Annotated in this window: 62 protein-coding genes (2 of these 62 cut by a window edge); 29 read left to right on the top strand and 33 right to left on the bottom strand. The window is 67.4% G+C overall.

All coding sequences use genetic code 11. The features are described from left to right. Positions 1-948, bottom strand: the 5' portion of a protein-coding gene (locus tag APZ15_RS30950; RefSeq protein WP_226153217.1) for a baseplate J/gp47 family protein. 42 nt of this gene lie to the left of the window's left edge; 948 of the gene's 990 nt are visible here — the first part of the coding sequence; its start codon is at positions 946-948; its stop codon lies off the left edge, out of view. On the opposite strand from APZ15_RS30950, the gene APZ15_RS30945 reads away from it, so the two are divergent. The 3 genes from APZ15_RS30945 to APZ15_RS30935 are packed head-to-tail and all read left to right on the top strand — an operon-like array spanning position 919 to position 3688. Continuing rightward, a complete protein-coding gene (locus APZ15_RS30945) occupies positions 919-1308 on the top strand; it encodes a DNA translocase FtsK (protein ID WP_226153233.1) in 390 nt (129 codons plus the stop codon). The genes APZ15_RS30950 and APZ15_RS30945 overlap by 30 nt on opposite strands. Beyond that, positions 1305-3077, top strand: a complete 1773-nt coding sequence (locus tag APZ15_RS30940) for an AAA family ATPase (RefSeq protein WP_027791745.1) — start codon at positions 1305-1307, stop codon at positions 3075-3077. The genes APZ15_RS30945 and APZ15_RS30940 overlap by 4 nt, the downstream gene beginning before the upstream one ends. Further along, complete coding sequence (locus APZ15_RS30935) at positions 3074-3688, top strand: hypothetical protein (protein ID WP_027791746.1); 615 nt, start codon at positions 3074-3076, stop codon at positions 3686-3688. The genes APZ15_RS30940 and APZ15_RS30935 overlap by 4 nt, the downstream gene beginning before the upstream one ends. Before the next feature lie 112 nt (positions 3689-3800). Here APZ15_RS30935 and APZ15_RS30930 read toward each other — a convergent pair whose 3' ends face one another. After that, the gene (locus tag APZ15_RS30930; RefSeq protein WP_027791747.1) at positions 3801-4424 is read right to left on the bottom strand and encodes a hypothetical protein; all 624 of its coding nucleotides are present in this window, start codon (positions 4422-4424) and stop codon (positions 3801-3803) included. 406 nt (positions 4425-4830) lie between these two features. Here APZ15_RS30930 and APZ15_RS30920 point away from each other — a divergent pair, with 406 nt between their 5' ends. The 4 genes from APZ15_RS30920 to APZ15_RS30905 are packed head-to-tail and all read left to right on the top strand — an operon-like array spanning position 4831 to position 6628. Next, on the top strand, positions 4831-5433 hold the full coding sequence (locus APZ15_RS30920) for a hypothetical protein (RefSeq protein WP_138143376.1): 603 nt from the start codon (positions 4831-4833) through the stop codon (positions 5431-5433). A 25-nt stretch (positions 5434-5458) separates the two neighbouring features. Then, positions 5459-6130, top strand: a complete 672-nt coding sequence (locus APZ15_RS30915) for a hypothetical protein (RefSeq protein ID WP_027791750.1) — start codon at positions 5459-5461, stop codon at positions 6128-6130. Then, a complete protein-coding gene (locus APZ15_RS30910; protein WP_027791751.1) occupies positions 6120-6392 on the top strand; it encodes a hypothetical protein in 273 nt (90 codons plus the stop codon). The genes APZ15_RS30915 and APZ15_RS30910 overlap by 11 nt, the downstream gene beginning before the upstream one ends. Then, the gene (locus APZ15_RS30905; RefSeq protein ID WP_027791752.1) at positions 6389-6628 is read left to right on the top strand and encodes a hypothetical protein; all 240 of its coding nucleotides are present in this window, start codon (positions 6389-6391) and stop codon (positions 6626-6628) included. Before APZ15_RS30910 ends, APZ15_RS30905 begins: the two co-directional genes overlap by 4 nt. 42 nt (positions 6629-6670) lie before the next feature. Here the strand turns inward: APZ15_RS30905 and APZ15_RS42755 are convergent, their stop codons facing one another. Both APZ15_RS42755 and APZ15_RS30895 read right to left on the bottom strand, forming a co-directional pair. After that, positions 6671-6904 carry a DUF6566 family protein gene (locus tag APZ15_RS42755; protein ID WP_027791753.1) on the bottom strand — a complete coding sequence of 78 codons (234 nt, stop codon included), beginning with the start codon at positions 6902-6904 and terminating at the stop codon, positions 6671-6673. Between the two features lie 48 nt (positions 6905-6952). After that, positions 6953-7162 (bottom strand): hypothetical protein, encoded by a 210-nt coding sequence (locus tag APZ15_RS30895; protein ID WP_027791754.1) that lies wholly within the window; start codon positions 7160-7162, stop codon positions 6953-6955. 36 nt (positions 7163-7198) lie between these two features. Between APZ15_RS30895 and APZ15_RS30890 the strand changes: the two genes are divergently transcribed. From APZ15_RS30890 to APZ15_RS41370, 3 genes are read left to right on the top strand one after another with little or no spacing between them, the layout of a single operon-like run. After that, the gene (locus APZ15_RS30890) at positions 7199-7759 is read left to right on the top strand and encodes a hypothetical protein (protein ID WP_027791755.1); all 561 of its coding nucleotides are present in this window, start codon (positions 7199-7201) and stop codon (positions 7757-7759) included. After that, positions 7756-8658 (top strand): phage Gp37/Gp68 family protein, encoded by a 903-nt coding sequence (locus APZ15_RS30885; RefSeq protein WP_051363315.1) that lies wholly within the window; start codon positions 7756-7758, stop codon positions 8656-8658. Before APZ15_RS30890 ends, APZ15_RS30885 begins: the two co-directional genes overlap by 4 nt. Then, positions 8645-8941 carry a hypothetical protein gene (locus tag APZ15_RS41370; RefSeq protein WP_138143375.1) on the top strand — a complete coding sequence of 99 codons (297 nt, stop codon included), beginning with the start codon at positions 8645-8647 and terminating at the stop codon, positions 8939-8941. Before APZ15_RS30885 ends, APZ15_RS41370 begins: the two co-directional genes overlap by 14 nt. Here the strand turns inward: APZ15_RS41370 and APZ15_RS41365 are convergent. The 3 genes from APZ15_RS41365 to APZ15_RS30875 form a co-directional block, all read right to left on the bottom strand. Further along, positions 8932-9174, bottom strand: coding sequence for a hypothetical protein (locus APZ15_RS41365; protein ID WP_138143374.1), 243 nt, complete (start codon positions 9172-9174; stop codon positions 8932-8934). The two genes, APZ15_RS41370 and APZ15_RS41365, sit on opposite strands and share 10 nt — an antisense overlap. A 34-nt stretch (positions 9175-9208) precedes the next feature. Continuing rightward, positions 9209-9406 carry a hypothetical protein gene (locus tag APZ15_RS30880; RefSeq protein WP_034196058.1) on the bottom strand — a complete coding sequence of 66 codons (198 nt, stop codon included), beginning with the start codon at positions 9404-9406 and terminating at the stop codon, positions 9209-9211. Positions 9407-9769: 363 nt separating this feature from the next. Continuing rightward, positions 9770-10021: a hypothetical protein gene (locus APZ15_RS30875; protein ID WP_027791757.1), complete on the bottom strand. Its 252-nt coding sequence runs from the start codon at positions 10019-10021 to the stop codon at positions 9770-9772. Between APZ15_RS30875 and APZ15_RS30870 the strand changes: the two genes are divergently transcribed. The 3 genes from APZ15_RS30870 to APZ15_RS30860 are packed head-to-tail and all read left to right on the top strand — an operon-like array spanning position 10020 to position 12028. Then, on the top strand, positions 10020-10715 hold the full coding sequence (locus APZ15_RS30870; protein ID WP_027791758.1) for a hypothetical protein: 696 nt from the start codon (positions 10020-10022) through the stop codon (positions 10713-10715). The two genes, APZ15_RS30875 and APZ15_RS30870, sit on opposite strands and share 2 nt — an antisense overlap. Before the next feature lie 42 nt (positions 10716-10757). Beyond that, positions 10758-10949, top strand: a complete 192-nt coding sequence (locus APZ15_RS30865) for an excisionase (protein WP_027791759.1) — start codon at positions 10758-10760, stop codon at positions 10947-10949. Further along, positions 10949-12028, top strand: a complete 1080-nt coding sequence (locus APZ15_RS30860; RefSeq protein WP_027791760.1) for a tyrosine-type recombinase/integrase — start codon at positions 10949-10951, stop codon at positions 12026-12028. The genes APZ15_RS30865 and APZ15_RS30860 overlap by 1 nt, the downstream gene beginning before the upstream one ends. Before the next feature lie 63 nt (positions 12029-12091). Here the strand turns inward: APZ15_RS30860 and APZ15_RS30855 are convergent, their stop codons facing one another. From APZ15_RS30855 to APZ15_RS30815, 9 genes are all read right to left on the bottom strand, one after another. Further along, positions 12092-12328, bottom strand: a complete 237-nt coding sequence (locus tag APZ15_RS30855; RefSeq protein ID WP_021159426.1) for a FitA-like ribbon-helix-helix domain-containing protein — start codon at positions 12326-12328, stop codon at positions 12092-12094. Positions 12329-12725: 397 nt separating this feature from the next. Then, complete coding sequence (locus APZ15_RS30850; protein WP_027791761.1) at positions 12726-13403, bottom strand: hypothetical protein; 678 nt, start codon at positions 13401-13403, stop codon at positions 12726-12728. Positions 13404-14175: 772 nt separating this feature from the next. Beyond that, positions 14176-14949: an SDR family NAD(P)-dependent oxidoreductase gene (locus APZ15_RS30845; RefSeq protein WP_027791762.1), complete on the bottom strand. Its 774-nt coding sequence runs from the start codon at positions 14947-14949 to the stop codon at positions 14176-14178. A gap of 32 nt (positions 14950-14981) precedes the next feature. Beyond that, a complete protein-coding gene (locus APZ15_RS30840; RefSeq protein ID WP_027791763.1) occupies positions 14982-16568 on the bottom strand; it encodes a FadD3 family acyl-CoA ligase in 1587 nt (528 codons plus the stop codon). A 39-nt stretch (positions 16569-16607) separates the two neighbouring features. Next, positions 16608-17696, bottom strand: a complete 1089-nt coding sequence (locus APZ15_RS30835) for a ferredoxin--NADP reductase (protein ID WP_027791764.1) — start codon at positions 17694-17696, stop codon at positions 16608-16610. Positions 17697-17711: 15 nt separating this feature from the next. Continuing rightward, a complete protein-coding gene (locus tag APZ15_RS30830) occupies positions 17712-18230 on the bottom strand; it encodes a flavin reductase family protein (RefSeq protein WP_021159417.1) in 519 nt (172 codons plus the stop codon). Continuing rightward, positions 18230-19987 (bottom strand): FAD-dependent oxidoreductase, encoded by a 1758-nt coding sequence (locus APZ15_RS30825; RefSeq protein ID WP_027791765.1) that lies wholly within the window; start codon positions 19985-19987, stop codon positions 18230-18232. Before APZ15_RS30825 ends, APZ15_RS30830 begins: the two co-directional genes overlap by 1 nt. Positions 19988-19997: 10 nt before the next feature. Continuing rightward, complete coding sequence (locus APZ15_RS30820) at positions 19998-21191, bottom strand: acyl-CoA dehydrogenase family protein (RefSeq protein WP_027791766.1); 1194 nt, start codon at positions 21189-21191, stop codon at positions 19998-20000. 170 nt (positions 21192-21361) lie between these two features. Continuing rightward, positions 21362-22501: an LLM class flavin-dependent oxidoreductase gene (locus APZ15_RS30815; protein ID WP_011355016.1), complete on the bottom strand. Its 1140-nt coding sequence runs from the start codon at positions 22499-22501 to the stop codon at positions 21362-21364. 260 nt (positions 22502-22761) lie between these two features. On the opposite strand from APZ15_RS30815, the gene APZ15_RS30810 reads away from it, so the two are divergent. Then, entirely contained in the window at positions 22762-23112 is a 351-nt protein-coding gene (locus APZ15_RS30810) for a VOC family protein (protein WP_011355015.1), read from the top strand. 85 nt (positions 23113-23197) lie between these two features. On the opposite strand, the gene APZ15_RS30805 is transcribed toward APZ15_RS30810, so the two are convergent. Beyond that, positions 23198-24058, bottom strand: coding sequence for a LysR family transcriptional regulator (locus APZ15_RS30805; protein WP_027791767.1), 861 nt, complete (start codon positions 24056-24058; stop codon positions 23198-23200). Positions 24059-24208: 150 nt separating this feature from the next. On the opposite strand from APZ15_RS30805, the gene APZ15_RS30800 reads away from it, so the two are divergent. Next, on the top strand, positions 24209-25597 hold the full coding sequence (locus APZ15_RS30800) for a DHA2 family efflux MFS transporter permease subunit (RefSeq protein WP_027791768.1): 1389 nt from the start codon (positions 24209-24211) through the stop codon (positions 25595-25597). 9 nt (positions 25598-25606) lie between these two features. Here the strand turns inward: APZ15_RS30800 and APZ15_RS30795 are convergent, their stop codons facing one another. Continuing rightward, the gene (locus APZ15_RS30795) at positions 25607-25987 is read right to left on the bottom strand and encodes a DUF4377 domain-containing protein (protein WP_027791769.1); all 381 of its coding nucleotides are present in this window, start codon (positions 25985-25987) and stop codon (positions 25607-25609) included. A 172-nt stretch (positions 25988-26159) separates the two neighbouring features. On the opposite strand from APZ15_RS30795, the gene APZ15_RS42635 reads away from it, so the two are divergent. Both APZ15_RS42635 and APZ15_RS30790 read left to right on the top strand, forming a co-directional pair. Beyond that, positions 26160-26516: an SDR family oxidoreductase gene (locus APZ15_RS42635; RefSeq protein WP_335338884.1), complete on the top strand. Its 357-nt coding sequence runs from the start codon at positions 26160-26162 to the stop codon at positions 26514-26516. A gap of 97 nt (positions 26517-26613) precedes the next feature. Continuing rightward, positions 26614-27807, top strand: coding sequence for a tyrosine-type recombinase/integrase (locus tag APZ15_RS30790; RefSeq protein ID WP_027791770.1), 1194 nt, complete (start codon positions 26614-26616; stop codon positions 27805-27807). A 46-nt stretch (positions 27808-27853) separates the two neighbouring features. Here the strand turns inward: APZ15_RS30790 and APZ15_RS30785 are convergent, their stop codons facing one another. The 4 genes from APZ15_RS30785 to APZ15_RS30770 form a co-directional block, all read right to left on the bottom strand. Further along, positions 27854-28252 (bottom strand): lysozyme inhibitor LprI family protein, encoded by a 399-nt coding sequence (locus APZ15_RS30785; RefSeq protein WP_027791771.1) that lies wholly within the window; start codon positions 28250-28252, stop codon positions 27854-27856. 198 nt (positions 28253-28450) lie between these two features. Continuing rightward, positions 28451-28669, bottom strand: coding sequence for a YXWGXW repeat-containing protein (locus APZ15_RS30780; protein WP_027791772.1), 219 nt, complete (start codon positions 28667-28669; stop codon positions 28451-28453). Positions 28670-28713: 44 nt separating this feature from the next. After that, positions 28714-29871 (bottom strand): DUF1501 domain-containing protein, encoded by a 1158-nt coding sequence (locus APZ15_RS30775; protein ID WP_034196061.1) that lies wholly within the window; start codon positions 29869-29871, stop codon positions 28714-28716. A gap of 2 nt (positions 29872-29873) precedes the next feature. Next, positions 29874-31268, bottom strand: coding sequence for a DUF1800 domain-containing protein (locus tag APZ15_RS30770; RefSeq protein ID WP_027791774.1), 1395 nt, complete (start codon positions 31266-31268; stop codon positions 29874-29876). Positions 31269-32043: 775 nt separating this feature from the next. On the opposite strand from APZ15_RS30770, the gene APZ15_RS30765 reads away from it, so the two are divergent. Next, positions 32044-32838: an alpha/beta hydrolase gene (locus tag APZ15_RS30765; RefSeq protein WP_027791775.1), complete on the top strand. Its 795-nt coding sequence runs from the start codon at positions 32044-32046 to the stop codon at positions 32836-32838. Positions 32839-32982: 144 nt separating this feature from the next. On the opposite strand, the gene APZ15_RS30760 is transcribed toward APZ15_RS30765, so the two are convergent. The 4 genes from APZ15_RS30760 to APZ15_RS30745 all read right to left on the bottom strand — a co-directional run bounded on the left by APZ15_RS30760 (position 32983) and on the right by APZ15_RS30745 (position 35210). Beyond that, a complete protein-coding gene (locus tag APZ15_RS30760) occupies positions 32983-33486 on the bottom strand; it encodes a periplasmic heavy metal sensor (RefSeq protein WP_027791776.1) in 504 nt (167 codons plus the stop codon). After that, positions 33483-33899: a hypothetical protein gene (locus APZ15_RS30755; protein ID WP_027791777.1), complete on the bottom strand. Its 417-nt coding sequence runs from the start codon at positions 33897-33899 to the stop codon at positions 33483-33485. The genes APZ15_RS30760 and APZ15_RS30755 overlap by 4 nt, the downstream gene beginning before the upstream one ends. Next, positions 33896-34660, bottom strand: a complete 765-nt coding sequence (locus APZ15_RS30750; RefSeq protein WP_080981954.1) for an RNA polymerase sigma factor — start codon at positions 34658-34660, stop codon at positions 33896-33898. Before APZ15_RS30750 ends, APZ15_RS30755 begins: the two co-directional genes overlap by 4 nt. Positions 34661-34910: 250 nt before the next feature. Next, a complete protein-coding gene (locus tag APZ15_RS30745; RefSeq protein ID WP_027791779.1) occupies positions 34911-35210 on the bottom strand; it encodes a YXWGXW repeat-containing protein in 300 nt (99 codons plus the stop codon). Between the two features lie 322 nt (positions 35211-35532). On the opposite strand from APZ15_RS30745, the gene APZ15_RS30740 reads away from it, so the two are divergent. After that, the gene (locus APZ15_RS30740) at positions 35533-37218 is read left to right on the top strand and encodes a purple acid phosphatase family protein (RefSeq protein ID WP_027791780.1); all 1686 of its coding nucleotides are present in this window, start codon (positions 35533-35535) and stop codon (positions 37216-37218) included. A gap of 66 nt (positions 37219-37284) precedes the next feature. On the opposite strand, the gene APZ15_RS30735 is transcribed toward APZ15_RS30740, so the two are convergent. Beyond that, entirely contained in the window at positions 37285-37896 is a 612-nt protein-coding gene (locus APZ15_RS30735) for a C39 family peptidase (RefSeq protein ID WP_027791781.1), read from the bottom strand. Positions 37897-38071: 175 nt separating this feature from the next. Here APZ15_RS30735 and APZ15_RS41355 point away from each other — a divergent pair, with 175 nt between their 5' ends. After that, positions 38072-38311 (top strand): hypothetical protein, encoded by a 240-nt coding sequence (locus APZ15_RS41355; protein WP_138143373.1) that lies wholly within the window; start codon positions 38072-38074, stop codon positions 38309-38311. Continuing rightward, positions 38295-39239 carry an aromatic amino acid DMT transporter YddG gene (gene yddG / locus APZ15_RS30730; RefSeq protein WP_027791782.1) on the top strand — a complete coding sequence of 315 codons (945 nt, stop codon included), beginning with the start codon at positions 38295-38297 and terminating at the stop codon, positions 39237-39239. The genes APZ15_RS41355 and yddG overlap by 17 nt, the downstream gene beginning before the upstream one ends. A gap of 76 nt (positions 39240-39315) precedes the next feature. Here yddG and APZ15_RS30725 read toward each other — a convergent pair whose 3' ends face one another. Then, positions 39316-39948 (bottom strand): LysE family translocator, encoded by a 633-nt coding sequence (locus tag APZ15_RS30725; protein ID WP_027791783.1) that lies wholly within the window; start codon positions 39946-39948, stop codon positions 39316-39318. A 123-nt stretch (positions 39949-40071) separates the two neighbouring features. Beyond that, positions 40072-40968 carry a LysR family transcriptional regulator gene (locus APZ15_RS30720; protein WP_027791784.1) on the bottom strand — a complete coding sequence of 299 codons (897 nt, stop codon included), beginning with the start codon at positions 40966-40968 and terminating at the stop codon, positions 40072-40074. 318 nt (positions 40969-41286) lie between these two features. On the opposite strand from APZ15_RS30720, the gene APZ15_RS30715 reads away from it, so the two are divergent. Next, on the top strand, positions 41287-42135 hold the full coding sequence (locus APZ15_RS30715; protein WP_034196063.1) for a sulfite exporter TauE/SafE family protein: 849 nt from the start codon (positions 41287-41289) through the stop codon (positions 42133-42135). 366 nt (positions 42136-42501) lie between these two features. Here APZ15_RS30715 and APZ15_RS30710 read toward each other — a convergent pair whose 3' ends face one another. Then, positions 42502-43452 (bottom strand): LysR substrate-binding domain-containing protein, encoded by a 951-nt coding sequence (locus APZ15_RS30710; protein ID WP_034196064.1) that lies wholly within the window; start codon positions 43450-43452, stop codon positions 42502-42504. 109 nt (positions 43453-43561) lie between these two features. Here APZ15_RS30710 and APZ15_RS30705 point away from each other — a divergent pair, with 109 nt between their 5' ends. The 3 genes from APZ15_RS30705 to APZ15_RS30695 all read left to right on the top strand — a co-directional run bounded on the left by APZ15_RS30705 (position 43562) and on the right by APZ15_RS30695 (position 45776). Then, a complete protein-coding gene (locus APZ15_RS30705; protein ID WP_027791786.1) occupies positions 43562-44887 on the top strand; it encodes a D-serine ammonia-lyase in 1326 nt (441 codons plus the stop codon). A 53-nt stretch (positions 44888-44940) separates the two neighbouring features. Beyond that, entirely contained in the window at positions 44941-45195 is a 255-nt protein-coding gene (locus APZ15_RS30700; RefSeq protein ID WP_027791787.1) for a hypothetical protein, read from the top strand. Between the two features lie 281 nt (positions 45196-45476). Further along, positions 45477-45776, top strand: a complete 300-nt coding sequence (locus tag APZ15_RS30695; RefSeq protein ID WP_027791788.1) for a DUF4148 domain-containing protein — start codon at positions 45477-45479, stop codon at positions 45774-45776. A gap of 100 nt (positions 45777-45876) precedes the next feature. On the opposite strand, the gene APZ15_RS30690 is transcribed toward APZ15_RS30695, so the two are convergent. The 3 genes from APZ15_RS30690 to APZ15_RS30680 all read right to left on the bottom strand — a co-directional run bounded on the left by APZ15_RS30690 (position 45877) and on the right by APZ15_RS30680 (position 49682). Further along, a complete protein-coding gene (locus APZ15_RS30690) occupies positions 45877-47673 on the bottom strand; it encodes a GGDEF domain-containing protein (protein WP_027791789.1) in 1797 nt (598 codons plus the stop codon). Then, positions 47670-48800 carry an extracellular solute-binding protein gene (locus APZ15_RS30685; RefSeq protein ID WP_027791790.1) on the bottom strand — a complete coding sequence of 377 codons (1131 nt, stop codon included), beginning with the start codon at positions 48798-48800 and terminating at the stop codon, positions 47670-47672. Before APZ15_RS30685 ends, APZ15_RS30690 begins: the two co-directional genes overlap by 4 nt. 159 nt (positions 48801-48959) lie before the next feature. Then, positions 48960-49682: a FadR/GntR family transcriptional regulator gene (locus tag APZ15_RS30680; protein WP_027791791.1), complete on the bottom strand. Its 723-nt coding sequence runs from the start codon at positions 49680-49682 to the stop codon at positions 48960-48962. A gap of 267 nt (positions 49683-49949) precedes the next feature. On the opposite strand from APZ15_RS30680, the gene uxuA reads away from it, so the two are divergent. From uxuA to APZ15_RS30660, 4 genes are all read left to right on the top strand, one after another. Continuing rightward, positions 49950-51014 (top strand): mannonate dehydratase, encoded by a 1065-nt coding sequence (gene uxuA / locus APZ15_RS30675; RefSeq protein WP_027791792.1) that lies wholly within the window; start codon positions 49950-49952, stop codon positions 51012-51014. 71 nt (positions 51015-51085) lie between these two features. Then, complete coding sequence (locus APZ15_RS30670; protein ID WP_027791793.1) at positions 51086-52396, top strand: MFS transporter; 1311 nt, start codon at positions 51086-51088, stop codon at positions 52394-52396. Between the two features lie 129 nt (positions 52397-52525). After that, the gene (locus APZ15_RS30665; protein WP_027791794.1) at positions 52526-53959 is read left to right on the top strand and encodes an aminotransferase-like domain-containing protein; all 1434 of its coding nucleotides are present in this window, start codon (positions 52526-52528) and stop codon (positions 53957-53959) included. A 91-nt stretch (positions 53960-54050) separates the two neighbouring features. After that, positions 54051-54266 carry the 5' portion of a hypothetical protein gene (locus APZ15_RS30660; RefSeq protein WP_027791795.1) on the top strand. 180 nt of this gene lie beyond the right edge of the window, so the window shows 216 of its 396 coding nt (coding positions 1-216); it begins with the start codon at positions 54051-54053; its stop codon lies off the right edge, out of view.

Below are 54266 nucleotides of genomic sequence, written 5' to 3'. Positions count from 1 at the left end.
CGCTTCGTTGAACAGCAGCGCGACATCCGGCGTGCCGGCGCCACGCGGCCCAGTGAGCGTCAGCCCAGACAGCTTGAACGTCACCCCGCCGCCGACGCTGTTCGCCGCGGTCAGGGCGTCACCCCATTCGACGCTCCCGGACAGGCCGCCGCCGATCTGCACGCCGTTGATGTAGTCCGACACCGCCTGCTGTATCTGCTGACCCGCCTGCGTCGTATATCCGCCGAGCGCCCTGATCGTCACGGTCGCCCCGATCGGTGCGCCTGTCGGTCGGAAGAAGCTGATCGTGATCGGCCGGCCATAGATGTCCGCGACGACGATCGACGTCGTGCCGAACGTGCCAGCGCCTGGCGTCTTCTTCGCCGCGATCGCATTCGCGATCGCCGTCGCGTCGCCACCCTCGACGACGAGCGAAATCGAGTGCGACGGGATGCCGTTGGCGTCGGTCGCGCTGGTGTCGTTTTCGTAGGCGACGTACCGCGTGACGCCGGGCACGTTCGCCACTGCACCGACGATGCCGTCGAGAACCGTGAGCGATGGCAGCGCGGTCGACACCGTCTGCCGCTGCCGCAGCACCGGGTCCTTTTCGACTGGGGCGCCCTCGGCAGCATCCGCCGGGTTCGTCACCGACTGCCAGCCGAGCGCTGGCGTCGCGATCTGGTTGATCGTGCCTGCGCGCGCGGATACGTCGCCGATCGTCGCGCACGTCGCCGTGACGGTGATGGTGCCGCTCGGCGGGATCGTCACCGTCGCCGGCAGCATCCACTGCACGCCGTTGGTATCCTTCGCCGCGCCGTTCGTGATCGTCTTGCCAGCCTGGCCGATCAGCACCAGGTCCGCGCTCGAGTACGACGCGACCTTCCGCGCGATGCCGTTGATCTTGACGTTGCTCGACAGCGCGTCGAGCACAACGTGAAGATGGCGAAGCTCGGCGACGGCCCGACGCAAGCGCAGATCGACGAACAGCATCAGGCCGGCAGGCAGGCAGCCGCCGAAGGCAAGCCGGAAAGCGAATGCCCTGTGATGGCCGGCGAGCTGTGCATCGCATGGGTGAAGGGCTGGAAGGAGTGGCACGAGGAACAAGCCGCATCCGGCAACGAGGATCCGCTGTACGCCCAAGTCGAAGCGTTCGTGATCGAGCAGCAGAAGGTGACGATTTCGAGCGTGCAGCGCCAGTTCAAGATCGGCTACAACCGCGCCGCGCGGCTGATCGAGCTGCTCGAAGCCAAGGGCGTCGTCAGTGCGATGGATTCGGACGGCGGCCGCTCGGTGCTGCGGCCGCGCGGAACGCAAGGAGAAGCAGCGTGAAAATCACCGACATCTACGTGGCGAACGTGCTCGGCATCCGCACCGCGGATATCCGGCTCGCGAAGCCCGTCGCCCTCTTCACCGGCCCGAACGGTGCCGGCAAGAGCAGCCTGCAGGAAGCGGTGCGCATGGCGCTCACCGGCGACACCGTGCGCGTCGCGCTGAAGAAGGAATACGGCTCGCTCGTCACCGAGGGGGCGGACGGTGGCCAGATCGTGGTCGCGTGCGGCGAGCAGGCGAACAGCGTCACGCTGCCGTCCGGGAAGCTCAAGCGCGAGCTCGCCGAGGATCCTCGCCTTCCGCTGGTGCTCGACGCGCAGCGGTTCGCGCACCTCGGCGCGGCTGAGCGCCGGACGTTCCTGTACGACCTGATGGGCGTGAAGATCGGCGTCGACGAAATGCGCGCCCGGCTGCTCGACAAGCTCGGGTTTCGCACCGACGCGGTACCGGCACCGGCCGCCGCGCGGCTCGCGGCCATCACGCCGATGTTGCGCGCCGGCTTCGAAGCGGCGCAGAAGGAAGCGGCCGACCGCGCGCGCGGCGCGAAGCAGTCGTGGCGCAACGCGACCGGCGAGACGTACGGCAGCCAGAAGGGAGCGACCTGGCGCCCGGCACCGGTCGAGTTCGACGAGGCAGCATTGCGGAAGCTCACGGGCGACCGGGCGACGCTCGACGATCGGATCGGTGAGCTGCAGCAGCAGATCGGCGCTGCCGACGCGGCGGACACTGCGGCACGTGCGCGTGCGTCGAAAATCGCTGATCTGCGCACGCGCGCCGCCGGTTACGCGAAGGCGGTCGAGCTCGCGCAGCTCGCCGACGAACAGGTCACCGAATTCCTGCCCAAGGTCGAAGCGCTTCGTGTGCGCGCCGGCGCGGCACCGGCCGGCACCGAATGTTCGTGCCCCGAGTGCGGCGCGCTTCTGCGCTACCTCAACGGCGTTCTGTCGGCGGCGGCCGCGGCCGGTGCACGCGATGCTGACGCGGCAGCGAAGCTGCCCGAGTACGAGCAGGGCCTGAAGACGCTGCAAAACGCAGCCGCGAACCGCAAGCGCGACGTCGAAGCGGCGGACGCAGCCGCGACGCAGCTGCGCGCGCTCGAAGACGACGCGGAGGACAGCGGCGCGGCCGCCGCACGCGAGAGCGGCGACGCCGCGCGCTCGGAGCTGGCCGACCTTCAGCGCCGCCGCAAGCAGCTCGACACCGACATCGCGACGCTTCGCGAAATCGAACGGCGCGCCGCCGGTGCTGCCGATCTGGCAAAGCACGCTGCAGTGCTGCACGAAGACGTCGCCGCGTACGAGGCGATCGCCGACGCACTCGCGCCGAACGGGATCCCGGCCGATCTGCTCAAAGAGGCACTCACGCCGATGAACGAGCGCCTGACGGACCTCGCCGAGATGTCCGAATGGGAATGGGCCGACGTGACGATCACGCCGGAGATGGAGATCTTCGCCGAGGGGCGCGCCTACGCCCTGCTGTCCGAATCGGAGCGCTGGCGCGTTGACGCGCAAATCGCCGCGGCAATCAGCCACTTCTCGGGCCTGAAGCTGCTCGTGCTCGATCGCGCCGATGTCCTGGTCGGCCCGGAGCGCGACCGGCTGCTCTATTGGCTCGACGATCTCGCCTACAGCGAGCAGATCGACACGGCACTCGTGTTCATGAGCCTGAAAGCGCCGCCCGGCGGGCTGCCTGAAGCCATCGAGGCTTTCTGGGTTGAGGGCGGTCAGGTCGCGCCGGCTGCGCAGAATGCAATACGGGAGGCAGCATGAGAGAGGACATCGAGAAGTATCTCGCCGCGACGTCGGAAGCCACGGCGAAGGCCGTGGCGACCGGAACCGGGCTCCCGCATCTCGACGTGACGAAGGAGCTGAACCGGATGCTCGGCGAGGCGGTCGTCGAGCGCGAAAAGCGCGCGGGCGGCGGCAACGAATACGTCTACTGGCTCGCGCGCAGCGCCGCGCCGATACCGCCGGCCAACGCCGCGCCGCCGGTCGTCGCTCTGTCGCTGGCCGAGGCCGTTGCGGGCCTGCCGCCGTCGGCCGTAGCAGCCGACACCACCTCACGCGTCATCGCAGAGCTGCGAGCCGAAGTCGAACGCCTCACCGCTGAGCGCAACGCCGCGGTAGCCAAAGCTGAAACTTGGCGCGCGAACGCTGCGTCACTCGAAGCGCGCATCGACGAGCTGACACTCGGCCCGGTCGGCGCACGCGCGCCGCTGTTCGTGACGGTCGGCAGGTATTGCAAGCCGAAACGTCACACGTCGCTCGAGAAAGCCCAGCGCCGCGGCAGCGCGCTCGTGCGCAGCGAAAAGGAGTCCGAGGTGCTTGTGCTCGAACCGGTCGGCCGGATCGTGCGTGGCACGCAGTGGCAACCCAGCTAGATCTGATCCCGCATGACCAGCGTACCGTCTAGTCTCGAACAACAGTGCCGCTGCTTTCAGTATGGCGCTCGATCCGACAGCTCGCGTTCGGACCTATTGTCGCAATCTCGTACTAGATTTTCGAGAGATAGGACGCAATTTGGCCTTTCGAGTACTTGATGTAGCCCAACTGCTCTACGATTACCTTCGCTTCGATTGTATTTACACGTTGCGGCGTACTCTGACCGATATAAACAAACGAAATTTCCAATAATTGTTGGGCGGCAATTGACGCTCGCTCGCAAGCGGCCCTCAACATCACAACAGGCAACACAAGTTCCGAGGACGGCAGCTCAAGTACCGGAATTTCGCGCAATGCGACCCCGATGACCTCAAGTCGGTTCGGATCGTAGTTCTGGTGCAAAAAGTCATGCAAATCCTCGTCGCTCGTGAAACTTGAGACGAGGTTAGTACATGCAACTTCTGCATCCTCGGCAATGTGAACGAGGTGCATTCCTCGGGTGCGGACCTTCTCTCGTTGCTCGTCAACTTGCATTGCGCGTTGCTTGTCAAACTGCCACTTGACGAGCCAACCAGACGCGAGAATCGCACCAATAGCTCCGGTTGCCTGAACCCACGCAGCCATGAGTTCAGGGCTGTACTCGTGCGTGCCAGCAGATGTCGCGCCGAACACCGAAATCATGATCGTTGCAGCGATCCCGGATAGCACCGATACAACCGTCTTCCAATTCTTCATCGCACCCCTCGCTTGTTTTTTGTGCGAATCGTAGCACGCATCCTTACCCAAGCCGCGCGAATTCCGGTGCCTCGGATGCGCGGCTTTTCTTGTGGGCGGCTTGTATAGCGCCCAGCTTTTTTTCAATCTACTTCGAAAGATTGAGACCTCGGGCGACCGCGTCGCCATATGACGCACCGGCTTTCGCATTCGCAGCGCACTCGCCTAGCATCTGCTCCTGGCGCGCCCTATCGGCGGGATCCGAACTACCCACCGTGTCGTGCAGATACACAGCTGCGTCCATGCAAGTCTTTTCCGTTTTGGTGTACATCCGGAACATCGGATAGGCAATTGCAAAAATCATAGCCAGAACGGCGAAGTACAAGAATCTCACCACAGCTCTCCATCATTGGCCGAAGGAATATTCATGACGACTGGGAACGAAAACAGCCCACTCACGCGGAACGCGAGCGGGCAAGAAAACGGAACAGCAATCGAGGCACGAGGACTGTCCTCAGCAGATAACGGCATGCCGGCCGAAAACCTTAGCCAACGAAAGATCCCCGCTCCCAAACAGGCGAGCGAGGCGGCAAATCAGCGGCCGAGTAAGGAGAACGCGACCGCCGAAAGCATTGTCGGCGTGCGAGCAGCCGGCGGCAATGGGACGAGTTCGAAAGTTGGCCGCGCTGACGCGCTGACGTATCGCCTGACCGAGTTCGACGTCCTGTTGGACGGGTATCAGGAATCCCTGCAAGACGGCCCGCTGAAAGAACGCGTCGACGCTCGCAATGAACTGCGGCTCGCCTACAGAACCGCATTGCTCGCCGCATCCCCTCTCGAGCAGCCCGCAGCAGCGCCGAACGACTCGGGCACGGTATCAGTCGCGTGTTTTTCGGGAAGCTACCCGCACGGTACGATTACCTACAGTCAGCTCGCACCCTCGCCAGCGGACGAGCGGGCGGCGTTTCCGCGCTACGCCGAATGGCTGCACCATGCGTACGCATGGCGAATGGTCGAGCGGCGTACCTGAGTGGGCGCGCGACCATTCCGGCCGCATGAACGACTTCACTGCCGCGAGCGCAGTGATCGAAGAACTCGCTGCCGCCCGCGCCGCATCTGCCACCGAGACGGTGACGGAAGGGACGACTTGCCGGACATGCAGCGGCCGCGGAATGATCGGCGGACCGTCCTACTATGCGCCGGACGAAGGCGGCGAGCCGTGTCCCGATTGCGCCGCCCCGCAGCCCGCTATGGCGGCGGAAGCTGTGGCGTACTGCGTGCCGAACAAGAAGACCGGGAAACCTGAATGGGGGAAAAACTGGATGTTCTCTCCGATCGAGCAAGGGCAGGCAACGATGGCCCTCTACGCTGCCCCGCAGCCCGCGCACGCAGACGCTCGCCCGACCGATGACGAACTATGGGACCAAACGCTGCGCGAGCGCGACGAATACCACGGAACGGCCGACAAGCTTGCCGCAGCCATTGCCAAGCATTTCGGCGTGGACATCGGCGAGCACTCGAACGCGAACTGTCCGTGGGAAGAAGCTCTGGAAGTGATCGAGAACGCCGTGCAGGCAGGCGCTCCGGTCGGGCTGTCAGACGAGCAGATCACCGAAGTCTGGAACAGTATGCCGGGCGGCAATGACGGCTTCCTGAAGTCGTGGGGCTATATCGAGTTCGGGCGCCGCATCGAAGACCTTCTCCAAGGAGCCAACCATGCCGAATGACAACCTGCTGACGGACGAACGGGTGGCGGCAGCCAAGAACATCGTCGCCGCTTGGGTACAAAGCCGGAAGACTTTCATCGACGGTGAGGCATATGGCGCTGCCGTGGAACTCGTCGCGTTCGCACTCGCGCGGAATCCGGGCCAGCCGGAGCCGCGCGCCGAGATGTCGGAATGCTGCAATCACACATGGGAGTCATGCCACAAAGGCGACGGCTGCGAATTTCGCATTTGGCTCGATGCCCGCACGGGAGCCTCATCATGAGCAAATTCCAGAAACTCGACGCGTTGATCCTCGCGTCGATCGACGACACCCCGAAAAAATTCGCAGCCGTCAACACTGGCGCAGTGCGTGAAGAAAGCGAGCGGCTCGCGCGCGAAGAATGCCGGCCGACCACCTTCGGTGACGTCGTTGGTTGGCGCATCGTTGACCGGCGTCTCCAGGCGGTGCGCAAGACCGGGAAGATCCGTTCGACGTCGAAAGGATGGGTGCGAGCGTGACGATCGCAGGCGACGTGCTGCCGGTGACGGAGCCGGTAGCTACTATCGGTTGATATTGCGGATGATGTTCCGCCCAAGCTCAACACCTGCTAGCTTTGCCTCTTGCGCAGTGGCGTATGAATTGTCTGAATCGTCCCGCCGCGGAAGCACCGGTTCTCCGTTCCTGTAGATCTGCACGCTCAGAACCCAAGAGCTACCAAGCGCCGGCTGCTCACAATCGACGACAATTTGATAGCCATCGAACTCGTCGATGAAGTGCTCAATACCTCTGTGCATGTCGCCCCCCGCGAAATTGATTGATTTTTGCTCGAGTGCTCACGGCACTTAAGCGTACCGCGACAGCCACTCTTCGGAAAACTGCTTCGCATAGGCGACCGCTTCGGCTTCTGTGTCGAATTCGCCAAGTTTCCGAAAGGCCGCCTCGCGGCTGAATCCAACTTTCGTCACTTCGACCTGCGCGGCGAACTTGCCGTCGTCGGTCGGGCGTGGCGTGCAATTCATCTCATACCCACGCATCAGGAAAACAGTCTTCATCTGGTGCTCGCTGAAAAATACCGGAGGAATCGTAGCATGTCGACGTCGACACGGAACCCGTGGACGACCGGCGAGATACGTCTGCTCGCCCGCCTCTATCCGTCCCACATCCCATCCAAAGCGCTCTACGCGGCGTTTCCGCGACATCCACGGAAGTCGGTGCAGACCTATGCGCGGACGGTGCTGAAGATCTCGCGGCCGCCGCGCGACCACAAGTCGGTCGCGGCGCCGGCATGGAATCACATGCGCGCCATTCTCAAAACGGAACAGCTGTCAGTTCGCGAGCTGGTGAAGCGCTGCGGAGTCTCGCAGCAACGCGTCAGCGAACTGCTGACGATACACCGCACCGAGGTGCACATTGTCGATTGGATTCCGCCCGTCGGTCGAGCGCAGTGGCGCCCTGTTTGGGCTGTCGGAAATGCGCCGGACGTGCCGTGCCCGGCAGCGATCAAATCGGCGGCAGCGCGCGCCGCCCGAAGCGCCATGAAGCGCAATCCGTTTCTCACTGCGGCCGGCCTCGTGACGATCCCCGTCGGCGAGCCCGGCCGGATCTTTCAACAATCCATGGACGACACCGACGAGGAGCTTGCGGCATGAGCGAGAACAGCAAAATCGAATGGACGGACTCGACGTTCAATCCGTGGGAAGGCTGCCAGAAGGTCGGCGCGGGCTGCGACCACTGCTACGCCGAGTCGCGCAACTCGCGCTTCGCCGGCGGCACAGCCTTGAACTGGGGGCCCGGAGCACCGAGGCGTCGCACGTCGCCGGAGAATTGGCGGAAGCCCCTGCGGTGGAACCGCGACGGCACCTTCCACGCGATCCACCGCCGGCGCCAGCGCGTATTCTGCGCGTCTCTGTCCGACTGGCTCGACAACTCGGTGCCGGTCGAATGGCGCGTTGATCTGCTGGACCTGGTCCGCCAGACGCCCAATCTCGACTGGCTGCTGCTGACGAAGCGCATCGGGAACTGGATGAAGCTCCTGCAGGAAGCATCAGACTATGCGTTCAACCATCGCCGCGACGACTTGTATGCATGGATCGAAGGCTGGCTCGAGGGCAACGCCCCAGCAAACGTCTGGCTCGGCGCGACGATCGTGAATCAGGCCGAGGCCGATCGCGACATCCCAAAGCTGCTCGAGGTGCCAGCGCGCGTGCGCTTCCTATCGATGGAGCCTTTGCTCGGACCTGCCGACATCTCGCGCCACCTCGACTACTGCGAAAAGCTGGGCAAGCACGGCATCAGCCGACGCGCCGGCGGTCAACACATCAAGTGCGACGAGCATTGCGGCATTTCCTGGGTCATAGTCGGTGGCGAGAGCGGCTCCGGCGCGCGGCCGATGCATCCCGAGTGGGCTCTCGCGCTGCGCAATCAGTGCTCAGCCTACGGCGTGCCGTTTTTCATGAAGCAGATGGGCGGCACGCGCGATAAACGCGGCGATCTAGAATCGCTCGACAGGGATCTGCGAATCAGAGAGGTGCCCGATGCCAACGCGTAAACAACGAGCTCGCAAGCTCGGCATTCCCATCGACCAATTGCCGGACGGCCGGGGGAAAAACCCGAGCTCGTGGAACAACACGAAACGCGGTAGCGATCACCATCGTTGGAATAATGGCCGCATGTTGGGCAACGACGGATTCTGGAAGAACGCAGGAGGCCCGATCTCAAACGAGGATCACCGCCAACACGATCCCGCCGATGGACGTTTCGTAAACAAACATGCCACCGGCCATGAGCTCGACGTTCCCGCGCACGACAAATTCCCAACGGCTCAGTCGTGAGGATCGCGAGGAAACGGCGGATCGATCGCGAACACTGAAAACACGTGGTCGGTGACCTGCCGGATGTGACCGATCGCAGATCGTGGCTCGATGCTCCAACCTGTCACCGCTCCCGGATCAGCCCCTTCGGGAAAGAGAAAAACGCGCCAGCCGGCCTGGTATGCGTGATGATTCGGGAGGCGTTGATTCACCTCGACGATGAACTGCTCACGAGAAATTGCTGGTTTCGACACGGTCTCCTCCGATCGCCAGATTCGGGACGATTATTCAGCTCTTGCAATCGGCGAGCGCTCTTTTCAATGCGTCGAGCTTCGCCCGCGCAACTTCGAGGCAGGTAAAGGCTGACTCATTCGGCGGCCGATCACCGCGCATCGACCGCTTCACCGCGGCTTCAGCCAGCTCCACATCTCGCTCGGCCAGTGCGATTTCGTGCTCGAGCCGCTCGCGTTCTTTGGCTGTTCCCATGGTCGCCTCTTCCGTATCCAAGGAATCCTAGCACGCCGGAACGCCCTATTTTGTTCATCGGCCAGGTGGTGTGTGTAATCTTCGACACCCGCGCAGGAGAAAGTCGCGAACTTTAATTCGTGAACAACGCGATCAGTTGAAGGAATGCTCCAACGCCGACGAGCGTGAGCAGTGGCTTGATGAGGCGTTGTCGCCGGTAAATAGCAATTCGCATCGCCTTATCGACACTGGGTAGAAGGGAAGCCGATCCATCGGAATGGTAGTGCGGTCCGGGCGCGCACAACGCCGAGCCGATGCCTCCCACCGTGATCAAAATCAAGCCAGCGGCATTGAGAACTGTCGCAATCGTGAATTCCCTCCCCGTCAGAAGTCGTCGTCCCTGATCAGAATCGGCGACCGCATCCCGGCTTCTATTTTCTTCAACGCGATTGCCTGGATGCCTTCCATATTTTGAACGATCGCATTTTCATCTCCCTCGCGCGAGCCGTCCGATCCGAGTGAGTCAGCCAGGCATTCGTGGGTGACCTGTATCTGATAGGACATCTCTCCGATCACGTAATTGAAAAACATATCGCCGTGCTGGCGCAAGAAAACCCAGCCGTAAGGATTCGCCATGATCGAACACCCCATCTTGTTTTCTGGCCCGATGGTACGAGCCATCCTCGAAGGCCGCAAGACCCAAACGCGACGCGTAGTAAAGCTGCCGCACAACAACCCGCTCGGTGTGTGGGAACCGACGAAGGCCGGCGGCGGCTCCGTGAAGTATGTCAGTGGGGCGCCAGCGCCAGAACTGGCCGCGATCTGGCACACGCGTACCGGCGATTGCTACGTCTGTCCGCATGGCGACGTCGGCGACCGTCTATGGGTTCGCGAAACGCACGAGGTGCGACGCATTGGCACCGAGACGTTCGGAGGCAGCCGACCGACACGCCGCTATGCCGGCATCGCATACCAGGCCGACGACGGCCGCGCCGAAGTCGACATCGACCTCAACACGTTCCAGGCGCTCGACGCCAAGGAATCGCGCGGCTGGACGCCATCCATTCACATGCCGCGCTGGGTCTCGCGTATCACGCTCGAGATCACCAGCGTGCGCGCCGAGCGTCTCCAGACCATCAGCGAGGCCGATGCGCGCGACGAGGGCGTGACGATCGCCGACCAGCACATGCGCGGTTACAGCGCCGGCGCCTTCCGGCCGCCAAGCATCCGAGCGTTTCACGACCTGTGGGACAGCCTGAACGCCTCGCGCGGGCATGGCTGGGATGTTAACCCGTGGGTCTGGGTTGTCGAATTCAGGCGCGTCGCCTGAGCCGCTCTTCCAAAAACTCTCTCGTTTTCAACGGGGACAAACATGAAAATCCGCCTGAGCGATTGGCTCACCCGAGAATTCAGCCCGGCGCCCGCGATGCGCACGGCCTCACGATGGATCAAGGAGGGCAAGATCTATCCACCACCGATCAAGGTCGGGAACGCGTATTACGTCGAGCAGAACGCCGTTTATCAAGACAGCGCCCGCCCTCGTCTCGTCCATAGGATTGCATAATGGCAGCACGCCCTCGCGTTCGCACTCGCGCGAACTGGCCCGAGCATCTTCACGAACCGCGCCCGGGCTACTTCACCTGGTATGACCCGCGTACGAAAAAGACGCACATTCTCGGTCGCGTGCCTCTCGCACAGGCGATCTATGAGGCGACCGAAGCGAACATGCTCGTCGCAACCGGAAAGTCAGCCAAGACGCTTGCTGAACGAGTCGAGAGCGATTCGCCGACATTCAGCGAGCTGCTCAAGAAGATGCCGGTGTCCGAGAAGTACAACACCGCCCAGAGTCGGAAGCTGGCAGATGGCCGGCTCGAAGCGAAGCTCGGCAAGGTCAAGTGCGCCGACCTAACGACGAAGCACTTCGCGGACATCATCGAAGCAATCCTCGCAGACGGCAAATCCGCTTTGGCGAAAGTTGTGCGCGCGCGCGCCATGGCGATCTGTCGCCGCGGCGTGTCGCTCGGCTGGATGGATTCCAACCCGGCCGCCGTGACGGAAGGCGTGAAGTTCAAAACGAAGCGCAGCCGTCTGACGCTGGAATCGTTCGAGAAAATTCTCGCGCACGCGCCAACAGTCGCGAGCTGGCTTGAAAACGCGATGCTACTCGCGCTCGTCTCCGGCCAGGATCGATCGACCTGCGCGCGCTGGGAGCGGTCGTGGGTCAAGCACGGACATGCGCGCGTCGCTCGGCAGAAGACCGGTGTCGTTGTCGAAATTCCGACGAGCCTACGCCTGGATGCTATCGGCATGACACTGGCCGACGTGATCACGCGATGCAAGAAAACTGGCGTCATTAGCCAGTACCTGATCCACTACACGACCAGAAAGAACGGAACCGTGCCGGGCGCACCGGTCGGACTGGGGGTCATCTCGGCAGCGTTCGCTCGGGCCCGCAAGAAGGCCAAGATTCCGGATGAGAACGCACCGTCGTTCCATGAGATTCGAAGCCTCTCGAAGCGACTGTACGACAAGCAGGGGAACGTCGACACGAAGGCGCTACTCGGCCACATGTCGGATACGTCGGCCGAAACCTACGCGGATGCGCGAGGAATCGAGCCCATTCGGGTGAAGGTGGGTTCTTAACGAATTCTGAACAGGTTCTGAACACGCCCTTATGCGACAAGGGTTTCCGGCCGATCGAATGTTTCAATCAAATACACGCCTGGCCTCGCCGGAATCCTGAATACGTTGAAAATCCGCGTCTTCGCCGACATCGGGCATGCTCATCAGCACTTGCGCAAATGTCTTTCGCTTCGGCCGGCCGAGCGCATCGGCCAGAATAGCCCGATGTTCGGCCTCGGCACTCCGGCCATTTGCCGCAGCCCGCTCGCGCAGGCTCTGAACGATATTGTCGTCCACGTTACGCACCAGTAGATTTGCCATGGTTCCCTCCATCCAGATTGATATCAATGATAGCGCCATGACCGGGAATTGCAATCATTGCTATCATCGCCAGCAACGGAAGGAGGACGGTGATCGGCGTCAGCGAACGGCAACGGGCCGCATGAACCCTTTCGGCATGCGCCGCTCGCTCGACACGTCGAACTGCTGTTTGAAAAGGTAAGCCGGATCGGAACGGCGGGAAAGACGGCCGATCGGCTATTCACGGCTGAACGGCCTGCGCGGGCGCGCGCCGATCGATGCGGGACGGCTGCATTCACCGACTCCGCGCGCGGTGCTCGCGAGGGTCGTCGGCCCTCCCGCGCCAACATCCGTTGGCCCGCCCGTTTCGGCGATGCCGGCCATTCCCCGCCCGGCACACGCAACGACGCCCCGCCGCTCAGAACCGATACGAAATCCCGATCTGCAACACCGGATACCACCGGTAGCGCGACATCACCTGCCGCAGCGAATCCAGCCCGCTCGCAGCCAGGATCTGGCTCTTCACGGGCCCGGCCGCGGCCGCCAGCTCCGGCGACAGCGTGTACGAGCATTTCGGTATCCCGTACGCGACGCCGAGGTCGGCGACGAATCCCAGCCCTTTCGACGCCGGCCGGTGCCCGTAGCCGATCCCGAAGTACGGCATCACGGTCGGATAGCGCGCTTCGGCCACCGCGTACATCCCCGGCCGCGCCGGATAACGCTTGCCGCCGAACACGTAAGTGCCATTGGTCGGCACCGATACGCCGCGAAGCTCGTCGTCGTTGAAGCGTAGCCCGAGCGTCGCGCGGAAGCCGCTGCCTCGCCACGGAAAGATGTCCGCATACAAGCCGCCCTGGCGCAGCTTCAGGTCGTCCTGGTAGCGATTGCCGGCCACCGTGAAGTCATGCGAAAGATCGATCGCATTGAAATCCGCATGCGCACCGAGCATCGAATTGAAGCTCACGGCCGCGCCGATGCCCACGCCCTGCGTGCCGCCCTGCAGGTAGATTTCCTGCGCATGCGCACTCGCGGCGAACACCACCGCGACGAATGCCCATTGGTTCACCGTCGTTTTCACGGGCGCCTCCCCCGACATGTGCCGGGCGCGCCTCGCCAACGCATGCGGCCTGCGTCGCCATGCGTGGTGCGAACCCCGGCACGACACCTTGCAAGCACGCTTGCTGTTCGACGGATCGGGAACACGTTGCCCATGCGCATGACCGATACGACATGCGCGGCAGGTACGTCGCGACAGGCGACGCCCGCGGCCCGATCCGATTCCCCGTTTGTTTCGATGTCGTTGCATGCCGCCGACGCGTTCGTCGTTCTCGCGAAATTCGTTTGCGCCGGCGGCACCGGGTCAACCGCAAGGCACGTGCCATGCGGCGCAAATCGAAGCGGGAAAAGCGTGTCCGCGTCGCACGGGCGGCAACGCGGGGCGCAATGGTGGGGAAATGTTTCAGGAACGTATCCGTATCCGACGCGCCGAGCCGAAAGGCGCGATTGGCGGAATTGCGCGTCGATCGCGCAGCGCCTGTGGATCGAGGCCGGACGGCCGTCAGCGCACGCGCGTCGCCACGACGATCAATCGTGTGCAGAGGAATACGTCGGAAAAGCGTTGCAAAAGTGTGACCTTTTGCCGGGCGCACGCGATGCCGATGCGCGATCGTGCGTGACGAGGCAGGGTGAATACCGATGCGTGCGCATCCATCTGTCCGAGCCCGGCACAGATGCGATACGCGAGCCGATCGGTATATCGGCCCGCGTCGTCGATGATTTTCGGAAGGGATGGCGCGCGATATCCGCGCGCAAAACTACCGACCGTTCAGATACGGTTGTCCGAATGAATTTGCCACTTCGGCGTGCCGCTACAACCCATACCCACCGGAAACATTCAACTGCTGCCCGGTAATGTAACCAGCCCGATCCGACGCCAGGAACACCGCCGCCCGCCCGACATCGTGCGCCTTCCCCCAGCGCTTGAGCGCGAGCATCTTCTGCGTCTCGTCGATCCACGCCTGGTCGAACTGCCCCTGTTCGAGCAGCACCGGAAACATCCCGGCCTCGATCACGCCGACCAGGATCGAATTCGCGCGAATGTCGTAGCGCCCTTCCTCGCGCGCCAACCCTTTCACCAGCGCCTCGTTCGCTGCCTTCGGTGCGACCGACAGCCCGTCGCGCTCGGGCCAGCGCACGTGCCCGGCCGACCCGAGCGTCACGAACGATCCGCCGCCCGACGCACGGAAGTGCGGCAGCGCGGCCTTCGCCGCCACGAAGAAGCCGATCGTCTCGACGTCGATCGCGCGGCGCCAGTCGTCGTGCGTCATGTCGCCGATATGACGCTGCTTCACGAACGGCCCGGCCGCCCAGACCACCGTGTGCACGCGGCCATGCGCGCCGATCGCGGCCGCGAGCGCGGCGTCGACCTGTGCGGGATCGGTCACGTCCACGCAGTGCGTGGTGGCCGCGACACCCTCGCCGCGAATGTCGCGCGCGACCCGCTCGGCCACGTCGGCCTTGCTGCGGTAGCCCACCACGACCGGCACACCGGCCCGCGCGAATTCGAGCGCGACACCCTGCCCGATCCCGCCGCTGCCGCCGAACACCAGCACCGCACCCTGCGGAAACCCGTTGTCGTTCATGCGTTCGTCCCGTTCGTGTACGGCGGCGGCGCTCAGGCCGCCGCCTCGGTCCCCGCTCGCAGGCGGTACTTCAGCACCTTCCCGGCCGCACTCGTCGGCAGTTGCACGACGAACGTGAAATAGCGCGGCACCTTGTAGTTCGCCATGTTGCGGCGCGCCCAGTCGTTCAGTTCGTCGGCGTCGGCATGCGCGCCCGGCCGCAGCACGACATACGCGTGCCCGACCTCGCCGAGCCGCGTATCGGGCACGCCGACCAGCGCGACCTGTGCGATCGCCGGATGCGCGGCGAGCAGTCGCTCGATCTCGGCCGGATAGCAGTTGAAGCCGCCGACGATGAACATGTCCTTGATGCGGTCGGTGATCTTCAGGTTGCCGTTCGCGTCGACGCAGCCGAGATCGCCCGTATGCAGCCAGCCATCGGGATCGACGGTTTCGCGCGTCGCGTCCGGCTGGTTGAAATAGCCGCGCATCACGTTGTAGCCGCGCACCCAGATCTCGCCGGTCTCGTCCGGCCCGAGCGGCGCGCCGCCCGGCCCCGCGATGCGCAATTCGACATCCGGCATCGGCCGGCCGGACGTACAGGCGACCGTCTGCGCATCGTCGCCTTGACGGCACAGCGTCGCGAAGCCGCACGATTCGGTCAGCCCGTAGCCGGTCAGCACCGTCTCGAAGCCGAGCTCGGCGCGCATCCGTTCGATCAGGCTCGGGGCGATCGCCGCCGCGCCCGTGACCGCGATCCGCAGCGACGACAGGTCGCGCGTCGCGCGATCGGGCGCGTCGAGCAGCGCGTAGTACAGCGTCGGCGGGCCGGGCAGCACCGATATGCGGTCGTCGGCAACGCGCCGCAGCACGTCGGCCGGCTGGAACACGAGATGCGGCAGCACGGTCGCGCCGCTCGACAGCGCGGCGAGCCAGCCCGCCTTGTAGCCGAACGTGTGGAAGAACGGATTGACGATCAGGTAGCGGTCGTCAGGACGCACGCCGGCGATCGCCGCCCACGCCTGCGCGGCGCGCAGGTTCTGGCCGTGCGCGGTCATCACGCCCTTCGGGCGGCCCGTCGTGCCGGACGTGAACATCAGGTCCATCACGGTGTCGGGCGTCACCAGTGCCTCGCGTTCGCGCACCGCGTCCAGCGGCACTTCGGCGCCGCGCGCGAGGAACGCGTTCCAGGTCTCGTCGTGCGCGCCGGGCGGCGGTTCGCCATCGAACACGACGACGCGCTCGAGCGTCGCGGGCCGGTGCGGCGCGAGCATCGCCGGATAGGATTCGCCGAGGAACGTGCCGCAGCAGAACAGCAGCCGCGCGCCGCCGTCGTGCAGGATGCCGCCCACCTCCATCCCCTTCATCCGTGTGTTGACCGGCACGAGGATCGCGCCGACGGTGTGGATCGCCAGCGCCGCGACGATCCATTGCGGCAGGTTCGGCGCCCACACCGCGATGCGGTCGCCGGCCTCGATGCCGCTCGCGAGCAGCGCGCGGGCCGCGTCGAGGCGGGCCGTGTCGAGTTCCGCGTAGGTCAGCCGGCCGTGCTCCGACTCGATCGCCGGATGCGCGCCGTGGCGCGCGGCTGCCCGTGCGATCAGCGCGGGCGTGGTCAGGATTTCGTTGTCCATCGTCATAGATCAGGGTGGCCGCGCGCGCCGCCGGCGCGCGTCGGCTCAGTCGGGAAACACGACGCGCAGTGCATCGCTCGCGGGCCGTGCGCAACAGGCGAGCGTCCAGCCGGCCGCGATCTCGTCGTCGTCGAGCACGTGGTTGCTGTCGAGCGCGACCTCGCCGCGCTCGATCCGGCACATGCACGCGCCGCATTGCCCCATCCGGCAGGAATTCGGCGCCGGCACGCCGGCGCGCAGCATCGCGTCGAGCAGCGTTTCGCCGGGCGCGCTGTCGAACGCGAACGCGTCGCCGTCGAGCACCGTCTCGATCGCCGCACCGTCGCCGGGCGCCGACGTTGTCGCTGTAGTCGCTGTAGTCGCTGTAGTCGCTGTAGTCGCTGTAGTCGCTGTAGTCGCCGTTGCCGCGGCCTGCGCCGGCGCATCGGGCAACGACGCGAACCGCTCGACATACACGCGCGCACGCGGCAGCCCGAGGCCGAGCATCGCGGCCAGCGCGTTCTCCATGAACAGCGCGGGCCCGCAGATGAACGTCTCCTGCCGGCTGAACGGCCGCGCGAGTTCCTCGAGATGACGCTGCTGCGGAATGCCCTGCACGCTGTCGAGCCAGTGGATCACGCGCACGCGCCCGGGATGGCGCTGCGCGAGCTGCTGAAGTTCGTCGCGGAAAATCACCGAGCGTTCGTCGCGGTTCGCGTAGATCAGCGTCAGCATCCCGCGCCCGTGCACGAGCGCCGATTTCAGGATCGACAGCACGGGCGTGATGCCGCTGCCGCCCGCGAACAGCAGCAGGTCGCCGTCGAGCGCGCGCGGCGTGAACACGCCGGCCGGCGGCAGCACCTCGAGCGTGTCGCCCGCCCGCACGCGGTCGCACAGCCAGTTCGACGCCCGGCCGTCGCGCACGCGCTTGACGGTGATCTTCGGCGCGGCGTCGATGCCGGGCGCGCTCGACAGCGAATAGCAGCGCGCAACGGCCGCGGCCGCGCACGGCACGTTCAGCGTCAGGAACTGCCCGGGCCGGTACGCGAATGCGTCGCGCAACGCGGCCGGCACGTCGAACACGAACGAGCACGCGTCGTCGCTTTCGGCAATCACTTCGGCAACGGTCAGCCGATGGAAGCGCGAATCGCTCATCGCCGGCTCCTCACGTCACGCGGCCGCACGGGCCACCGGCGCGCCGGGCGTCGTGTAGGCGCCGTCGAGATAGACGAGCGGATCGACGTCGCCGCACATCAGCACCTCGCGAATGCGCCCGATGAACACCGTATGCGTGCCGTATTCGAAGCGGCCGTCCTGCTCGCAAACGAGGCTCGCCTGCGAATCGCGCAGATAGGGCACGCCGTGCGGCGACGTGTGCCAGTCGCCGGTCGTGAAGCGCGCTTCGCCCTTCAGCCGGCCGCTGCAGTCGATCGCGATGCCTTCGTGGCGGGCCGACAGCACGTTCACGCAGAACGGGGCGCCCGCATCGAGCGGCGGATACAGCGACGCGGTGCGGTTGATGCAGATCAGCAGCGAAGGCGGATCGGTCGACAGCGAATCGACCGCCGTCGCGGACATCGAGTAGCGCCGGCCGTCGTGCGCGCTGCTGATGACCGTGACGGAGCGCGCGAGGCGGCGCATCGCGAGCAGCATGTCGGTGCGCAGCGGATGGGGGGTGAGATCGCTCATCATTGGACTCCGTCAAGTTCAGTCGTGGATGGCCGGGCCGGCCGGCCGCCGGCGTCGGCCGCGTGCGCGGCCAGGTGATCGGCGGCGATATACCCGAAGGTCATCGCCGGGCCGAGCGTCGAGCCCGCGCCGGGGTAGCTCGCGCCCATCATCGACGCGCTGGTGTTGCCGATCGCGTAAAGGCCGGCGATCGGCTCGCCGTCGGCGCGCAGCACGCGGGCCAGCGCGTCGGTGACGAGCCCGCCCTTCGTGCCGATGTCGCCCGCGTCGATCCGCACCGCGTAGAACGGCGCCTGGTCGACCGGCCCGAGGCATGGGTTCGGCTCGTTCCGCGGATCGCCGTAGTACGTGTCGAACGCGTTGTCGCCCTTGCCGAAGGCCTCGTCGATTCCGGTCGCCGCGTAGCGCGCCATGTCGCGCAGCGTGTCGTGCAGCCCGGCCGCGTCGACGCCGATGCGCGCCGCAAGCGCGTCGATCGTGTCGGCCTTCACGAGTACGTCGCGAAACGCTGCCGGGATCCGCGCATCGGGCATCATCGACGCCGGCATGATCGGCCCGCACGGATACTTGCGGCGAAACCGCGCGTCGAACACCATCCATGCGGGCACGCTCGCACCGGTGCGCGCATGGTCGCGATACATCGCCGGCACGAATTCGGAATACGGCGCGGCTTCGTTGACGAAGCGCTTGCCGAGGCCGTTGACGATCACGCAGCCCGGCAGGTTGCGTTCGACGAACAACGCGCGCTGTTTCTCCTCGCCGGCGACCCCGACCGTCGGTGCGCCCCACACGTGTTCCATCAGCGCCAGCGCGCCGCCGAGCCGATGGCCTTCGGCGATCGCATCGCCGGTGTTGGCAGGCGGCGTCGCGCTCCACTGCGCCTGCGTCGGCTGCGGCAGGTAGCGTTCGCGCATCGGCTGGTTGCGCTCGAAACCGCCCGCGCCGAGGATCACGCCGCGTCGCGCGGCGATCGTCACGGGCTGCCCGAAACGCTGCGCGCGCACGCCCGTCACGCGGCCGTCCACGTCGAGCAGGTCGCGCATCGGCGTGTCGAGCCACACGGGCACGTTGCGCTCGAGCAGCGCGCGGCGCAGCCCGCCGATCAGCGCATTGCCGAGCGTCAGGCGCCGGTCGCGCCGCGTGCGGCGGCGCATCCCGATATCGAGCCAATAGCGGCCGAACTGTGCGATCGCGAGCTTCATGAAGCCGGGCCCGCGCGAGAACAGCGTGTGCGCCTCCTTCGACGTCACCGCCACACGTCCGCCGATCAGCGTGCCGGGCGACGGCGGCCGCAGCCGGTCGAGCTCGTCGCCGAGCAGGCCGCCGTCGAACGGCAGCGGATCGAGCGCGCGATAACCCGGCATCGCGCCCGGCACCTTCTGGAAATAGTCCGCGTACTTCGGCAGCGACTGGTAGCGCACCGGGGTCTTCGATTCGAGGTAGCGCAGCATCTCCGGCGCGCGGTCGAGATACGCGTCGAGCTTCTCGGGCGTCGACGCGCCGGCCACGCAGGCTTCGATATAGCCGCGCGCGGCCTCGCGCGAATCGGTCGCGCCCAATTCGGCGATGTGGTGGTTGCACGGCACCCAGATCCCGCCGCCCGACACGGCCGACGTGCCGCCGTACAGCGCCGTCTTCTCGATCACGACGACGGACAGGCCGCGGTCGGCCGCGCGGCACGCGGCGAGCAGCGCGCCCGCGCCCGAACCGACGACCACCACGTCGAACACGTATTGCTGTGCTTGCGGGTCGTTCATCGCGTCTCCGTCAGATGAAGAAGTCGGTGTTCTCGCGGCCGAGCATCACGGCGCCGAGGTTCTGGCCGAAACGGTCGACGTTGTTCGCGTAATGCGCGCGGGCCGCATGCAGGTCGAGGAAGCGGCGCACCAGCGGATTGCGGTGATAGATGCCGTTGCCGCCCGCGTAGCGCAGCAGCGCGTTCGCCGCCTGCGCGCAGCGCTCGGCGACCTGCGCGGACTGGTAGCGGAAATGCACGCGGCGCTCGATCGACACGGCCGGCCCGCTCGTCACCGACGCCATCAGTTCCGCGAAATTGCGCTTGAGCAGCACCTTCATCTCGTCGATCGCGACGGCCGCGTTCGCGCACGCGTTCTGCGCACCCGGATCGTCGGTCGTCTTCGCGCCGCTGTTGGCCGACACGCGCGTGGCCGCATAACCGGTGAAATCGTCGAGCGCGCCCTGCAGCGCGCCGATGCACGACGTGCACACGGCGCGCACGAAGATCTGCGCGAACGGCAGCCTGAACAGCGGCGCATCGTTGACGGCGAGGCCCGGGCTCGTGCCCATCATTCCGTCGATGGCCTTGTGCGTGCGGTACGCGGGCACGAACACGTCGTCGACGACGATGTCGTGGCTGCCCGTCGCGCGCAGGCCGAGCACGTCCCAGTCCTGCTGGATCCGGTAATCGGATTTCGGCAGCAGGAAGGTGCGGTATTCGGGCGGCTGGCCGGCCTCGGCCGGCGGCACCAGCGCGCCGAGGAACACCCATTCGCACAGTTCGCTGCCGCTCGAGAACTTCCAGTGGCCCGACAGGCGGAAGCCGCCGTCGACCGGCGTGACGCGGCCGACCGGCATGTAGGTCGACGCGATCAGCGTCGCCGGGTCGTTGCCCCACACGTCCTGCTGCGCACGCTCGTCGAACAGCGCGAGCTGCCAGTTGTGCACGCCGACGACGCCGTACACCCACGCGGTCGACATGCAGCCGCGCGCGAGTGCCATCTGGATGTCGAAGAACGCCTGCGGATCGAGCTCGTAGCCGCCGTAGCGCTTCGGCTGCAGCACCTTGAAGAAACCGGCGGCCTGCATGTCGGCGATCGTCTCGGCCGGGATGCGGCCCTGCGCTTCCGCCTGCGCGGCGCGGCCGGCCAGCGTCGGCGCCAGCGCCTCGGCCCGGGCGATCAGCGTGGCGGCCAATGCGTTCGAATCGTTGTCGCGATGCACGAATGTCTCCTGTGGAACGGGGGCTGCGCCGCGGCGCCCGCCCCGCTCTCGTTCAAAGTTGTCCGGCGCGGTCTGGCCGCGGGCGATGCTCGCCACCACCGATGGTCGGCTTCGCGCGACCGCGCCGCATCGTCCGACCGGACGGGACGACGGGCGCGGCCCGCCCCGCCTTACGCGCAGGCACGCTCCTTCTCCTTGTTGAAGAACGGGATCACGTGCTCGCCGATATTGCGGATCGTCTCCATCTGCGCTTCGTGCGGCACCGTCCCCATCTGGCACAGGAACAGCACTTCGTCGACGCCGGCTTCCTGCAGGCGGCCGACATAGCCGATGCAGTCGTCCACCGTGCCGTACGCGTGGTTCGGGTTCATCATCGCGAGCGCCGGATCGGCGAAGTTCACGACGACTTCCTCCGACGCGAAGCGCGAGCGGATCACCATCTCGCCGGTGTCGGCCTGCACGAGGTCGTCGCCCCACTTCGCCGGGTCCGGACGCTCGCCGCCCGTGTACCAGTACGCGAGCGATTCCATGAAGTAGCGCTGGCCGCGGATGCCGATCTTGCGGGCGGCCTGGCCGTCGGCCATCACGACCGTCGGGCACAGCGCCGCGAGGTGCTGGGTCGGGCGGAAGCCGACCTGGTCTTCCGGCTTGCGGTTCGCCCACGCTTCGCGATACACGGCGTTCTTCTTCGCGACTTCATCGGGGCCGCCGAAGCCGAGCACCAGCGCGCCCATCCCGCGCTGGCCGGCGCGCAGTAGCGCGTCGGTGTTGGTGCACGCGAGGTACATCGGCGGGTGCGGGTCCTGGAACGGCTTCGGGTGGATCGGACGCTTCGGGATCTTGATGTACTTGCCGTCGTGCTCGATCTCGTCCTGCACGAACATCTTCGGCACGAGGTACATCGATTCGTCGATCATCGGCTGCAGCTCGTTGAGGTCGTAGCCGAACGCGCCGGCTTCCTGCTGGCTCCCGCCCTTGCCGACGCCGAAGTGCACGCGGCCGCCCGACAGGATGTCGAGCAGCGCGACGCGCTCGGCGACCTTGATCGGGTGGTTCATCGCGGGCGGCAGGCACACGACGCCGTGGCCGAGGCCGATGCGCGTCGTGCGGCCGGCCAGGTACGCAAGGAAGGTTTCCGGCGCGCTCATGTGCGCATAGTTGGTCAGCGACGTGTGCTCGACGCACCAGATCGTGTCGAAGCCGACCTGCTCGGCGAGCAGCGCCTGTTCGACCGTCTCCTTGAATACCCGGTGGTCGCCCTCGCGCGATGCGTCGGTGGTCTGGGCTTCGTAGATGAGGGAAAACTTCATTGCGTGCGTCTCCATGTATGTTGGACGAGTCGGGGTCGCGCAGCCCGCCCGCACGATACGGACGAATAGCGACGGTCCACGGATGGGAGTGTCGGCGCGCGGCCGGGCGCGGGCATCGTCTGTTCGGAGTATCGGCACGCATGCGGGGACAGAGGGGTTTCACGGTCATCCGATCGGACTGCGTGAGCGCACGAACGGCGCGCTAGCATCGAACGGCGGCACGTTGCACGCCGCCCACATCAAGACAAGGGAGATCCGGGATGAAGGTTTCGATGCTGCTGTATCCCGTCGACGACATCGACACGGCGCTGCCGCTGTTCGTCGACGGGCTGGGCCTGAACGTGAAGTTCCGCGACGGCGATCGTTATTGCGCGCTCGACGGCGGCCCGCTGACGATCGCGCTGGTCGCGGGCGACGAGCAGATCGTCGAGCGCGCGGCGCTCACGCTGCGCGTCGACGAGGACGACGACCTGTATGCGGCGATGGCGCGGGTCGTGAAGGCCGGCGCGTCGGTGCGCGTGCCCGTGCAGGCCGGGCCGCACGAATACCGCGCGGTGCTGGAGGACAAGAACGGCGCGCTGCTGGTGATTTCGCAGAAGCGGGCTGCGTGACGGCCGCATGACGGTCGCATGATGGAGCGCGTCACATCGCGTTGCGCGGGCGCCGGAGCCGGGCGCGTCGCATGTGGCGAGCCCGTTACGCGTTCGCGCCCGGTGTGCTCAGGTCGCTCGCTTCCAGCAATTCGAGCAGCGTGCGCGCCGGCTGGCTGAGCCGCTTCGCGGCCAGCGCGATGAATTCGATGTCGGGCAGCTCGGGCAGCGCGCCGCCGTTGACCAGCGGCGCCAGCCCGCCCGTCGACAAATAGTGCGACGTCGCGGTCAAGCCGAGCCCCGCGCGCGCGGCCGCGATGCAGCCCGGCTGGCTGCTGCTCGAGCACACGACTTCCCAGCCGATGCCCTTCTCGGCGAGCGCGTTCAGGACGATCGCGCGCGTCACGCTCGGCTCGGCGACCAGCACAAGCGGCAGCGGCCGCTCCGGATCGACGACGGTGCCGGGCCGCGCGACCCACTCGAGCCGCGTGCGCAGGAGCGGCGTGCCGCGCCGCTCGCCGAGCCGCCGCTTGCCGATCATCAGGTCGAGCGCCCCCGCGTCCAGCCCTTCGTAGAGCCGGCTCGTCATGCCGGTGGTGATCTCCAGCGCGACGTCCGGGTGCGCGGCGCGAAACCCGGCCAGCACGTCCGGCAACGCGACGAGCGCGAGATCGTCCGGCGCGCCGAGCCGCACCAGGCCCTGCAGCCTCGGCTTGCGGAATTGCGATTCCGCGCGGTTCAGCGCCTGCAGGATCACGTTCGCATGCACGAGCAGCGCCTCGCCGTCGGCCGTCATCGCGATCGAATGGGTGTCGCGCACGAACAGCCGCCGCCCGACGCTTTCTTCGAGACGACGGATGTGTTCGCTGACGCTCGACTGGTTGAGCCCGAGCTGCCGGCCCGCTTCGGTGAAGCTGCGGCAGTTCGTGACGGTCGCGAACGTCTTGAGCCAGACGGGATTGAGCATCCCGCATTGTCATCGTTGTTTCCGATGACAGTCAACGTCATCAGGCAGCTTCCCGATGACCATCGGAATCGGTACCATCGTGCGCTTGAAGACCGGCTGGCGCCGTGCCGACGCGCCGCCCGCGCCGGCCTTCGCACCATCGAATCCGCCATGTCCCGGGAACCCACACACTCCGCGCTGCTCTGGATCGTCGCCGCTGCGTTCTTCATGCAGTCGCTCGACACGACGATCGTCAACACCGCCCTGCCTTCGATCGCGCAAAGCCTGCACGCGTCGCCGCTCGCGATGCAGCCCGTCGTGGTCGTCTATACGCTGACGATGGCGATGCTCACGCCGGCGTCCGGCTGGCTGGCCGACCGGTTCGGCACGCGCCGCGTGTTCTCGATTGCGATTCTCGTGTTCGTGCTCGCATCGATCGGCTGCGCGGCGTCGCATACGCTCGGCCAGCTCGTCGCCGCGCGCGCGCTGCAGGGCATCGGCGGCTCGATGCTGCTGCCGATCGGGCGGCTCGCCGTGCTGCGCCGCGTGCCGGGCGAACAGTACGTCGCGGCGATCGCGTTCGTGTCGACCGCCGGCCAGCTCGGCCCGATCGTCGGGCCGACGCTCGGCGGCTGGCTCACGCAGGCGATTTCGTGGCACTGGGTGTTCATCGTCAACGTGCCGGTCGGCGTGGTCGGCTTCCTCGCCGTGCAGCGCTACCTGCCGCACGACCAGGCGACACAACCGCCGCCCTTCGATTTCGTCGGCTGTGCGCTGCTGTCGGTCGCGATGATCGCGCTGTCGCTCGCGATCGACCCGCCGATGCCCGCGCATCGCGCCGCATGGGCGGCCGGGCTCGCGGCGCTCGGGCTGGCGAGCGCGCTCGCGTACCTGCCGTACGCGCGGCGCCGCGCGCAGCCGCTGTTTCGGCTCGGGCTGTTCCGCGAGCCGAATTTCGGTTCGGGGCTGCTCGGCAACCTGCTGTGCCGGATCGGCACGAGCTCGGTGCCGTTCATGCTGCCGCTGCTGATGCAGGTGCAGCTCGGCTATACGCCGCTGCAATCGGGGCTGATGATGCTGCCGGCCGCGATCGCGGGGGTCATCGCGAAACGCTGGATCGCGCCGCTCGTGAAGCGCTTCGGCTATGCGGCGTTCCTGGTCGTGAATACGGGGATCGTCGGGTGCGCGATCGCGGGGTTCGCGCTGGTGTCGGTGCGGCCCGCGCCGCTACTGGAAAGCGTGCTGCTGATCGTGTTCGGCACCGCGAACTCGATGCAGTTCGCGGCGATGAACGGCGTGACGCTCAAGGGGCTGTCGCATGCCGATGCCGGCAGCGGCAACAGCCTGTTCACGATGATGCAGATGCTGGCGATGGGGCTCGGCGTGTCGATCGGCGGCGGCCTCGTCAACCTGTTTGCCGCCTATCGGGGCTCGATGGCGCACGGATTCATGCTGTCGTTCGCGTGCATGGGTGGGGTGACGCTGCTGTCGTCCGTCGTGTTCCGGCGAATCGATACGGCCGCGCCGCCGGCCGGTGCCGCAGCGCGCCCGTCCGCGTGAGCGCGGCCGTCAGTTCACCTGACGGCGCTCGACGACGCGCTTGAGCACCCAGCGAATCGACGAGCCGTCGGCCGGCGGCCGAGCCACGCGGTATTCGTCGATTTCACGCGTGTACTGGTATCCGGGCTGGTAAGCGAAGCCTTCGATGCCCGCGTACCACAGGCTCCACGGCTCGTTCGGGCCGTTTCGCACCTGCAGGCACTCCATCGGCGCGACGCCCGTGCATCGCGCGGATTGCGGCGCGACCTGGACGGTCCTGGTCACCGGCTTGCCGTCGGCCGGGCGCGCCGCGTTCGGCGCCGTGGTGACCGCGTCGGTCTGGCATCCGGCGAGGAGCGTGCTGCCGGCAATGACGGCCGCGCCGAGCAGCGTTCTGGATTGGCGAATCATCTGATGTTCCTCAGGAAGCGTTGGAGGGCCGATTAGAAATCGTCGCCGCGGGAAAGTTCACAAACACCTTACAGAAACGGGGCCGCCACCTTCATTCGTGGGATGTCGCGCGCGCGCCGGTCCGTTACCGTGATCCGGTTCAGCCGCACGCATCGCCGCCGGCGGCTCTCACGTGCACGCCGGACGGCGGGGCCTGTTCAGCCCTGCCGACCCGGTGCCCGCAACAGGAGACAACCCGAATGACCACGGCGCCCGCGGCCCTGCCGCCGTATCTCGCCCAGCGCGGGCCTGCGCACGCCCGACGGAATCGAGTGCGGTTTCCGCGTGTTCCCCGGCGGCAGCGCCGGATCGACGAGCACCGGCCGCCCGGAAAACCGCGACGACAAGGCGCAACGCATACCGGCCACGCGGATGGCGCGGCTCGGCAAGTCACCGCCACATCGCGAAAACGATGACGCGGCTGTGCGCGCCCGCCGCGCGCTTCATTACCGGTCAGGCGATCGCCGTCGACGGCGGGTTCACCGTGTGATGATCGTGTACCATCGACGCTTCCCGACTGGCCTGATCGCGCTGCATTCGTCCGCCCGCCTCCACGCGTACGATCCGCTCAGCACACCCCGCTTCGCATGACCTCACCCGTTCCGTCCGACGCCGCGCTGCGCCCGCTGCCGATCGATGCGCTGACCGTGCCGGCCGCGCTCGACGGACGCACGGGCACCAACCGCTCGACCGGCACGCATCCGCAGATTGCCGCGACCAACGACCTCGACGCGGTGCGCGCCTGGCTCGCGCGCTTCGTCGACACACCGACCACGTTCCAGAATTACCGCAAGGAAGCCGAGCGCCTGCTGCTGTGGGCCGTGATCGCGTGCGGCAAGCCGCTGTCGTCGCTTACGCACGAAGATCTGATCGTCTACCGGCAGTTCCTGCTCGCGCCCGCGCCGGCCGAGCTGTGGTGCGCGAACGGCGGACGCAAGCATCCGCGCGACGATCCGCGCTGGCGGCCGTTCTACGGGCCGCTGTCGGCGGCCAGCCAGCGGCAGGCGCTGGTGATCCTGAACGTGATGTTCTCGTGGCTCGTGCAGGCCGGTTACCTGGCCGGCAATCCGCTCGCGTTGTCGCGCCAGCGGCAGCGCCGGCCCGCACCGCGCGTCACGCGCCATCTCGGGCAACCGCTGTGGCAGTCGGTCAAGGAGGCGATCGCCGCGATGCCGCGCGACGACGCGCGGGCGGGCTTCCATGCGGACCGCGCGCGGTGGCTCTTCACGCTGCTGTATCTCGGCGGGCTGCGCATCACCGAAGCGGCCGACACGACGATGGGCCAGTTCTTCTGCCGGCGCGACGCGGACGGACGCGACCGCTGGTGGCTCGACGTGACGGGCAAAGGCGGCCGGCAGCGGCTCGTGCCGGCCACCGACGAAATGATGGCCGAGCTGTCGCGCTACCGGCGCGCGCACGGCCTGCCCGCGTTGCCGTCCGACGGCGAGTCCACGCCGCTCGTGCTGCCGGTCGGCCAGGCGCGCAAGCCGCTCACGCGCGCGGCGCTGCACCGGATCGTGAAGCAGGTGTTCCGGCACGCGGCCGACCGGCTGCGCGCGAACGGCGAAGCCGGCGAGCAGCAGGCACGCGTGCTCGAACAGGCATCCGCGCACTGGCTGCGCCACAGCGCGGGCTCGCACATGGCCGACGGCCGCGTCGACCTGCGGCTCGTGCGCGACAACCTCGGCCACGTGTCGCTCACGACGACGAGCCAGTACCTGCATGCGGACGACGACTGGCGGCATCGCGAGACGGAGGAGAAGCACCGGATCGGGTGGTAGGCGCGCACCGGCCTGACGGCTCCCGGCTCGCACGCCGCGTCGGCGCTCAGTGATCGAGTTCGAGCCCGCCCAGGCCGCCGTTGCTGCGGCATTTCGCGCGGTCGCTTTTCGCCGGCACGTCGATCTGGCCGCACAGCACGTCGATGCGCTTGCGGTAGCTGTCGATCAGGCACTGCGTCGTCGTGCAGCGGTTACGCGTCTTCAGCCACGCCCTCTGCGTCGCCATGAGCTGCTCGTGCTCGGGCGGATGCTCGACCGGATAGTTGCTGAAGTCGTCGAGCATGTGCTGGAAATCAGCGTTGAGCGCATCGTCGAGACGCGACAACGTCGGATTGGCGCAGATTTCACGCTCCACGAACGTGGACGCCTTCGTGCAGTTGAACGACGCGGCGTGCGCGCCGGTCATGCCGGCGACGACGGCCAGCGCAACGAGCCATGCTTTCATGTGGGTGCCGTAACGAAGAAATCGGCGGCCGCGGATCGGCTCGCCGTGGCGGACGAACGGGAATGCCCGTCGCCGGATGCCCGTCGCCGGAAGCCCGTCGCCGGGATCCGGCAGCTTAGGGCAACGTGCATCGCAGTTCAATACACGATGCCGCTTCCCCACACCCTCGCCGCACGCCGCGCGGCACGTCACGCCCGATCAGTACACGCCCACCCAGTGCCCGGGCACCCACGCCCAGTGATTGCCGGCCCACCGGTAATGCCCCTTCGCCCAGCGATAGCCCGGCGCGGGCATCGGCGGCGGCACCTCGACGACCGGTGCCGGCTGCGGCGGCCGCACGGGCTCGACCACGCAGGCGGACATCAGCGTCGCACTGGCCGCTACCAGCACGGTGAGCGAAACGGACCTGATCTTCATCATCTTGCATTCTCCCTTTTGTGTCGTGAATGAATCGGCGCGCATCACGCCGTGCCGCGAATCAGCCCGCTCATCGGCCGCATCGCGCCGCTTTCGGCGAACAGCGCGGACTCGGTGCGGTGCGGATCGAGCCGCAGGCTTTCGGCGGCGGCGCCCGAGATCAGCGCGTCGAGCGACGCGGTCGGCTTCAGGTCGCGCCCTTCGTACAGGTCGCCCGGCCGCAACCCCGGCCAGTCGGCGATCACGCGGCCGCCCGCGACCGCGCCGCCCGCGAGCATCGCGACCGACGCCTGCCCGTGATCGGTGCCGCCCGTGCCGTTCGCGGCGGCCGTGCGGCCGAACTCGGTCGCCACCAGCACCGTGGTCTGCTGCCATGCGGGCCCGAGGCCGTCGCGCAGCGCGGCGAGCAGCGTATCGAGCGCTTTCAGCTGATTCGCGAGCCGCGCGTTCTGCGCACTGTGCGTGTCCCAGCCGCCCGTTTCGATCATCGCGATGCGCGGGCCGTCGTCGCGCGCGAGAAACGTCGCGGCGAGCTTGCCGACACCCGCCGGATCCTGCCGCGCATGCGCATCGCCGGCGAGGCCGCGTGCATCCATCGCCGATTGCCACAACGGGCCGAGCTGCGCGTCGGCCTCGTAGAGCGCCGACACGCGCGCGAGCAGGTCGTCCGGCGCGGCCGGCAAACCGGACGGCGCGTACGACGCCGCCTGCACGGTGCCGCGCAGCGCGAGCGGCACGGTCGGTGCGAACGCGATCGCGCTTTCGCGCGTCGCCGGCAGCAGCGCGGCGAGCCGGTTCAGCCACCCGTCCTTCACCTGGTACGGCGCACGGCCGCCCGTCTCGAGCACGTTCTGGCCGTCGAAATGCGAGCGGTCGCGATACGGCGACGCGATCGCATGAACGAACAGCGCCTGCCCGTCGCGGTACAACTGCGCGGTCTGCACGAGCGACGGATGCAACGCGAACGTGCCGTCGAGCCGCGTCGCGGCCGCCGTGTCGATCGCCAGCGGGCCGCGCAGCGACGCATACGCGGGTTCGGCATACGGCACCAGGGTGTTCAGGCCGTCGGCGGCGCCGCGCTGGATCACGAACACGAAGCGCCGGTCGGTCTCGACGTTCGCGAATACGATCCGCGGCGCGACGAGCATCGCGCCGGCGCCGGCGGCCGCCACGCGCAGGAATTGTCGGCGGGACAGTGCCATGGTCATCTCCGTTGGAAATCGGGCGATACGAGCAGCAAGGCGAGCGACGTGGTCGCGCTTTCGGCACGCGACAACGCGGTCGCCGTCGGTGCGCTCAACGAACCCGCGAGCAGCGTATTGCCGAGCGTGCGCGGATCGAGCCGGTCGCCCGTGCGCGCGGCCAGCCGCTGCGCCAGCTCGACGCGGCGCACGAGCGCATCGGGCGCGGCCCAGCTCGCGGCCACGTCGTCGTAGCCGGCCGGCGAGCCCGGCCGCCACACCGGCTGGCCGAGCTGCGCGAGCAGCGGCGCGGCCTTCAGGTCGCCCGTGTCGTGCCAGCCGAGCCCGCGCAGCGAAGAAACGGCCCACTCCCACGGCGTCTTGAACTTGCGGTTGACCGGCGACCACGCATCGGGCGCGTCGACGAGCGCGCGATAGACGGTCGGCAAATCGCCGCCGCTCGCGTCGAATGCGCGGGCCAGCCGGTCGGTCAGCGCGGGCGGCGGATTGTCGGCGACGAAATGACGGGCGAGCTGGAACGCGATATGCCGACCGGTCGCCTCCGAATGCGCGAGGTCGTGCAGGATCGCGCGGGCCTGCGATTCGCCGGGCTGGTCGTAGCTGCGCCCCATCACGGTCCGCACGCCGGGCTCGTGCAGTTTCGGGCGAAACACGAACGCGCCGGGCGCCGCATCGCCGGGCTGCGGGCCGCGCCCGCCGGCGATGCTCCAGCCGGTCAGCGCGCGCGCGAATTCCGTCACGTCGGCTTGCGTATAACCCGTGCGTACGCCAAGCGTATGCAGTTCCATGATTTCGCGCGCGAGATTCTCGTTGAGCCCGCGCCTGCCCGACGGATTGCGCGCTTCGGCACGCAGCGCGGCCGGGCTGTCGGGGCCGACCGAGCGCGCCTGGTCGAGGAACAGCTGCATCGCGGGATGCTGCTCGACGGCAACCAGCATGTCCTCGAAACGGCCGAGCACGTGCGGGCGGATCGCGTCGCGTTCGAACGCGCCCGCGTAGGCCGCCACCGGCCCCTTGTCGACCGATACCGCGAAATGGTTCGCCCAGAAATGCACGAGACGCTCGACGAACGGCGCGGGCGTGTTCAACGCGCTGTTGACCCGCGCGACGACGGCGCTGCGATACGTGTCGTTGCCGTCGCGCCGGATCGACTGCTCGGTCGCGCGCTTCGTTGCGGGATCGTCGCCGGTCATCGCATTGCGCGCGTTCGCGAAGCGCGTGGCGAGCGCCACCGCGTCGGGCTCGCCGGCCCACGCGGCCGGCCGCGCTTCGTAACGGTCGAATTGCGCGACGAGCGCCGCCTTCGGGTCGGCAGGCGGCGCTTCGTCGGCCCGCGCGCCGAGACCGAAGCGGTTCAGCGCGATGGCGGCCGGGGTGATGTCGTTCGGGTGGTCCATGGCGGGGCTCTTGCGATGCGTACCCGTGTTAAACGTCGGCCGGCGGGAAATCCGTCGCCGGGAAGACGAATATTTCGGGTTTGTCGCGCGGACTTGAAAACGTGTGTGTCGCCGTTCGGGTTTCCAGCGCGGATTCGACCGGCGGTGGCCGCGCATCGACGGATCGCTCAGCCGCCGCAACGCCGCCCCGTGCCCCGCCGAGGGACGGGCACGCTTCGACATTCGGCCGACAGGCTTTCGCCCGCCTGACCGGCATGGGCCCGGCCGGATGGTGCGTCGGCCGAAACCCTGGACGGGTCGAATGCCGCCTTGTCGCCGATATCCGCCCGGCGCTTGCCGTTCCCGGAAAGCGGCCTAGACTCAATGGAATGTATCGCTCCGGGTCACGGAGGTATCGTCGCCCCGCCCCGGAGCAAGAATTCGACGCAACCGGAGATCGGCCGTGACCACGCTGCTCGCCATCCTGCTGCCGGCTCCCGTTGTCGCCTTTGCCGATCGATTCGCATGAAGGACGACGCGCGCGACCTCAGGCGCTACATCGGCGAAATCGTTCAGGTTGCCGAATCGCCTTGAACGCCGCGCGTCCGGTGGAACACGACGGTTCAGGCAGCCACGGCCCGGCACACTCGCGTCGACGTGGCGCCGCTACATTGAACAGGAGAAGCTGCCGCACTCCGGCCGGCCACGGCGGAATGCGCCGGCCACCGCTACGATGAACCCACTTCCCGTCAGCTTGCACGCGCGGTTTCGTTGCTTCGGTGCGAAGCGTCCGGCCATGCGCCGGGCACGCGCGTGGCTGCTCGCCGCGGCGTTGGCGCTGCACGGTTATCCCGCTCACGCGCAGGGCCAGCCGAGGGTCGTCGACGTCCCGACCCGTCCCGGAGTCACCCAGCGGTTTCTCTTCATCGCGCCGGATGCGCCGAAAGCCGCGGCCATCCTTTACGCCGGCGGACACGGCGGGCTGCAACTGGACCCGTCCGGCCGGTTCGGATGGGGCGCAGGCAACTTTCTCGTGCGCACCAGGCAGCTGTTCGTGAATGACGGTATCGCTGTCGCGGTCATCGATGCACCGAGCGACCGGCAATCCGCGCCCTACCTCAACGGCTTTCGACTCTCGAAGGAACACGCCGACGACGCGCGTGCCGTGATCGCGTGGTTGAGGGAGCAACTGCACGTGCCGGTCTGGCTGGTCGGGACGAGCCGCGGCACCCAGTCCGCCGCTGCCGTTGCGATCGCGCTGGCCGGTGGCGGCGGGCCGGACGGTATCGTGCTGACGTCCACGATCCTCCGTGAAGATCGAGGCGGTACCGCGGTCACCGACATGAACCTGGCCAGCCTCAGGATTCCGGTGCTCGTCGTTCATCACCAGAACGACGGCTGCAAGCATTGCCCCGTGTCCGAAACGGATACGCTGTTGAAGAAACTGGATGCATCGCCGAAGGCCGAACGGATGATCGTGTCGGGCGGCACGTCCCGGGGCGATCCGTGCGAAGCGTTCGCCTATCACGGCTTCAACGGCCTGGAGAGCAGCGTGGTCGACGCGATCTCCGCGTGGATGCTGGCACGTTGAACGTATCCGTCGCGTTACGCGGCCGTGGTCGCGTTGCGATCGTTCGCGAAAGCGTGCCTGAAAGCATCGCCGACCAGCGTTCCGCGTACGCGTTGCACAGCGCAGGAAAGGCGCGCCGCCGCACGTCTCCCGCGCCGCGTTTCCTTACTGACTCCCCGCCTCGCCCTGCTTCTTCTGCAACCTCGGCGGCAACCGCCAGTTGCCGCTACGCCGCAACCCGTCGACGAACTTCGCGCGCTCGTCCGGCGTCAGCGTCGCCGCGAAATCGACGACGCTGCGCTCCACCTGCGCACGCAGCGCGGTATCGGCCGCACGCGTGCGGTCGAGCGCGGCGTCGATCGCCGTGCGATCGAGTTGCGGCGCGGCGAGCAGATCCAGCACGGTGATCCGGTCGTCGCGCCCTTCCCGCGCGAAATCGCGACCGTCCTTGCGTGCCGCCTTCAGCGCGGCGGCGAATTCCTGCCGGCGCGTGTCCGGCAACTCGTCCGCGGCGAAACGCAATGCGGTGCGCGACGCAGGCGCGCCCGCGGCCCGCAGGTCGCGATGCGTCGAGAACCACTGATACGCGCCGCCGCCGATCGCGCCGAGCATGAATACGTTCAGCACGACCGAACCGACGAGGACGAATTTCCAGCCACGCTCACTCATTCATCACTCCAGTCCACGCTCGGTCCGCCGAACGTCGTTGTCAGGTAGCCCTGCTCGTGCGCAGGCGGCACGCTCCCGAGCATCAGCATCGACACGGCCACCGCGCCCGCGAGCGCGCCGGCCAGGCCCACGCCCGCGAATGCCGCACCCGACCACCACACGGTGCCCCGCCGCCGCGTGCGCCGCGGAGCGGGCGCCGTCGCGACGATGCGCTCGACGAGCGCCGGCGCGGGCGGTGCGACCGTATCGCTGGCGAGCCACGCGTCGAGTTCGGCGGCATCGTCCAGCGCCGCCAACGCGTCGCCCGGATGCGCGCGCGCCCATGCCTCGGCGGCCGCGCGCTCGCCGTCCGGCCAGCGCCGCGCATCCGAGCCGTACGCGGCGACGATGGTACGAAATCGTTCGGGTGTCATCGGATGTCCTCGCTAGGTGAATCGCCGGCCAGTTGCGCGCGCAAGTTTCGCCGCGCGCGCGCGAGCAGGCTTTCCAGCGCGTCGACGGTAATGCCCATCAGGTCGGCCGCCTCCATGTTCGACATGTCCTGATAGTACTGGAGCACGAGCGCTTCGCGCTGCCGCGCCGGCAACGCCGCGAGCGCCTGCCGCACGCGCGCGTCGCGCGAGCGGGTCTCCGCGCGGGTGGCCGGCTCCGGTTGCGGATCGGGCACGTCGGGCAACACGTCGACCGGTTCCTCGCGGCGGCCGCGCAAGCGGTCGTAGCACAGGTTCAGCACGACGCGATGCAGCCACGTGTCGAACCGCGCCTCGCCCTCGCGCCAGCCCGGCGCCTGTTTCCAGATCCGCAAGAACGTCTCCTGTGCGACGTCCTCGGCTTCCGTGCGGTCGCCGAGCATGCGCGTCGCGAGTGCGAGCAGCCGCGGCAGCTTGCGCGCGACGAGCACGCGCACGGCCGACGCGTCGCGCGCGCCGACCCGTGCCACCAGCGCGGCGTCCGGATCGCCGTCGCTCAACGCGGGGCGCTCCAGCGCATCGCGCGTCTGTGCCGCGGCGCGCTCGTGAATGCGCCTGTCGGCAGACCGAAGCTCATCGTCGTGCTCTCCTTGCATGCGCCGCGCCATTACCCGGCCCCGCCACACCGGCGGTTCGGGATCGCCGCACGCATCGCGTACGGCATCGGCAAGGTCCGTTTCATCGGCATCGGTTTCAGGCCGCATGGCGATCGTGTCGATCGGTTCGATCGGATGCCGGCCGCCCGGTCGCGCGAGCGGCGGCCGGCGCGCTCAATATACGACGACCGGCGCGGGCCGGTAATAGACCGGACGCGCCGGCACCACGACACAGCCGGCCAGCACGATGGCTGCGGCTGCCAGTATCACCACGGTTCGAAAGGGCATGGCTGCGACTCATGACGTTGCGGGAAGGCGCCGCCGCGCCGGCACCGCGTGCCGTGCGGCGGCATGCGCATCAGGCCCAGTGACCCGGAACCCAGCGCCACGCCGGACCGCGCGCGGCCCAGTGGCCCGGCACCCAGTGATAACCGACGCGAACCACTTGCCAGTGGCCTGGAATCCAGACATAGCGGCCCTGGCGCCAGTGCCAGTGGCCCTGGTCCCACACGTAGCCCGCGCGCGGCGCCGGCATCACTTCGACGCGAGGCGGCGGCGGCGCGTAAGGCGCGACGATGACGGCCTGCGCGAACGCAGCGGACGCAGCCAGCGCGGCCACGCATGCCGTGGCAAACCGCAACGGAATGGAAAGCTTCATGAAAGACTCCGACGTAGCAGTTATCGACCGGAAGCGGCCGTTCATGCGTTAAACGGTGCAGGTGATCAGAATCCGTCGCGATGTCGGCAAATAAATATCGGCCGAAGCGGACGCGCGTCGCCGCGGGCCGGATGCCCCGATCCGCAAGCTCGGCAGGCGCCGGCGCTCCCGCGGGGTTGCCGTGCTGTCACAACCCGGCAAAACTGCGCTTCGACAATGTCCGGCACCGGGATCCCGCTCGTTTCCGGCCCACGCCCCGGCCACGCTTACGCACGGCCGGGCGGTTCCGCATCTCGCGTCTCCATCCACGAAAACACCGACCATGTCGAACCAGGACAACTCCCCGATCCAGCCGAACGAGCCCGCCGCATCCGTCTCGCGCCGCGGCTTCCTGAAACTCGCCGGCGTATCCGGCCTCGCCACCGCCGCCGGTGGCCTCGCGGCAGCCCGGGCCGCCGCGTCGACCCCGGACGGCACGCCCGAACAGGTCCACCTGACGTGGGGCAACGACCCGGCGTCGGAAGTCGTGATCTCGTGGGCGTCGCTCGCGTCGGCCGTCAATCCGCGCGCGCGCATCGTCGCCGACGGCGAGCCGCCGCGCACCGTGCATGGCGTCCAGCGCCTGTACACCGACGGCCTGAACGGCGAGACCGTGTTCGCGTACCACGCGCGCGTGCACGGGCTGAAGCCGAATACGCGCTACCGCTACGAGATCACGGCCGACAACGACAGCAATGCCGCGCAGCCGTTCTCCGCGAATTTCTCGACCGCACCGCGCGGCCGCGCGCCGTTCCGCTTCACGAGCTACGGCGACCTTGCGACGCCGAACGGTGCCTGGGTGCTGTCGTCGCCGCAGAGCCGCTTCGCGGTGCAGGCCGTCGAGCAGTTCCAGCCGCTGTTCCACCTGCTGAACGGCGACCTCTGCTACGCGAACCTGAACCCCGCGCACCAGCCCGAGGTGTGGCGCGATTTCGGCAACAACAACCAGACGTCGGCCGCGAATCGTCCGTGGATGCCGTGTCCCGGCAACCATGAGATCGAGTTCAACAATGGTCCGCAGGGGCTCGACTCGTATCTCGCGCGCTATACGCTGCCGGAGAACGGCACGCGCTTCCCGGGCCGCTGGTACAGCTTCCGCGTGAGCTCGGTGCTGTTCGTGTCGCTCGACGCCGACGACGTCGTGTACCAGGATGCCGCCGCGTTCGTCGGCGGCCCCGCGCCGCTCGTGCCGGCCGCGAGCACGGGCCGCCCGCCGATCGAGCCCGGCACGTCGTTCTACGTGCGCGGCTACAGCAACGGCGAGCAGACGCGCTGGCTCGAACACACGCTGCGTCATGCCGCGCACGACGACGACATCGACTGGATCGTCGTGCAGATGCACCAGGACGCGCTCAGTTCGTCGAAGACGGGCAACGGTTCCGACAAGGGCATTCGCGAAGCGTGGCTGCCGCTGTTCGACCGTTACGGCGTCGACCTCGTGCTGTGCGGCCACGATCACGACTACGAGCGCAGCTACCCGGTACGCGGCTGCAATCACCGCGCGGGCGTCGATGCGACGACCGGCGAAGTGGTCGAGACGCTGCAGCCGCGCCCGGTCGGATCGAACGACCCGGACCGCACGACGTTCGACACGAGCCACGGCACGATCCACCTGATCCTGGGCGGCGGCGGCACCAGCGCGCCGCTGGACGTATACGGCGAGAACCCGGCGACCGGCTTTGCGCGGGCAAAGGTGTTCACGAAGCCCAACCGGCCGGTGCCGGGCACGGCGCCGAATACGTTCGTGCGCCAGCCGGCCGATGCGCTCGAGGATGCGATCTGGTCCGCGCGTCGCGATACCGGCACCGGCTACGGGATTGCCGTGTTCGACCACGACCCGGGCAAGCCGGGCGGGCATACGACGATCACGATGCGCTACTACCACGCACCGGGCGCCGACCAGCACCCGACCGCTGACTACACGCTGTTCGAGACGATCGAGCTGAGCAAGAAGCGCAACGACCGGTGATCGGTCAGGCGCCCGTTGCGACGGGCGCCTGACGCCGTGCGCGCGGGATTCGTTGCATGCGCAACGTCATGGGGCAATCAGGATGCCGCGGTTCGCGAAGTAGCGGTCGAACGTGGCGCGCGGCATCGCCACATTGCGCTGCGTGCGCACGTCGAACCCGGACGGGTTGTGGAACAGCCAGTCGCCGGTGTCGCGGTTCGCGCCGAACACGAGCACCAGATGCCCGCCCCGCGACGGCGGCTCGAAGCCGTCGTGCCGGATGCCGGGATGCACCGACGCCATCAGCATGTGCCCGTCATGCAGCTTCGGTTCGAGCGCGGCCGAATCGATCCCTTCCACCACATCGCCGTCGATCCCGTAGCGCTCGCGCACCCAGTGCACGAAGGGCCGGTAATGCAGACGCTTGCCCGTGTCGCCGAGTTCGGGCCGGTAGACGCCGAACCCGACGGCCTCGCGTACCAGTTCGAGCAGCGGCACGATCGTGTTCGAGCGGTATGCGAGCAGCATCTTCAGGCACGCGATACCGCAGATGTTCGGGCTCCACTGCGCGTATTCTTCCGGCGTGCTTGCGCCGGAGCGATGCCACAACGGGTCGTCCTCCGCGCGCAATTCGCGGGACACGAACCGCGAAACCAGGTGCATCGATTCCCACTGCGAGAAATACGGCACTTCTTTCATGGCTTCCCTCCCTGAAAGCGCGATACGGGCGACGGGCTTCAACGAAAACCGGACCAACTGCTCGATGCGAATCTGCCACGCGACTATACCGCGATGGCGCACGGGGACTTGTTGTACGCCCATCACAAGCCATTGCGCGACGACACGCGGTAGACTGCGCGCCTCGTACTCCGCCATGAGCGGGACGTTCGCGACCGTCAACTGCTTCAGCGAAGACGACGGGACGACGCCGTTCGGCGACGACGACGCGTCCGGGATCGGCGTGTCACGGCCGCCGATCCCGGTGCGCGGCCGGCACACCGGGATCGAGACCATCCGGATCGACGTACCCGTGGGTCCCGCGCAAGCGGAACCGAATCATCCGATAGCGAATTTGAATGTTGAAACAGGCAGGACGCATGAAGCACAAGAATAAGGCAACGCTCGCCGGGCTCGGCGCGGTGTTGTTGTGGGCCTCCGTGGTCGCCCTCGTTCGTGGAGTCAGCGAAAGCCTCGGCGCGACCGGTGGCGCCGCGATGATCTATACGGTGGCGTCCGTGCTTCTGCTGTTCTCGGTCGGTTTCCCCGACCTGAGCCGGTTCCCGAAAAACTATCTGCTCTGGGGCGGGCTGCTGTTCGTCTCGTACGAGGTGTGCCTGTCGCTGTCGATCGGCTATGCCAGCAACGGCCGGCAGGCGATCGAAGTCGCGATGGTCAACTATCTGTGGCCGAGCTTCACGCTGGTCGCGGCAATCGTGTTCAACAAGCAGCGCGCCAACCTGCTGGTCGTGCCCGGCGTCCTGCTGTCGATGCTCGGGATCTGCCGGGTGCTCGGCGGCGACCAGGGGCTCGATCCGGCCGGCATGCTGCGCAACGTCACGGACAATCCGCTGAGCTACGGCCTCGCGTTCTTCGGCGCGCTGATCTGGGCCGGCTATTGCACGGTGACGGCGCGCATCGCGGACGGCAAGAACGGCGTCACGCCGTTCTTCATGCTGGTTGCGCTGGCGCTCTGGATCAAGTTCGCGGTCGAAGGCGGCGGCGGCATGACGTTCAGCCTGCAAGCGGCCATCTATATCGTGCTGGCGGCATCGGCGCTGGGGTTCGGCTATGCGGCCTGGAACACCGGCATCATGCACGGCAACGTGACGATCATCGTCGGCGCATCGTATTTCACCCCGGTACTCGCCGCCATGCTCGCCGCGACGCTGCTGCATGCGCCGCTGTCGATCGAATTCTGGCAAGGCGCGTCGATGGTATGCGGCGGGTCGATCCTGTGCTGGCTCGCGACGCGCGGCCGGCGCAACGCAAAAGCCACGCCCGTGCGGGTCGGCAACGAAGCGCAGGGCAACAGACTGGGCTGACGAAACCGGGCGCGTTCGTCACGATGCAACTCGGAAGCCCCCTGCGATCCCGCAACCCGTCGGCCACTCACTCGCGTCAGTTGCGCGACTCCAGTGCGATACGCACGGCGAGTCCCGCCAGCACCGTGCCCATCAACCAGCGCTGAACCGACGCCCAGACCGGCCGCCCCGCCAGGAAACCCGCGATGGCGCCGGCCATGCAGGCAATCAGCGCATTCACGCTGACGCTCACCGCGATCTGCACGCTGCCGAGCGCCAGCGATTGCGCGAGCACGCTGCCGTGCCCCGGCGAAATGAACTGCGGCAGCAGCGACAGATACATCACCGCGATCTTCGGATTCGCGAGGTTCGTGACGAAGCCCATCGTGAAGAGCCTGGCGCGGCTATCGTGCGGCAGTTGCCTGACCTGGAACGCCGAGCGGCCGCCCGGCTTCAGCGCCTGCCACGCCAGGTACGCCAGATAAAGCGCACCGGCAAAGCGCAGCACGTCGTACGCATACGGCACGGCCAACACCAGCGCTGTGATGCCCAGCGCCGCGCACACCATGTAGAAGACGAACCCCAGCGCAACGCCGCCGAGCGACACCAGCCCGGCACGGCGGCCCTGGCAGATCGAGCGCGACACCAGGTAGATCATGTTCGGCCCGGGTGTCAGCACCATGCCGAGCGACACGAGTCCGAATGCAAGCAAGGTAGGCAAGGCCGGCACGGCAATCTCCTTCGGGGCAAAGCGGTCAGGGGCGAGTTCGATCAATGTATTGCATCTCGATCACCACCGGCATGAATAAACTGCAAGCCGCCCATGAGCGCTTTTCATCGCACCGGCCGTTCGTTACCGGCTCCTTTTCGCGCGCGCGTGAATCGCCTTCGCCGCCTTCGCGCGTTGCGCGTCGACGAGCCGCACGAACGCATCGGCGATCGCATTGCCGGACGTGTTCCACGACAGCCGGACGGAACGATGCAGCCGTGGCGAAAGCGCCAGCACGCGGCCGCCGAACGGGGTGTACGTGAGCGTGATGCGCGGAACGATCGACACGCCCATGCCGGCCTCCGCCATCGACAGGATGGTGCGCATCTCGACCACGTTGAACGCAGCGTGCAGCGGCGTGCCGCTGCGCGCGAAGTAATCCGCGATCACGGGCCCGCATCCTGCCTTCGAGAAAATGAACGGGGCCGCGGACAACTGCTTCGCCGACACGCTCTTGCGGGCCGTGAACATGCCATCCGCCGCCACCGCGACGAAGTCCTCGTCGAGCAGCGGCAGCGTGTGCGCGAAGGTCTTCGTGCCGGCCACCACGCCGACGTCGGCGGTACCGTCCTCGATCCACCCTTCGACTTCGCTGTCCGTGCCTTCGAGCAGCACCGCCGACACGCCCTGGTGCATCTCCTTCAGCGCCTCGAGTGCCGGCACGACGAATGCCAGCGACACGCTTGGCAGCGACGCGACCACCAGCTTCCCTTCGAGCTTGCCGCGCGACAGGCTGAACTGCTGGCGCAGCAACTGCGCTTCGCGCACCACGTTCTGGATGTACGGCCACAGGCGTTCGCCCGCCGGCGTCAGGACGACCGGCTGACGGTCGCGCCAGAGCAGCTTGACCTCCGTGACGTCTTCCAGCTCGGTCAGCGCATGACTGATCGCGGATTGACTGCGGCTCAGCCGGTCGGCCGCGGCCGTGAGCGAGCCGAGTTCGACCACGGCCGCCAGGGCCTGCAACTGCGCAAGGGTCATCGGATCTCCTTGTTCCAGTAGATGCATATCGCGCATGAAGCGATACACGGTCATGAATTATATTGAACCGCGCACATGATCGCGCCGCCGATACCGGCGGCACGCCGCGCCCCGCGCCGAATATCCTCCGCAACGCTCGGGTAAGATGCATCCTCGAACCGCGCGTCGATTGCCTGCGGACCCGGCCGCGCAACGATGCGGCGCCTTGCGATCGACGCCCGGCCAAACCGATCCAGAACACATGCGTGCAACACGCACGCGCCGCAACGGGCTCCTTCGACAGCGCTCGCTGCCGGATATGCCGCGACAAGCCATTCCATGATGCATTTCAATCTGACTGAAGGTGTGCTGGTTTCCAGCCTGCAGGGGCTCGGCGCGTTCGATCTGGCCGGCATCGCCGTCGCGCTGCTGCTGGGCGGCATGGCCAAGGGGATCACCGGTATAGGCGTGCCGCTGATCGCGATGCCGATACTCAGCCAGTTCCTGCCGATCCGGCATGCGGTGCTGCTGCTGTCGATGCCGATCATCCTCGGCAACATTCCGCAGGCGCTGGAAGGCGGCCAGGTGCTGGCGACGGCACGCAAGATCGCCGCACCGATCGCGGGCACCGTGATCGGCAACATCGTCGGTGTCGCGATCCTGCTCTCGCTCGATCCGGGTCATGCGCAGGCGGCGTCCGGCGCGCTGCTGATCGTCGCCGCGACGCTGATGCTCGCCGCGCCGAAGCTCAACCTGCCTCCCGCTTGGCAGAAGCCCGTCGGCTTCGCACTCGGCTTCGGCGCCGCGCTGATGGAAAGCATCGCGTCGGTTCCCGGCCCGCTGCTCGCCACCTACCTGATTTCGTCCGGCGCGACCGGGCGCGTCTTCACGAAGCAGATCGCGATCATCCTCGTGGTGTCGATCGTCACGCTGCTCACGACGTTCAGCGGCGCCGCGCACGCGAGCGCCGCCGACCTCGCGATCTCGGCGGCGGCCAGCCTGCCGGCCATTGCCGGCATGTGGCTCGTTCGCCCGCTGCGGGACAAGATGTCGCCCCGCAGCTTCAGGATGGTCGTGCTGCTCTTCGTGCTCGTCGCGGCATCGCAGATGATCTGGAAATCGGGCGTGTTCCGGCACGGCGGATCGCACGTTACCCAGGTGGACAACACGCACGCGGGCACGCACTGACGGGCGGCGGATTGCCATCGATCCCGCATGCGTTCTGAAAGCTGCCGAGCGTAGTATTCGCGGACCCGGCGTATCGCCGCGCCCGACGATGCGAACGATACGTCACCGACTGTCCTGCTCGCACGCCGATGTCCGCATCGGCGCTGCCGCGCTTTCAGAGACCTGCAATGGAAACCTACGTGTTGCTCGGCTGCGGATTCGGCCTTGGCCTGTTGATCGCCGTCTGGGGTATCTGGCAACTCAAGTAACGCTCGCCATCCGCGTCCGTGCGCAAGCATTCCGTATGGAGACGGACGGGAAATCGTAGTGTGCGGCGCTCATTTCTCAACTCCTTCGCACTCCGACCCGGCCATCCGGCAGCTTCGGCTACCCGTGCCGGCTTCCGTTCGAAAGCAAGCGTGACCGAGCCGCATCGAAGCGTGCGCACTCGGCCTTGAGCCAGTCCGAAAAAACCGTGGTGCGCGGATCGTCTGGATTGCGTGACAACAGCATGTAGCGCGCCGGCGCACGCACGTGCCTGCCGAAAACATCCACGAGCCGTCCGCTCGCGATCTCGTCATGTACCAGCGCGGCGCGCCCCATCGCGACGCCCTGATGGTTCAGCGCGGCCGTGATTGCCAGGCTGGAGAAATTGAACTGCGGGCCGTCAAGATGCGCCGTCCACGCGGGACGCACCGCCTCCAGCCACGTGCGCCACTCCACGAACTCGGGTGCGCCGCCCCACGGAGCCGCGTCGTGCAGCAGGACGACGCCGTCCAGCGACTCCCCGCCGGCAAAGGACGGATGCTGCGCCAGATACGCGGGCGTGGCGACCGGAAACAGGATTTCGTCGAGAATGGCCTCGGCATGCAGCCGCCCGTATTGCACCGGGTCGTAGCGCACCGCCACGTCGATGTCGTCGGTCTCCATGGCCTGACGATCCAGCACCTGAAACTCGGCCCTCACGCGAACCGGCACGTCCGGTTGCAGCCGATGAAATTCGGACAGGCGCGGCATCAGCCATTGCAGCGCGAGCGACGGCAGACAGCTCACCTGCAGCGGCGCGTCCGGCATGCCGAGCGCCTGAAGCGTGCGATGGATGTCGCCGAACGCGCTCGACATCGTTCCGAGCAGGGTCGCGCCCTTCTCGGTCAACTTCAGCCCGCGCGCCTGACGCACGAACAGCGGGTAACCCAGCCGGTCCTCCAGGTTCCGGATCTGCTGGCTCACGGCGCTTTGCGTCAGGTTGAACGCCTGCGCCGTCTTCGTGAAGCTCAGCAACCGGCCGGCCGTTTCAAAGCACAGCAACGCACCAAGGATCGAACCATCGAGTCGCATCGTTATAAGTCAGGCTAATGCATTCATTAGAAATCGGCGCTTTTGCGCAACCGGTTCGAATCGTAGCATTCAAGCCTGATTCGCCGTTCATCCGACGCAAGACCGATCCATGACCTTCACGCTCCAGCCTTCCGATCTATTAGCCAAGCTGCAATCGCGCCACCCGCTGCTGTGGCTGAATCCCCACGCCGGCAGCCCGCTGCCGCACGACGCACCGACGATCGACGCCATTGCAATGGCCGAAGCACGGCTGGCGCGCTGCGAACCGCTGATGGCCGAGCTGTTTCCCGAACTCGCGGCGAGCGCGGGAAAAATCGAATCGCCCCTGATGCCGGCAGACAGCCTGCAGCGCAGCTTGTCGCTCCCGGCAGACGAACACGGCGCGTGGTTCATCAAGCGCGACGACGCACTGCCGGTCGCCGGCTCGATCAAGGCGCGCGGCGGCTTTCATGAAGTGCTCGCGCTCGCGGAGTCGATCGCGATCGAACACGGCCTGCTCGAACCCGCGGACGACCGTCGGCTCCTCGCCTCGACCGCCGCACGCGAACTGTTTGCCGCGCACACCGTCATCGTGGGCAGCACCGGCAATCTCGGCCTGAGCATCGGCGTGATGGCCGCCGCGCTGGGGTTCGAGTCGGTCGTTCACATGTCGACCGACGCGAAGCCGTGGAAGAAGGCGCGCCTGAGAGCACGCGGCGTTCGCGTGATCGAACATGACGGCGACTACGCGCAAGCCGTCGCGGCGGGACGCTCGCAGGCACGCCATCAACCGCGCAGCCACTTCGTCGACGACGAAGGCTCGCTGATGCTGTTCCTCGGCTACGCGGCCGGTGCCCGGCATCTCGCCGCACAGCTCGCCGGGGCGGGCCGCGGCGTGGATGCGGCGCATCCGCTCTTCGTCCATATCCCGTGCGGCGTCGGCGGCGCACCGGGCGGCATCGCCTATGGTCTCAAGGCGCTGTTCGGCGAGCACGTGCATTGCTTTTTCGCGGAACCCGTCGCTTCGCCGTGCATGCTGGTCCAGCTGGCCGCCGGCCTCGGGAAGCCCGTATCCGTCTACGACGCGGGGCTCGACAACCGGACCGAGGCCGACGGCCTGGCAGTCGCACAGGCGTCGCACCTCGTCAGCCCGCTGATGGCGTCCCAGCTGTCGGGCGTCTTCACCGTCAGCGACGCGCAGCTTTACGCGCAGTTGCTCGCGGTCCGGCGCGCGACCGGCGTGGAACTCGAGCCGTCGGCCGCCGCTGCCGTCGGCGGCCCCGGCTGGCTGACGCACTCCCCGGCCGGAAAGGACTACGTGCATCGCCACGCGATCGACCTGCGCCGCGCGACGCACGTCATCTGGGCGACGGGCGGCTCGCTCGTGCCGCCGGAAGAACATCGCCGCTTCCAGTCGCATGCAAACGCGCTCGCCGATGCCGCGCCCGGCGCCTGATCCACTCAGGCCGGCGTCCAGCCCCGTTCCCGAAGACGCGTTAGACTGTCCGGATGGAACAATGCCGTTATTGCCAGAGAATCCGCGATGAATGGGATTGCCACGGTGACGAATGCCGCCGGGCAATCGCCAAGGCGCTGCGCCGGCAGCGCGCGGGCCTGCCCATGGTGCCCGATCGCATCCGCAACGAACTGCCGTCCGGCGCGCCGACCCAGCAGGTGATCGCCGTGCTGTCGCGCCAGCGCCTGCGCGCGCGCCGCGGCAACGAGGAACGCCGGGAACGCAAGGAAATCGACGACGACGTCTGACCCGTCGGCAACACCACCCGTCGGCCGCCTCTCCACCCGCGCATTCGCCGTCGGGCACCCGTCGTGCACGCCATCCGCGTCGCGCGCATTCGCTCCGCTCCATTGCAAATCCGGCAACATCGAATAGGGACGGAACGCGCATATCCCGGAATTATTACTCCAGCGACAACGATCTTTCACCAAAACTCACGTTTACCCTAGGTCGACCGGCGCCTACGATGTAATCAACCGCTTACGACATGGTGTCGAACGCGGAAAGCCAATAAACATCGGAGGTCATCATGAAATCGCTCGTTTCCGCAGTCGTTGCCGCTGTCGCCCTGTCCGCTTCGTTCGGCGCATTCGCCCAAAGCACCGTGACCCGCGCGCAAGTGAAGAACGAACTGGTTCAGCTCGAACAAGCCGGCTACAAGCCGAGCCAGGCGAGCCCGCACTACCCGGCCGACATCGAAGCCGCGCAAGCCCGCGTGCGCGGCGCCGACAACAGCGGCTACGGTGCGCAACCGGCCGCGACCGTCCAGGGTGGCGCACCGGTCGTCAAGGTGCAGAACCCGCGCGACTCGGTCTACTTCGGCCACTAAGCCTGCCGCCGCGCGCCTTCGCGCGCAGCCTGCACCATCAACGAGCCCGTCCCGCGACGGGCTCGTTGCGTTTGCATCGCACGTATCGTGCGGCCGGCCGTCACCGGCTTTCGCCCGACGCGACGCGGCCGGCCGCTTCGTCCGCGCCGCCGCCGGCGGCACTCCCGCTGCCGACCAGTTCCTGGTAGCGCACGTATGCGCATTGCGCAGACGCCTTCGCCGCGTACATCGCCGCGTCGGCCTTGACGAGCAGTTCCTCGGCGGACGCGCCGTCGGCCGGAAACTCGCTGACGCCGATGCTCGCGCCGACGGCCATGCGCCGGTCGCCGAACTCCAGTTCTTCAGCCATCACGAGCTGGATGCGCGACGCGACGTCGCCGATCACCGCCGGTGAGCGCACGTCCGCAATCAGCACGATGAATTCGTCGCCGCCGAGCCGCGCGACCATGTCGCCGCCGCGCAGCACGAGGCTCAACCGCTTGGCGACCGCGACGAGCGCGCGGTCGCCGGCCGAGTGCCCGTGCTGGTCGTTGATCTGCTTGAAGCGGTCGAGATCGACGAACATCACGGCCAGCCCCTCATGCATCGCGGCCGCACGCCGGATCGCGGCATCGAGCTGCTCCATGAACAGCAGGCGGTTCGGCAGCGCGGTCAGCGCATCGTGGCCGGCGAGGTGCGTGAGCTCCAGCTGCTTCGCGCGCAGCATCGCGACCTGCGTGCGGATCTCGACGCGCATGCTGTCGAAACAGCGCGCGAGCACGCCGATCTCGTCGGCGCGCCCGACCGGCAACTGCTCGGCGGCCGGATCGTCGAACACGTGCGTCGCCGCGCGCGCGAGCGTCTGCAGCGGCCGCGTGATCGCGCGCGCGAACAGGATCGCGAGGATGACCGCCATCAGGCTCGACACGAGCACCATCCGGATGATCCGTTCGCCGAGCACGCCGGCCGGCGCCAGCACGTCGGCCAGCGGGCGCCCCATCCCGAGCACGACGAAGCGGTTGCCCTCGTCGTGCCCGAACGGCGTGCGCGCGAACGCGAACATCTGCCCCGGCGCATCGGCGGGATCGGTCAGGCCGTTGAGGGTAACGTTCGTGCGTGCGCTGTCGAACAGCGCGCGCGTGACGGCGAAACGGTCCTGCATCAGCACGCGCCGCCCGCGATCGAAGCCGAACGTCTGCGACGGATCGGGGTGCACGAGGAAATCGCCCCACTCGTTCGCGAGATACACCGCGTAGTCCTCCGGCAGATCGCGCTCGAGCCGGTCGAACACGCGCGACAGTTCGACATCGACGACGAGTGCGCCGACCGTCTGGCCCGACGCGTCGACGACCGGCGTGCCCACGCGCAGGATCGGCAGCCCCTCGGCCGCGTGCGTTCCCGTCTCGTGGTTGATCACGATCGGCGACAGGTAGATATGACCCGGTGCCGTCGCGAGCGTATCGAATACGTAGGAAAACTGTCCTTTCTCCTGGAACGCGCTGTCCGGCAGCACGACGATGCCGTGCGCATCGCGATCGACGCGAATGCGTTCGATCCCGAAATCCCCGCGCGCGATCAGGCGAACCTGCAGGTATTCCGGGTGATTTCTCATGAAGCTGTAGAACACCTGCTCGAGCTCGAGCCGCGCGCGTGACGCGCCATCCCGGTTGTCGCCGCCCGAGACCAGCGCGCACGACGGCATCTGCGCGAGCACGAGCGCATCGTCCGCGACGTCGGACAGCGCGGTGGTGAAGCGTTGCCCGAGCAGTTGCGTCGACATCAGCAGACTGTGCTGTGCCTCCTGCACGAGCATCGCGCGGTTCGCGCGATACGCGTAATAGCCGGTCGTGCCGGACGCGATCACGCCGATGCATGCGAACAGCACCGACAGTTTCGATGTGAGCCCGAGCCGGATCATTTTCCGAACCGCTCCGGACGGTCGCCCGACACGATGCGGCTCCACAGCGATTCGCGTCGCGCGATGTCCTCGACGGGCTGGAGCCAGACGAGATGCTGGTGCCCGGTGTCGAGGCCCGGCGGCGGCGCGAGCGTGTTCGCGAGGCCCTGGCGTTCGGTCAGCAGCGCGCCGATCGCCGGTTCCAGCATGTAGTTGATCCATGCGAACGCGAGCTCGGGATGCTGCGCGCCGCGCGTGACGGCCCAGCAGTCGAGCCACGCGAGCGCGCCTTCGTCCGGGATCACGTAGCCGACGTCCGCGCCGGCGCGCCGCAGCAGTTCCACCTGCTGCGTGCCGTAATTGCCGAACATCAGCGCCGCGCGATGCTCGACGAACAGCGCGGTCGCCTCTTCAGGAAGCGTGTAGTACGTCAGCAGGTTGCGGCGCAGGTCGATCAGCTTGTGCGCGACGGCGAGCGTCTGCGCGGGCGACAGGCGGAACGGATCGGGATAGCCGAGCGCCAGCGCCGTGAACGAAAAATTGTGCTGCGCGCTGTTGAAGTCGAGCACCTTGCCGCGGTAGCGCGGATTCCACAGCTCCCGCATCGAGCGCGGTGCGGCGGAAACCTGCCTGCGGTCGTAGATCAGCCCCATCGACGAATACGTAAACGGGATCGCATGGGCAGCCCCCTCTTCCACGAGCCCGTCGATCGTCGCGAGCTGCTGGAAGTTCGGCAACTGCCGCCGCCGGTTCGGGATGCGCGACAGGTCGATCGGCGCGAGCAGACGTTCGTGCGCGTAGCGCTGAATCTCGGCCGTGTTTGCAGCCAGCACGTCGTACGGCGGCGGCGCCGCGCTGTGCATCCGTGTCCACAACGCTTCGTCGGAGTCGACGAACGTCACTTCGACGCGTACGTGAAATTGCGCCTCGAATGCGCTGACGACATCGCTGTCCGCATAACCGGGCCATGCGAGCACGCGCAGCACGTTGTCGTTGACGGCTTCGGGAGAGGCGGCGGGCACCGGCAGCGCAGCGGCAAGTAAGCCTGCCGTCAAAATGATGAGCAGCCTGCGCACGGCGATACGTACGCGCGTACGTGCGCCGATTCCCCTGATCAATCGGACCCCGCGTGAATCGCCCCGCTGCATTCGACTGTCCTTTTTCGAGTCGATGCGATATCACGCAACAAGACCATAAAACCCACGGTCGCGCAATCGGAAGAAGCCGTATACGGCGCACGCGCGCCATCAGCGACGCCGCATGCCGGTGCCGTTACGGCGGCCCGCTTCCGTCGACCGGGACGAACTTTAGCGCCACGCCTGCGTGAATTCCGCGATCACGCGCGACAGGTGCGCGCCCATCGCCTCGCGTGCAGCCGCCGCGTCGCGCGCCATGATCGCCGCGAAGATCCGCTGGTGATCCTCCTGCGATGCCTCGCGCAGCGCGGTCGAGTGAAAGTGCTCCTCGATCTTGTCCCACAGCGGATCGCTGCGCGCGCAGTCCCACATCGCGGTGACCATGTGCAGCAGTACCGTGTTGCCGGTCGACTCCGCGATGCGCAGGTGGAACTGGCGATCGGCCGCGTCGTACGCGGCCTTGTCGTCCATCTGTTCGCGCATCGTCGTCAGCGAGAAGAACAGCCGGTCGAGATCCGCATCCTTGCGTTCGGTCGCCGCGAGCGCGGCGACTTCCGCCTCGATCAACCCGCGTGCGCGCAGCGTCTCGATCGGCCCGGGGCCGCGCGGCACCTCGAACGTCACCGGCCGCGCCGCATCGGCCGCCGATACGTAGATGCCCGAACCGATCCGCACCTCGACGATCCCCTGCACCTCGAGCGCGATGATCGCCTCGCGCACCTGCGTGCGGCTCACGCCGAACTGGTCGGCCAGGCTGCGCTCGGACGGCAGCCGCGCGCCGGCCTCGAACGCACCGGCAGCCACCATCGCGTGAATCTGCCGCGCGAGGCCGATATAGGAGCGGTCCGCGGCATCGGCATCGCGGCTGGCTGGCTGGCTGGAAAGATCGGTCATCGAAAGGCTCGCAACAGGCTGGCCGGCACCGTCGCGGCGCCGGATCGGCAAAATGGTACACCAATTTCGGCCCGCGTCCGGTTCGACGTATTGGCCGACGCGCCGGGGCTCGCGCCGAAGCGTCATGCCGCCGGTTGCGATTCCGACAACTGGTAAACCACTATCCCGCATAACTGGCATACCAATCATAATCCGCACACCGGAGACGGGCCGGCACGCCGCCGCCCGTCCGCCCGATGCATCAACCGCCAGCCAGGAGCCGCTCCAGTGAAGATGTCTTTCCGTTGGTACGGCGAGTCCGATCCGGTCTCGCTGCAATACATCCGCCAGATCCCGGGCGTCACGCATATCGTGTCGGCGATCTACGACGAACCGGTGGGCGAAGTTTGGCCCGCGCACAAGATCGACGCGCTGAAGGCGACGATCGAACGCGCCGGCCTGCAGTTCGAAGTCGTCGAATCGGTGCCGGTGCATGAGGACATCAAGCTCGGCAAGCCGGGCCGCGACCGCCTGATCGACAACTACCGTCAGACGATTCGCCACCTCGGCGCGGCCGGCGTGCGCGTCATCTGCTACAACTTCATGCCTGTCTTCGACTGGACGCGCACCGAGCTGTCGAAGACGCTGGACGACGGCTCGACCTGCCTCGCGTTCAGCACCGACGCGGTCGACCGGATCGATCCGGACGACGGCATCGCGCTGCCGGGCTGGGATTCGAGCTACCAGCCCGAACAGTTGCGGGCGCTGCTCGCCGAGTATCGCGACGTCGACGAGGCGGCGCTGTGGGCGAACCTCGAATACTTCCTGAAGGCGATCGTCCCGGTCGCCGAGGAAGCCGGCGTGAAGATGGCAATCCACCCCGACGATCCGCCGCGCCCGATCTTCGGGCTGCCGCGCATCGTGAAGAACCGCGACGATCTCGCACGGATCGTGCGCATCGTCGACACGCCCGCGAACGGGCTGACGCTGTGCTCGGGCTCGCTCGGCGCGGGCCCGCAGAACGACGTCGAGGCGCTCGTGCGCGAATTCGGCGCGATGGGCCGCATCCACTTCGCGCATATCCGCAACGTGAAGGTCGACGCGAACGGCGATTTCGAGGAAACGGCGCACCTGTCGAGCTGCGGCTCGCTCGACATCGCCGCGATCGTGAAGGCGTACCACGACACCGGCTTCACCGGCTACGTGCGCCCCGACCACGGCCGCATGATCTGGGGCGAGACGGGCAAGCCCGGCTACGGCCTCTACGACCGCGCGCTCGGCGCGGTCTACCTGAACGGCCTGTGGGAAGCGCTCGCGAAGTTCGACCGCACGCCGTCGCCAGTCACCCGATAACCCGCCCATCGCGGTGGCCGGCGCAGCGGATCGCCGGCCGCCCGTCACGACATTCCGCACGGAGACACCCCATGCCACGCATCCGATGGGCCATGATCCTGATGTGCTTCCTGGCCAACGTCATCAACTTCATCGATCGCGCGAACCTCGCGATCGCGGCGCCCAGCATCCGCGCCGACCTCGGCCTCGACGCGGTCGGCATGGGGCTCGTGCTGAGCGCGTTCTTCTGGACCTACGCGTTCCTGCAGTTGCCGGCCGGCTGGTTCATCGACAAGGTCGGCGTGCGCGTGAGCCTCGCGCTCGCGGTCGGCTGGTGGTCGGTGTTCACCGTCGCGACGGGCGCCGCGCGCGGCCTCGCGCAGCTTGTCGGCGTGCGGCTGATGCTCGGCGTCGGCGAAGCGGCTGCGATCCCGTCGTTCGCGAAGGTCGCGTTCAACTGGTTCCCGCGCAGCGAACGCGGGCTCGCGAGCAGCATCTTCGACAGCGGCTCGCGCGTCGGCTCCGCGCTGTCGCTGCCGCTCGTCGCGTGGCTGATCTCGATCGTCGGCTGGCGCGGGTCGTTCGTGATCACGGGCGGCATCGGCATCGTGTGGGCGCTGGCGTGGTGGTTCGTCTATCGCGACCCGGAACGCTATCGCGCGATCGCGCCTGACGCCGTCGATGCCCTGCTCGCGCAGCGCGGCGCACCGGCCGTTGCGGCCGCAACCGACGGCCCGAAGGTGTCGTGGCTCGACCTGTTCCGCTATCGCACCGTGTGGGGCATGATGATCGGCCTGTTCTGCCTGAACTTCGCGATCTACTTCTTCATCACGTGGTTCCCGAGCTACCTGCTGCAGTCGCGCGGCTTCTCGCTCGCGTCGCTCGGCACGTGGGGCATGCTGCCCGCGCTGCTCGCGATTCCAGGCGGCTGGCTCGGCGGCTACGTGTCGGACAGCCTGTTCCGCCGCGGCTGGAGCGCGACCGCCGCGCGCAAGACCTGCCTCGTGCTCGGGATGCTGCTGTCTTCGTCGATCGCGCTGTCGGCCTTTGTCGAGAACGTCTGGGCGTGCCTTGCGCTGTTCGCGCTCGCGTATGCCAGCCTGTCGTTCGCGGGCGCCAATGTATGGACGCTCGTCGGCGAAGTCGCGCCGACGCCGGCGCATGTCGCGTCGCTCGGCGGCATCCAGAATTTCGCGGGCAATCTCGCGGGGATCTTCATCACGACGTTCACGGGCGTGATGCTGTCGATCACGAAGGGCTCGTTCGTCGTGCCGCTCGCGGTGGCCGGCGCGTTGTGCGTGGTCGGCGCGCTGTCGTACCTGTTCATCGTCGGCAAGGTCGAGCCGCTGCCGCCGCTGCGCGGCGGTGCGAACCGGCGGAACGTGGAGCCGAACGCGGCCTGACGCGGCGAGAACGCGCGGCCGGCACGCGTGCACTTTCCTTTTCGGGCCGCGCATCGGACAATGAGCCGCGCCCGCCGGCGCGGCGCCAGTCCGGCCCGCGCGCGGCGACGGCGCGCGCCACCCTCGCCGATGAAACGCTACGAAACCCTCGCCCATACGATCGCCGACGACATCCGCAACGGCAACCTCGCCGTCGGCACGCGCCTGCCGTCGCTGCGGCAGATCATCGCGCAGCACGGCGTGAGCCAGTCGACGGTGTTTCGCGCGTACTACCTGCTCGAACAGTGGGGGCTGATCCGTGCGCGTGAACGCTCGGGCTACTACGTCGCGCCGGGCGCGACGCCGGAGGCGGGCCCGGCGCCCACGCGCCGCGTGAAACGGGCCGGCGCCACGCGCAAGGTCGACATCAGCAGCCTCGTGTTCTCCGTCCTCGACGCGGCCACGCAGCCCGGCATCGTGCCGCTCGGCTCCGCATTCCCGTCGCCGCAACTGTTCCCGTTGCCGCGCCTCGCGAAATCGCTCGCGCAGGCCACGCGGCTCGTCAGCCCGTGGAGCACGGTCGTCGACCTGCCGCCCGGCAACGAGGCGCTGCGCCAGCAGATCGCCCGGCGCTATCTCGCGACGGGCATCTCGCAGCCCATCGACGAGATCGTCGTCACGAACGGCGCGCTCGAAGCGCTGAACCTGTGCCTGATGGCCGTCACGCGGCCCGGCGACGTCGTGGCCGTCGAAGCGCCCGGCTTCTATGCGGCGCTGCAGGCGATCGAACGGCTCGACCTGCGCGCGGTCGAGATTCCCGTCGATCCGCGCACGGGCCTCGATCTCGATGCGCTCGCGAACGCGCTCGACCGGCACGACATCCGCGCGTGCTGGTTCATGACCAATTTCCAGAATCCGACCGGGGTCACGCTGTCCACCGAAAAAAAGCGTGCGCTCGTCGAATTGCTCGCCGCGCGCGACGTGCCGCTGATCGAGGACGACGTATACGGCGAGCTGCATTTCGGCCCCGACTACCCGCTGCCCGCGCGCGCGTTCGATCGGCACGGCCTCGTGATGCACTGCAGCTCGTTCTCGAAGACGCTCGCGCCCGGCTACCGGATCGGCTGGGCCGCCGCCGGCCGGTTCGCGGAGAAGGTGCAGCGGCTCAAGCTGATGACGACGCTGTCGGCCAGCATTCCCGCGCAGGCCGGCATCGCGAACTATCTCGAGCACGGCGGCTACGACCGGCACTTGCGCAAGCTGCGCGGCGCGCTGCACACGCAGCTCGACCGGATGGACGACGCGCTGCGCCGCTGGCTGCCGGCGGGCGTCGAATGGGTGCGGCCCGAAGGCGGCTATTTTCTGTGGCTCGCGTTTCCCGACGCGATCGACGCAATGGAGCTGCATCGCCAGGCGATCGCACGCGGGATCAGTTTCGCGCCGGGGCCGCTGTTTTCGGCCGCGCACGGCTTCGAACGTTGCGTGCGCGTGAACTTCGGTCATCCGTGGAGCCGCGACATCGAACGCGCGATCCGCGTGCTCGGCGAACTGGTCGCGCAGCCGTCGGTCCGCAAGGGCGATTGAAGCGCGCACGGTGCGCCGCCTGCGTCACGACCCTGCACGCAACCCGTGCGCGGGTTACAGTGCTGATCCCGCCGCCTCTTCACGACTTCCCATGAGTCAACTGCCCTACCTCGATCACGACGCGCTGTTGAAACTGGCCACCGAAGCTGCGCACGTCACGCAGCCGTGCACCTGCACGAAAACGCCGCTCGCCGGATGGACGACCTTGCCGCTATCGCTGCAGGACGCGCAACTGACCGAAGTCGCCACGCTCACGCCGCCCGGCGAGGCTGAGCCGACCTACGCCGAATATCATCCGGCCGGCACG

It is taken from the genome of Burkholderia cepacia ATCC 25416, from assembly GCF_001411495.1.
Classification (GTDB): domain Bacteria; phylum Pseudomonadota; class Gammaproteobacteria; order Burkholderiales; family Burkholderiaceae; genus Burkholderia; species Burkholderia cepacia.
This window is presented reverse-complemented; position numbering and strand designations above follow the sequence as displayed.

Bases quoted from the DNA above. Each gene is read 5' to 3' on its own strand.
- APZ15_RS30945 (WP_226153233.1), top strand. From the start codon at position 919: ATGGCGAAGCTCGGCGACGGCCCGACGCAAGCGCAGATCGACGAACAG.
- APZ15_RS30935 (WP_027791746.1), top strand. From the start codon at position 3,074: ATGAGAGAGGACATCGAGAAGTATCTCGCCGCGACGTCGGAAGCCACG.
- APZ15_RS30930 (WP_027791747.1), bottom strand. From the start codon at position 4,424: ATGAAGAATTGGAAGACGGTTGTATCGGTGCTATCCGGGATCGCTGCA.
- APZ15_RS30920 (WP_138143376.1), top strand. From the start codon at position 4,831: ATGACGACTGGGAACGAAAACAGCCCACTCACGCGGAACGCGAGCGGG.
- APZ15_RS30915 (WP_027791750.1), top strand. From the start codon at position 5,459: ATGAACGACTTCACTGCCGCGAGCGCAGTGATCGAAGAACTCGCTGCC.
- APZ15_RS30910 (WP_027791751.1), top strand. From the start codon at position 6,120: ATGCCGAATGACAACCTGCTGACGGACGAACGGGTGGCGGCAGCCAAG.
- APZ15_RS30905 (WP_027791752.1), top strand. From the start codon at position 6,389: ATGAGCAAATTCCAGAAACTCGACGCGTTGATCCTCGCGTCGATCGAC.
- APZ15_RS42755 (WP_027791753.1), bottom strand. From the start codon at position 6,904: ATGCACAGAGGTATTGAGCACTTCATCGACGAGTTCGATGGCTATCAA.
- APZ15_RS30895 (WP_027791754.1), bottom strand. From the start codon at position 7,162: ATGAAGACTGTTTTCCTGATGCGTGGGTATGAGATGAATTGCACGCCA.
- APZ15_RS30890 (WP_027791755.1), top strand. From the start codon at position 7,199: ATGTCGACGTCGACACGGAACCCGTGGACGACCGGCGAGATACGTCTG.
- APZ15_RS30885 (WP_051363315.1), top strand. From the start codon at position 7,756: ATGAGCGAGAACAGCAAAATCGAATGGACGGACTCGACGTTCAATCCG.
- APZ15_RS41370 (WP_138143375.1), top strand. From the start codon at position 8,645: ATGCCAACGCGTAAACAACGAGCTCGCAAGCTCGGCATTCCCATCGAC.
- APZ15_RS30880 (WP_034196058.1), bottom strand. From the start codon at position 9,406: ATGGGAACAGCCAAAGAACGCGAGCGGCTCGAGCACGAAATCGCACTG.
- APZ15_RS30870 (WP_027791758.1), top strand. From the start codon at position 10,020: ATGATCGAACACCCCATCTTGTTTTCTGGCCCGATGGTACGAGCCATC.
- APZ15_RS30875 (WP_027791757.1), bottom strand. From the start codon at position 10,021: ATGGCGAATCCTTACGGCTGGGTTTTCTTGCGCCAGCACGGCGATATG.
- APZ15_RS30865 (WP_027791759.1), top strand. From the start codon at position 10,758: ATGAAAATCCGCCTGAGCGATTGGCTCACCCGAGAATTCAGCCCGGCG.
- APZ15_RS30860 (WP_027791760.1), top strand. From the start codon at position 10,949: ATGGCAGCACGCCCTCGCGTTCGCACTCGCGCGAACTGGCCCGAGCAT.
- APZ15_RS30855 (WP_021159426.1), bottom strand. From the start codon at position 12,328: ATGGCAAATCTACTGGTGCGTAACGTGGACGACAATATCGTTCAGAGC.
- APZ15_RS30850 (WP_027791761.1), bottom strand. From the start codon at position 13,403: ATGTCGGGGGAGGCGCCCGTGAAAACGACGGTGAACCAATGGGCATTC.
- APZ15_RS30845 (WP_027791762.1), bottom strand. From the start codon at position 14,949: ATGAACGACAACGGGTTTCCGCAGGGTGCGGTGCTGGTGTTCGGCGGC.
- APZ15_RS30840 (WP_027791763.1), bottom strand. From the start codon at position 16,568: ATGACGATGGACAACGAAATCCTGACCACGCCCGCGCTGATCGCACGG.
- APZ15_RS30835 (WP_027791764.1), bottom strand. From the start codon at position 17,696: ATGAGCGATTCGCGCTTCCATCGGCTGACCGTTGCCGAAGTGATTGCC.
- APZ15_RS30830 (WP_021159417.1), bottom strand. From the start codon at position 18,230: ATGAGCGATCTCACCCCCCATCCGCTGCGCACCGACATGCTGCTCGCG.
- APZ15_RS30825 (WP_027791765.1), bottom strand. From the start codon at position 19,987: ATGAACGACCCGCAAGCACAGCAATACGTGTTCGACGTGGTGGTCGTC.
- APZ15_RS30815 (WP_011355016.1), bottom strand. From the start codon at position 22,501: ATGAAGTTTTCCCTCATCTACGAAGCCCAGACCACCGACGCATCGCGC.
- APZ15_RS30810 (WP_011355015.1), top strand. From the start codon at position 22,762: ATGAAGGTTTCGATGCTGCTGTATCCCGTCGACGACATCGACACGGCG.
- APZ15_RS30805 (WP_027791767.1), bottom strand. From the start codon at position 24,058: ATGCTCAATCCCGTCTGGCTCAAGACGTTCGCGACCGTCACGAACTGC.
- APZ15_RS30800 (WP_027791768.1), top strand. From the start codon at position 24,209: ATGTCCCGGGAACCCACACACTCCGCGCTGCTCTGGATCGTCGCCGCT.
- APZ15_RS30795 (WP_027791769.1), bottom strand. From the start codon at position 25,987: ATGATTCGCCAATCCAGAACGCTGCTCGGCGCGGCCGTCATTGCCGGC.
- APZ15_RS30790 (WP_027791770.1), top strand. From the start codon at position 26,614: ATGACCTCACCCGTTCCGTCCGACGCCGCGCTGCGCCCGCTGCCGATC.
- APZ15_RS30785 (WP_027791771.1), bottom strand. From the start codon at position 28,252: ATGAAAGCATGGCTCGTTGCGCTGGCCGTCGTCGCCGGCATGACCGGC.
- APZ15_RS30780 (WP_027791772.1), bottom strand. From the start codon at position 28,669: ATGAAGATCAGGTCCGTTTCGCTCACCGTGCTGGTAGCGGCCAGTGCG.
- APZ15_RS30775 (WP_034196061.1), bottom strand. From the start codon at position 29,871: ATGGCACTGTCCCGCCGACAATTCCTGCGCGTGGCGGCCGCCGGCGCC.
- APZ15_RS30770 (WP_027791774.1), bottom strand. From the start codon at position 31,268: ATGGACCACCCGAACGACATCACCCCGGCCGCCATCGCGCTGAACCGC.
- APZ15_RS30765 (WP_027791775.1), top strand. From the start codon at position 32,044: ATGCGCCGGGCACGCGCGTGGCTGCTCGCCGCGGCGTTGGCGCTGCAC.
- APZ15_RS30760 (WP_027791776.1), bottom strand. From the start codon at position 33,486: ATGAGTGAGCGTGGCTGGAAATTCGTCCTCGTCGGTTCGGTCGTGCTG.
- APZ15_RS30755 (WP_027791777.1), bottom strand. From the start codon at position 33,899: ATGACACCCGAACGATTTCGTACCATCGTCGCCGCGTACGGCTCGGAT.
- APZ15_RS30750 (WP_080981954.1), bottom strand. From the start codon at position 34,660: ATGCGGCCTGAAACCGATGCCGATGAAACGGACCTTGCCGATGCCGTA.
- APZ15_RS30745 (WP_027791779.1), bottom strand. From the start codon at position 35,210: ATGAAGCTTTCCATTCCGTTGCGGTTTGCCACGGCATGCGTGGCCGCG.
- APZ15_RS30740 (WP_027791780.1), top strand. From the start codon at position 35,533: ATGTCGAACCAGGACAACTCCCCGATCCAGCCGAACGAGCCCGCCGCA.
- APZ15_RS30735 (WP_027791781.1), bottom strand. From the start codon at position 37,896: ATGAAAGAAGTGCCGTATTTCTCGCAGTGGGAATCGATGCACCTGGTT.
- APZ15_RS41355 (WP_138143373.1), top strand. From the start codon at position 38,072: ATGAGCGGGACGTTCGCGACCGTCAACTGCTTCAGCGAAGACGACGGG.
- yddG (WP_027791782.1), top strand. From the start codon at position 38,295: ATGAAGCACAAGAATAAGGCAACGCTCGCCGGGCTCGGCGCGGTGTTG.
- APZ15_RS30720 (WP_027791784.1), bottom strand. From the start codon at position 40,968: ATGACCCTTGCGCAGTTGCAGGCCCTGGCGGCCGTGGTCGAACTCGGC.
- APZ15_RS30715 (WP_034196063.1), top strand. From the start codon at position 41,287: ATGATGCATTTCAATCTGACTGAAGGTGTGCTGGTTTCCAGCCTGCAG.
- APZ15_RS30710 (WP_034196064.1), bottom strand. From the start codon at position 43,452: ATGCGACTCGATGGTTCGATCCTTGGTGCGTTGCTGTGCTTTGAAACG.
- APZ15_RS30705 (WP_027791786.1), top strand. From the start codon at position 43,562: ATGACCTTCACGCTCCAGCCTTCCGATCTATTAGCCAAGCTGCAATCG.
- APZ15_RS30700 (WP_027791787.1), top strand. From the start codon at position 44,941: ATGGAACAATGCCGTTATTGCCAGAGAATCCGCGATGAATGGGATTGC.
- APZ15_RS30695 (WP_027791788.1), top strand. From the start codon at position 45,477: ATGAAATCGCTCGTTTCCGCAGTCGTTGCCGCTGTCGCCCTGTCCGCT.
- APZ15_RS30690 (WP_027791789.1), bottom strand. From the start codon at position 47,673: ATGATCCGGCTCGGGCTCACATCGAAACTGTCGGTGCTGTTCGCATGC.
- APZ15_RS30685 (WP_027791790.1), bottom strand. From the start codon at position 48,800: ATGCAGCGGGGCGATTCACGCGGGGTCCGATTGATCAGGGGAATCGGC.
- APZ15_RS30680 (WP_027791791.1), bottom strand. From the start codon at position 49,682: ATGACCGATCTTTCCAGCCAGCCAGCCAGCCGCGATGCCGATGCCGCG.
- APZ15_RS30670 (WP_027791793.1), top strand. From the start codon at position 51,086: ATGCCACGCATCCGATGGGCCATGATCCTGATGTGCTTCCTGGCCAAC.
- APZ15_RS30665 (WP_027791794.1), top strand. From the start codon at position 52,526: ATGAAACGCTACGAAACCCTCGCCCATACGATCGCCGACGACATCCGC.